Here is a 57,671-nt window from a genome sequence, read left to right as displayed (position 1 = left end):
TGGCACTGAGGTTCCTGCCCGAGTCCGTCTCCTTCCTGCGAGCCAAGGGCAGGCACGCCGAGGCGGAGAGGACGACCCGGCGCTGGAGCATCCCGCCACAGGACGCACGCGACGAGGCGGCGACGTCTCCGCAGGCGGCGAGCGCCACCGGGTCGGGGACCAGGTCGCCGGTGAAAGCCCTGCTCTCACGTGACTACCTCGTGGCGACCCTGTGCTTCCTGGTCATGTCGTGCCTGTGTCTGTTCATGATCTACGGATACAACACCTGGCTCCCGGAGATCATGCGCAGGGCCGGTTACTCCTCCGCTTCCGCGCTCGGCTTCCTGCTGATGTTCAACCTTGGTGCCGTCGTCGGCCAACTCCTCATCTCCCTGGCCGCCGACCGGCTCGGCTCGAAGCCCATCATCGTCACGACATGCCTGCTGGCAGGCGTCGCCGTGATCCTCCTCAGCCTGCGGTTGCCGACGGCGGTGCTGTACGCGGCCGTCGCGCTCGGGGGTGTGGGGGCCATGGGGACACAGACGTTCGTCCTCGCGTACGTCTCCAAGTACTACCCGGTACGGATGGGCGCCACGGCACTGGGCTGGGCACTGGGCTTCGGCCGCCTCGGCTCGATGCTCGCCCCGCCGTTGCTCGGGTTCATCATCGGGGCGGGACTGGCCTTCCAGTGGAACTTCTACGCCCTCGCGGTACCCGGCGTCATCGGTGCCGTACTGATCGGGCTCGTTCCCCGGGCCCCCGGCGAGGAGGCCCCCGCGGAGCCGGCGAGCGCGGAGGGAGCCATGCGCACCCTGCCGGAGCCGACCTGATCCGCACCCGACCCGCACCCGCGCCCAGGGCTGCCAGGCAGGTCGACCTGCCTGGCAGCCCTGCCCGGCGGCGACGGACCGGTACTCGTCGGCCGCACCCTCTACGTGGTCCAGCCGGCGCCCGGTCAGGTGGACGTGGCCCGGCTGAACCGGTCGGGAACGCGTGGCACCGCGATCCGTGTGATCAGGGGCGGTCGTTTCGACCGCCGACCAGGGCCGCCGTGTACCGGGACCGTCCGTACCTTCCCCACTCACGTCGCACCGCTCCGGTCCGGGATGCCGACACCCCGTACGACGCCGTCTCGGTGCCGCTCGTCCGACGGTCGGCCACCGCCTGACGGTCGGCCACCGGTTGGTCACCGCCGATTGTGAGCCGACCGTGCCCCGGCCGCCGGAGCGGTCCGGGGCACAGTCGGCAGGCGGACGGGAAGACGTGCTCAGCCGCCCGGCACTGTGACGGTGTGCGTCTCGGTGAAGGTGAGCAGGCCGTCCGGACCCATCTCGCGTCCGATGCCGCTCTGCCGGAAGCCGCCGAACGGGGCCCGGTCGTCGCACACGACGGCGTTGGCGTGGTTGATCCACGTGGTGCCGGTGCGCAACCGCTCCGCGAGGGCGGAGGCTCGGGCGGGGTCGGCGCTCCACACCGAGGAACACAGCCCCGACCAGTCGTTGTCGAGGTGAGCCACCACGGGATCGAGGTCGTCGAACGGCAGGATCGGCAATGCCGGCCCGAACTGCTCCTCGGTGACGATCCGCAGGCCGGGGTCGGGGTCGAGGACGAGTGCCGGACGCAGGAAGTGGCCACGCGAGGACGCGACGCCCGCGTCCAGCGTGCCCAGTTCGCGGATCTCGGTGCCTGCGTCGGCCGCCTCGGCCAGCATGGCGACCACCTTCTCGCGCTGGCCCGCGCTGTTGAGCGGGCCCAGGGTGGAGGCGGGGTCGGAGCCCGGGCCCACGCGGTGGGCGGCGAGGGCGGAGGTGAGCTTGTCGACGAGTTCGTCGTAGCGCGACCGGTGGACGTACACCCGCTTGACCGCCATGCACACCTGACCACTCGTCAGGAACGCGCCGTGTGTCAGGCGGCCGATGTGTTCTTCGTCCAGCGTGGCGTCGTCCAGGACGATCGCGGGGTCGTTGCCGCCGAGTTCCAGGGTGACCGAGGCGAGGCTCTGCGCGGCGGCGGCCATGATGTGCCTGCCGGCGGCGGTGCTGCCGGTGAACACGATCTTCCGCACCCGCGGATCGGTGAGCACCGGCTCCACCGCCTCGTTGCTGCCGGTCACGACATTGAGCACGCCGGCCGGAAGTCCCGCGGCGAACAGTTCCAGGGTGCGCACCATCGCCAGCGGCGCGGTGGGCGGGGGTTTGACCACTGCGGTGTTCCCGGCGAGCAGCGCGTAGGGCAGGCTCGCGCCCAGGATCGCGATCGGCCAGTTGAACGGCACGATGACGGTGACCACGCCCATGGGCAGCCGGTGAACCGTCGAGTTCAGCGGCGGGCCGTCGAGGTGCCGCACCTGGTCCAGGGTGTCGACCAGGTCGAGCGCCGCCCGCGTGCGTGCGACGAACACCCCCATCTCCACCTGGCTCTCGAAGGAGATCTTGCCGTTCTCGCGGGTCATCAGGGCCGCCCGTTCGGCCGCACTGGGGTCGAGCAGGCCGAGCGCCTCCTCCATGATCTCCGCCCGCCGCCGGGCGGGCGTGGCGGCCCAGCCGGGGAAGGCGGCGTCGGCGGCGGCGACCGCCGCGCGGGCGTGCTCCCGGGTCGCCGCGGCGGCGTACCCGACGATCCGGTCCGGGGCGGCGGGGTCGTGTACGGCCGTGTGGGCGTCGGTCTCGACGGTCTTGCCGTCGATGAGCAGCCCGGTCCGCACGGTGGCGGCCTGCGGTTGCTCCGATCTGGTACCGACCTCTTGGGACATGCGGCTCTCCTGACGGTTGATGGAGGCGCGGCCGACCGGCCGGCCGTGCCCCGGAGGGATCCGATCAGGCCCTCGGCCGGCCACGGTCCGGCCGATGGCGTGAGCATGCGGGCGTTCGAGGTGGTGCTCCGCGCGGCGCACGGGTCAGATGCTGCCGATGGCTCCGAGGTCGAGCGGGGTGGGCTGGAAGTCCTGCAACTGCCGCGCGTACGCGCCGGCGAACAGTTCGCTCACCGACTCGGCGCTCCAGCCTCCGGGGCGGAGCTGTTCGGACACCTCGCCGGGATGCGTCCACAGGGCGATGCGGTCACCTCCGGCGGCGATGGCCTGCCCGGTGACATGACCCGACTCCTTCGACGCCAGGTACACGATCACCGGGGCGACGTCGTCCGGCGAGCCCAGCCCCTGGCGGCGGGCTCCCTCGGGAACCGGCTCGCCCGCGTCCACCTTGGCCACGAGGTCGCCGACGCGCGGCATGGTCGCGACCATACGGGTCAGGGCGGTCGGTACGACGGCGTTGACGGTGACGTCGATCTTCCCGAGTTCGACGGCCCAGGTACGGGTCATCGCGACGATCGCGCCCTTGGCGGCCGAGTAGGCGGTCTGGCCGAAGCTGGCACGCTGTCCCGCGGGTGAGCCCACGAGGATGAGCCGGCCGCCGTCGCCCTGCTCGCGGAAGCGGGCCGCCGCGGCGCGACCGCAGGTGAAAGTGCCCCTCAGATGGCTGGTGACGACGAGGTCGAAGTCCTCGTCGGTGACGTTGCGCAAAGTCCTGTCCCGCAGCGCGCCGGCGTTGGTGATCATCACGTCGAGGCGGCCGAACTCGGCGACGGCCCGCTCGACCAGAGCGTCGGCGAACTCGGAGCTGCCGACCGCGCCGACCTGGGCGACGGCCGCGCCTCCCGCCGCGGTGATCGCGTCGACGGTTTCGGCGGCCACGTCGCCGTCGAGGTCGTTCACGACGACGGCGGTACCCGCTGCCGCCAGCGCACGGGCGTATGCCCGCCCGAGGCCGCGGCCCGCACCCGTGACGATGGCGACTCGGCCGTCGAGCATGTTGTCCTCCTGAGCAGGGGGTCGGCGTTTCCCCGAGCGTAGGTACGCTCCGGGCGCCGAAGGATCCGCCCGATGACCGTTTCGGCGGCCGTCCTGTGTCCTGCCGGGGCCGGGACATGTGTCGCGGTCGGAGGTGTCACTCATCCCGGTGGTCACCCACGGCGAGGCCGATCCGCGCCGCGCGGCACTCAGCCGCGCGGCGGTACCAGTCCCTGCCGTACGGCGAACAGCGCCGCCTGGGTCCGTGACGTGAGGCGGAGCTTGCGCAGCACATTGCTCACGTGCGTGCGGGCCGTGCGCTCGCTGATGACCAGTTCGTCGGCGATCTGCTGGTTGGACCGTCCCTCGGCGACGAGGACGAGGACATCGCGCTCGCGGCCGGTGAGCGCGCCGAGCCCGGTCGGCGGCGCCACGATCTCCTGGGTGAGCCCCCGGGCCACGGCGGGGTCGAGGAAGACCTCTCCCCGTGCCGCCGCGCGGATCGCGGAGACCACCTCGCCGGCCTCCGCGTCCTTGAGCAGATAGCCCGCGGCCCCCTGGGCGAGGGCGGCGTGGACGCGCTCCATCTCGCCGAAACTGGTGAGCACCACGACCCGTACACCGGGGTGGCGTTCCTTGATCAGCCCGATCGCGGTGGAGCCGTCCATCCTGGGCATGAGCAGGTCGATCAGCACCACGTCCGGCAGCTCGCCGTGGGCCGCCATCGCGTCCAGCCGGGCGAGCGCCTCCTGCCCGTCGGCCGCTTCCGCGGCGGCCTCCATGTCGTCCATGACTTCCAGGTAGGCGCGGATGCCACGGCGTACGACGGCGTGGTCGTCCACGATCAGCACCCGGGTCGGCCGGGGCTCCCCGCTGCTCAGAGCCGCACCGTCAGCCGGGTGTTCGCGGAGTTGTCCGGGTCCTCGGGGGACGGGTCCGGCACCTGTACGGGCAGGGGTACGACCACGCGCACGGTCGTACCCCTCTGGGCGCGCGATCTGATTCTCATGGTGCCACCCCATCGTTCCGCCCTTTCCCGCATGGTCGTCAGTCCGTAGCCCTCGCCGTCTCCCCCCGCACCGACGCTCCGGTCGCCTTCGGGAGGGACCGGGCGCCCGCTCGCGTCCCGCAGTCCGCGGCCGTTGTCGGAGACGCTCGCGGTCAGGGTGTGGCCGTGGACGCCGATGCGGACGGTGGCAAGGGTGGCCTCCGCGTGTTTCACCACGTTGTGGATGGCCTCCGCGACGATCCGGTAGGCGTCCTCGGCGAGTTCGGGGTCGATCGAGTCCAGTCCTCGCCCGAACCGGAGCCGGAAGTCCAGACCGGTCCGGTTCTCGGTGCTCCTGACGAGTGAGTGCACCGTCTCCTCCAGACCGAGGTCGGCGGTGGAGGACGGACGCAGTTCGTGCACCATCGCCCTCAGGTCGGCGAGCACGGTCCGCGAGAGCGTTCCGATCTCGTCCGCGAAGTGCCGGACGGCCTCGGCGGGCACCGGTACGCCGCGCGTCCCGAGTACTCCCACCGCGTTGGCCTGCATGCCGATCGAGAACACCTGCTGGACGATCGAGTCGTGCAGATCACGGGCCAGGCGCTGGCGTTCGTCCTGCCGGGCTCCGTCGCGTTCGCGCTGCAGCAGCGTGGCGTGGTCGACGGCGAGGGCGGCCTGTTCGGCCATGGCGGCGAGGAACTCCAGCGTGCGTGGGCCGACCTCCTGGCCCGGCGCGAAGTAGGCGTTCAGCACGCCTTCGGCGCGGCCGCGCACGGTCAGCGGCACGCTGACGAAGGAGTCCCAGGCCAGTTCGCCGAGGTAGTCGTGCAGCGGTTCCCAGGCAGGGTCGGAGCGGATCTCCGCCCATCGGTGGGGGACGACGATCGGTTCGCGTTCCTTCAGGGTGTCGAGCATGACCAGCCGGGCGCCCCGGTCGCGGCACTCCAGCAGACGGTCGAGGAACGTGTCCGAGCGGCGTAGCCCCGCGGAGCCCATCAGGCGCAGTTCCCGGCCCGTGCTGTCCAGGATCAGGATCTGCACCCCGGCCAGTCCGTCGGTCCGGACGATCTGCCGGGCGACGGCGTCCAGGGTCGAGCCCAGTGATCCCTCGGAGGCCAGGGACACGGAGGTCCGGGCGATGGCCGCGACCCTGCGGTAGCGGTGCCCCTCGTCCGTCACGTCGCGGAACGACACGACCTTCAGGCTCGGGTCGGCCGGCAGGTTGCGGGCCCGGTAGGCGAACTCGCGGCGCGCCCCGGAGCCGGTCACCCAGTGGACCACCTGCTCGTCGGGCTGGTCCTCCAGCAGCCCCGGGCAGGCGGTGGGCTCCTTGGTGAACGCGAACGGAGCGGGGGCACCGACGAGGTCGGTCTCCCGTCGCGCGCCGCACAGCGCGACCGCCGCGGGGTTCAGCCGGACGAAGCGGCCGGCGCGGTCCACCACGGCGAGGCCGTCCGCCGTCGCGGCGGCGACATCGCCCCACTCGACGAGCCGTGCAGCGGACATGGCCTGTCTCCTCATCGGCTGCGTGCGACGGAGCCCACGGGGGCGGGCCCACGGGGGGCGGGGACGCAGGCACCGGCGGAAAGGACTGATGGAGGGGTCGGGATGCGTCCGACGGCAGCATCGTAGCCCGGTGCGCCGACCCCGGTGCTACGTCATTTGACCTGTTCATCGCCTGTCGAAGCGCCTGGTCGGGTTCAGTCATTGATCGCGTTCCCCCTTCGACGGCACCCGCTTAGCCTGGGCATCCACCTCGCCGGATTCCCGCTCTCCCCCCGATGGGATCCGGCGAGGCCCGTGGGACGGGCTCGGCCGCGTGGCCGGTCCGGGCCCGCGCCGCCTGATGTCCGAGCCCCCGAGGACGAGGAGGTCCGAGGAATGGACGTGTCCATCGGCACGATCTGGGAGGCCGTCTCCCGCGCGCTGCCCGATGCCGTCGCCATCACCGAGCCCGGTCGCGAGCTGACCTACCGGGAGTTCGACGATCGTGCGTCTCGGCTGGCCGCCGCGCTGGAGGACGCCGGGGTGCGGGCCGGGGACACGGTGGCCTGCTACCTGTACAACGGCGCCGCGTACCTGGAGACGGTCTTCGCGGCGTTCAAGCTCGGCGCCGTGCCGGCGAACGCCAACTACCGTTACACCGGCGAGGAGTTGTCCGAGCTGCTCACGGACGCGGACGCGGTGGCGCTCGTCTTCGGTGGCGCCCTGGCGGACCGGGTCACGCACGCCGCCGGACACGTACGGACGTTGAAGCTGCTCGTGAGGGTGGGGGATCCGCCCGCCGAAGGCCCGGCCGGGCCCGCGGTGCCCGAGTTGGACGAACTGCTCGCGACGCACGCACCGCGCGAGCGCCGGCCCCGGCCCGGCTCCGACCGGCTCTTCATGTACACCGGCGGCACCACGGGCAAACCGAAGGGTGTGATGTGGCAGCTCGGCGACCTGCTCCACTCCATCCCGATCCTGCGGCGGGCCGGCGTCACCGAACTGCCGAAGTCGCTTACGGAGGCAGCGTCGATCGCGGTCGCCGCCCGTCGCGAAGGCAGAGCGCCGACCACGATGCCGGTCGTCCCTCTGATGCACGCCACCGGTCTGTTCAACACCATGGGCACCCTGCTGGTGGGCGGCCGGGCGGTCATGGCACGGCAGGGAGGACTGGATCCGGTCCACGTCTGGCAGACGCTCGCCGAGCGTCAGGTCGACACACTGCTCGTCGCGGGCAACGCCGTCTGCCGGCCACTCGTCGACGAACTGGTGCGCGCCGAAGGCACCGGCACACCGTACGACCTGCGTTCCCTGCGCACGGTCCTCAGCTCCGGCACCGCGCTCGACGACCGGCTGAAGAAGGCGTTGCACGCACGCGCCGACGTCACGGTCGTCGACGCCATCGCCTCCAGCGAGGGCGGCCCCTTCGCCCTGGCGGTCACCTCGTCGGTACACGAGCTGCCCGCCCGTTTCCATCCGCTGCCCGCGACCAGGGTGATCGGCGAGGGTGACCGTTTCGTCGAGCCCGGCAGCGGTGAGACCGGGATTCTCGCCTACAGCGGGCCCATGCCGCTCGGCTACTACAAGGACACCGGGAAGAGCGCCCGGACGTTCCGCACCATCGACGGGGTGCGGTACGCCATCCCGGGCGATCTCGCGCAGATCGAGGCCGACGGCGCGATCAGGTTCCTCGGGCGCGGCTCGGGTGTGATCAACACCGGTGGGGAGAAGGTGCACCCGCAGGAGGTGGAGGACGTGCTGCTGACGCACCCCGAGGTGACGGACTGCGTCGTCGTCGGTGTCCCCGACGAGACATGGGGCGAGCGGGTGGCGGCTGTCGTGGCGGTCGGACCGGCCGCCACCGCCACCGGTGAGGAACTGCGCGACTGGGTCCGGCGCAGCCTCGCCGGTTACAAGGTCCCCCGGTCCGTCGTGCTGACGGACGCCCTGCCCCGTACGCCGACGGGCAAGCTCGAAATCGCGTGGGCCAGGAGGACGGCCCGGAACGCCGGTCCGGCGGCAGGCTGACGGCCGTTCCATGAGAGCGCCTCCGTGACATGCGGAGGCGCTCTCAGCCCTCCGCGGGTCTGCTCGTCTCCAGGGCCCTCAGCGCCTCGACCACACTGGCGATATGGGCCCGCATGGCGGCCTCGGCCTCCGCGGGGTCACCGGCGGCGATCGCCTCGATGATCCGCTGGTGCTGGGGCAGCGACGCACGGGCCCGGCCGGGCACACGGGAGAGCATGAACCGGTGCCGGACCACCTGGGCCCTCAGTTGCTCGATGAGCCGGTCGGCGGTCTCGTGGCCGGCGATGTCACGTACACAGCGGTGCAGGCGGGCGTTGAGGTCGCTGTACGCCGCCGGTTCGCCGTCGGCCACCGCCTTGGCCATCTCCGCGCCGATCCCGCGCAAACGGTCGGCCCCCGCCGGGCTGATCCGCTCCGCCGCGCGGGCGGCGATCAGCCCTTCCAGCACCATGCGGGCCTCGGTGATCTGGACGGCCTCGGCGAAGGTGATCTCCCGGACGCGGGCGCCGCGGTTGCGCTGAATCTCCACCAGCCCCTCCGCCGCCAGTTGCTGGAACGCCGCCCGCACGCCGGCGCGGCGGACGCCGAACTGTTCGCAGAGATCCGCCTCGACCAGGCGCTGGCGCGGCACGTACTCGCCGCGCAGCACCGCGTCCCGGATCGCACCGGTGACATCGATTCCGACGGGAGTACCGGGAGGAGTTCCGGGAGTGCTCATTGCGCCTGGTCACCATCCACCGTGTGTTCTTGAGGGGGCAATTCCGGCTCGTTCCCGGGGCGAGGGGTCAGTCCTGGTAGGTGACGCCGAGTTCGGCGAGCCGGGCGCGCAGTCCGTAGTGGTCGACGCCCAGCGTCCCGGAACGCAGGATCTCCCGGTTGACGGCTTCCTTCGCGATCCGCTTCTCCGCCAGTTCGGCCGCCTCCTCCGCCTCCGCGCGAGGTACGACGACCACGCCGTCGTCGTCGGCGACGACGACGTCCCCGGGCCGGACGGACACCCCGCCGAGTGTCACGGGTACGTTGACCGAGCCCGGGGACGCCTTCACCGTGCCCTGCGCGGACACGGCCCGGGCCCAGACGTGGAAGCCCATCTCCCGCAGTTCCACGGTGTCGCGCACCCCGGCCGCCGTGACCAGGCCGATGACACCGCGGGCGGCGAGGGACGTCGCCAGCAGTTCGCCGAACATGCCGTCCGTGGACGGGGATGTGGTGGTCACCACGAGGACGTCTCCGGGGCGGCACACCTCGACGGCCGCGTGGATCATCAGGTTGTCCCCGGGGTGCGAGCTGACCGTCACCGCCGGGCCCGCCACCCGCACGTTCTGCTGGTTCGGCTTCAGGTCGGTGCCCGCGAAGCCACGGCGGCCGATGGCCTCGTGGACGGTGGACGCCCCGGCCTCGGCGAGCCGGGCGATGACGTCCGGGGCCGGTCGGTCGATGGTCCTGACGACGACGTGACGGCTGGGCATGTCTCCTCCGGTCTGATCCGGTACTGGTGTCAGGAGATTGCTTGAAGTCAACACTATTGTCAACAAAAACATTCGCGATATGGTGACAACGCGTCGTCGGCTCGTTCCGACCCGCTCGCCTCGTGCCGACGTCGAGCCACCGCGGCCGACTTCGCCGGATGCTCGTCCTCAGGCACGGCATCGCTCCACGGCCGAACCTCGCGCCGCACCACTTGCCGAATCTCTTGCCGCACCACTTGCCGGACCTCGTTCCGCACCTCGTGCCGGATCTGCTTCCGCCAGGTCTGCGGGCACGCGACCCGGCGGCCCGTCACCGGCACACAAGATCGCCGACATCTCGGCACCCGCCGACCGTCCCGCGGACATGTCGGTCCGCCCGGTCCCGTCCGACTCAAGGAGCCCCCATGACCCCCACCGCGCCCCCGCCCTCCGACGACGCCCTGCTGGTGATCAGCGCGCACGCCGGCGACTTCGTCTGGCGAGCAGGCGGCGCCATCGCCCTGGCAGCCGCACGCGGTCAGCGCGCCAAGGTGCTGTGCCTGAGCTTCGGCGAACGCGGCGAGTCCGCCAAAGCCTGGCGGGACGGTCTCCGCCTCGACGAGATCAAGCAACTGCGCCGAACGGAGGCCGCCGGCGCCGCCGCCGCGCTGGGCGCCGAGATCGAGTTCCTGGACGCCGGGGACTACCCCCTGCGGGAGACACCCGAGTTGGTGGACCGCATCGTGCACGTCTACCGGGAGGTGAACCCCGCGGTCGTCCTCACGCACACTCTCACCGACCCCTACAACGGCGACCACCCCGCCGCCGCCCGCATGGCGCTCCAGGCACGCGTGCTCGCTCAGGCGATCGGCTACGACGCGCCCGGAGAGCCTTTGGGCGCTCCCCCGGTGTTCTTCTTCGAACCGCATCAGCCCGAGCAGTGCGACTTCAAGCCGAATGTCCTGCTCGACATCACGAGCGTCTTCGACAGGAAGCGCGAGGCCATGGAGTGCCTGGCCGCCCAGCAGCACATGTGGGACTACTACACCGATCTCGCCAAGCGGCGCGGGGTCCAGCTCAAGCGGAACGCCGGCCCCAACCTGGGCCTTTCGCACGGCACCATGGGCGAGGCCTATGTACGGCTCTACCCCGAGACCACGGGGACGCTGGCATGACCGCGGCCACGCACATCTGGGTGCCCTTCCGCGCCACCTCCCTGTTCGTCGAGTTCGCGCGGGGAGCGGACGCCCCGGACCGCGCCGCCGGTCACCGGGGGCTGCTGACCGACGCCGTCCCGTCGGACGGCGTCACACGGGACGACCGGTACGGCGAGCCTCTGTGGCGGGTCGACGCGGAGCATCTGCACGCCGTGGTGGAAGCCCTGTGGAGCACGGACCAGCCGCTGCACATCCACCTCGACCAGGCACCGTGGCACGGCCGGGAGCCCGGCGAGCGCGACGAATGACGTAGTCGGGCCTGGACCTTCCGCCGTCCGGGTCCGGTCATTAGCGCGACGACCTGCGCATTCCCCGCGACTAGCGTCGAACGTGCCACCGCACCACCGACCGTGCCGAGGAGATGACACGCATGACGAGTCCGTCGACCGCCGCCCTGGACGCGCTCCCGCTCGGGACAGCCGCGGCCACGACGACCCCGGCGCCACGCGACACCGAATTCGACGGCACGGTCACCGTGCTGTCCCGGCAGGCGGTGGCGGACGACGTCACGTCCCTGCTGCTCGCACCGCGCGACGGCGTACCGCTGCCGCGCTGGCAGCCGGGCGCGCACATCGACGTGGTCCTCCCTACGGGCACCGTCCGCCAGTACTCGCTGTGCGGTCCGACGGCCGTCACCGACTGCTGGCGCATCGCGGTGCTGCGGGAGCCCGACGGACGCGGCGGATCGCGGTGGATCCACGACGAGGTCCGCGAGACGGACGAGCTGCGGATACGGGGCCCGCGGAACAACTTCCCCCTGCGGCAGGCGGCGCGGTACCTGTTCGTCGCCGGTGGCATCGGCATCACCCCGCTGCTGCCGATGATCGCCGAGCTCCACGCGGCCGGGGCGGACTGGTCCCTGCTCTACGGGGGCCGGAGCCGGGCGTCCATGGCGTTCCTGTCCGAGCTGGAGGGCTACGGAGAGCGCGTGACCGTATGGCCGCAGGACGAGCACGGCCTGCTCGACCTCGGCGGCCATCTCGGCGAACCCGACCCCTCCGCACTGGTGTACTGCTGCGGTCCGGCCGGGCTGATCGACGCGGTCGAGGCCCACTGCGCCACCTGGCCGGCGGGAGCGCTCAACGTGGAGCGGTTCGCCGCGGCCCCTGGGCCGCACTCGGGTGACGGCGAGGGTGACGAGCCGTTCGAGGTGGAGCTGCGCTCGTCCGGAGTGATGCTCACCGTGCGGCCGGGACAGTCGGTGCTCAGGGCCGTGGAAGCGGCGGGCGCGCCGGTCCTGTCCTCCTGCGAGGAGGGCATCTGCGGCTCCTGCGAGACCGCTGTCCTGGCGGGTGACATCGACCACCGGGACGCCCTGCTCACCGAGGACGAGCGGGCCGCCGGCGACACCATGCTGATCTGCGTCTCCCGCGCCCGCGGCGGCCGCCTCGTCCTGGACCTCTGACCCGGCTTACGGGTCTCGGCCCGCCGCCCGAAGAAGACTTCGAAGAGAAAGGCGTTGCCGTCCATGCTCTCCTCACACGTGCGCAACGGCTGGTACCTGGGAGCCTGGTCCGACGAGATCGGCCGGACGCTCACCCGCCGCTGGATCACGGACATCCCGGTCTGCTTCTACCGGCTGCCCGATGGCGGCGTGACCGCCGTCGAGGACCGCTGCCCGCACCGCAAGTACCCGTTGTCCCTGGGCCACTTGGACGACGAAGGCACCCTCCAGTGCGACTACCACGGGTACCGCTTCGACGCGCAGGGCGTGTGTGTCGGCGTCGCCGAGCAGGCCGACCGGCCCAAGGCCGCCCTGCGCCGCTTCCCCCTGGTGGAGAAGGACGGCGTCATCTGGATCTGGCCCGGCGACCCCGACCTGGCCGACGCGCGCCTGCTGCCGGACACCTCGTGGCTGACCGACCCGCACTGGACCCACGTCCACGGCGTCGTACCGCTGAAGGCTCGCCACCTGCTGCTGGTGGAGAACCTGCTCGACCTCACGCACGAGACCTTCCTGCACCCGACGAGCATCGGCAACGCGGCCGTGGCCGCCACCCCGATCGACGTCACCGTGGACGGTGACCGGGTCGGCTTCAGCCGCCGTATGGTCGGCATCGAGGCCCCGCCCTTCTACGAGAAGTCGTGCGGGCTGACCTCACCGGTGGACCGCTGGCAGGACGGCGAGTTCCACCCGCCCGGCATCTTCATCCTCCACATCCGCGTCGCCGCCACCGGCACCGAGGAACCGGAGGGCTTCCACATGAAGGTGCTGTACGGCATGACACCCGGGCTCGGCAACGAGACCCACGACTTCTACGCCCTGGCCCGCGACTACCTCATCGACGACGAGGAGCTCACCGAGTTCCAGCACAAGCAGCAGCTGGCGGTGATGCAGGAGGACGTGGACGCCCTGGAGGCCCAGGAGTTGATGTACGCCACCGATCCGGGCGGCACCGTCGAGTCCAGCATCCGCTCCGACCTGGCGGCCCTGCGCGGACGCCGGGCCCTGGCGAAGATGCTGGCCCGCGAGCAGCGGGGAAGCGTGCCGGCATGAGCGTCTTCGTCCTCCTGCACGGGGCCTGGCACGGCGGTTGGGTGTGGCAGCGTGTGGCATCGCGGTTGCGCGCCGCCGGGCACGACGTGCACGCCCCCACTCTCACCGGAGTGAGCGACCGCGCCCACCTGCTCGGTCCCCACGTGGGCCTCGCGACGCACGTCCAGGACGTCGTGGCCCTGATCGAGGCCCACGACCTGCGGGACGTCGTGCTCGTCGGGCACAGCTACGCCGGTCAGGTCGTCACCGGTGTCGCCGACCGTGTCCCGGAGCGGTTGGCCGTACGGGTCCACCTCGACGCCTTCGTCGGCGACGACGGGGACGCGGCGATCGACCTGCTGCCCGCCACCGTCGCCGGCCACTACCGGGAGTCCGTGGCCGGACCGGGCTTCGGCTGGCTCATCCCGGTGCGCTCACTGAGCGTTCTGGGTGTGCGGGAACAGTCGGACCTGGACTGGCTCGGCCCCCGCCTCACCCCGCACCCGTGGCTGACGTACACCGAGCCGCTACGGCTCACCGGCAAGGCTGACCACGTGCCCGGTGTCTTCGTCGAATGCACCGACTGGATGCGGGTGTTCACCCCGCACGCCGAGCGCGCCGCCGCCCGGGGCTGGCCGGTCCACGAGATCGCCACCGGTCACGAGGCCATGGTCACCGCTCCCGGTGAACTGGCGGACCTGCTGCTGGATCTGGCCTGAAGCCTCGAAAGGTAGGACCCGCATGGAATTCCTCGTCCGCACCGAGAACACCCTGCCCCCGGACACCCCTGACGACGTCCGCGACAGCCTGCGCAAGGGGGAGCGAGCACGGGCACAGGAACTCCGCGAGGCCGGGATCCTGAAACGGCTGTGGCGGGTACCGGGCCGCAACGCGACCATCGGCCTGTACGAGGCGGCCGACCCGGCGGAACTGCACGACGCCCTGGTGTCCCTGCCGATGTGGAAGTGGATGGACATCACCGTGGAGGCCCTGGCCACCCATCCGCAGGAGAAGTCACCATGACCGCGCGGAGCGCTCGGGTCGCGGTGGTCACGGGCGCGGCGGGTGGGCTCGGCGGACCCCTCGTGCGCCGGCTGGCCGTCGACGGGTTCACCGTCGCCGCCCTGGACATCGCCGAACCGGACGACACGGCGGGGTTCGACGACAGGGCAGGGATCACCGGTGTACGGGCGTGGTGTTGTGACGTCAGCGACCCGGCCGCCACCCGCCGTACCGTCGAGGAGATCGCGGACACCTACGGCGGCGTGGACGTCCTGGTCAACAACGCGGGCCTGCTGTCCGGCCGGAGCGGTCTGCTGGAGGCCACCCCGCGGGAACTGCACCGCTTCTTCGCCGTCAACGCCGTCGGCCCGCTGCTCATGGTGCAGGCGTGCGTGCCGTGGCTGGTCAAGAGCGCACACCGCGGACGGGTGATCAATGTCGCCTCCCGCACCTTCTTCACCGGCTCACCGGGCCAACTCGCCTACGTCGCCAGCAAGGGTGCGCTGATCGGCATGACCCGGGTGATGGCGCGAGAACTAGGCGAGCACGGGATCACCGTCAACGCGGTGGCCCCCGCCCAGGTCGCCACCCCCGGCACCCGGGCCCACTCCGGCGACGAGATCTTCGCCGCGACCATGCGGCAGCAGGCGATCCGGGAGTACGTCACCCCGGAGCACTTCGCGGGACTCGTCTCGTATCTGGCCTCGCCGGACGGGGCCATGGTCACCGGTCAGACGCTCGTCTGCGACGGCGGCGGACTGCTGCGCTGACCGGCCGCCCGGACACGACAGCGGAAGAGGGGAGAGGAAAGCCATGTCCACCCGCACACCCCACGTCACGGGTACCTATGTCTTCGACACCGCCGACAACCGTCGGGGCCGGGCGCTGAACCGGCTCTGCGGCTCGTTGAAGGAGGCCGGCAACCGCGTGCGGTTCAGCGCGGACGAGGGCGCGTACTGCGAGGCGTACGGACTCACCGCCGAGCAACGGGAGGCGGTCCTGGGCCGGGACTGGACGCGGATGCTGGAGCTGGGCGGCTCCATCTTCTACGTCTTCAAGCTCGCGGTACTCGATCAGAAGTCCATGCAGTACCTCGGAGGCGTGTTCACCGGCATGACCACCGAGGAGTTCGCTCAGGCACTGGAAGCGGGAGGGCGGAGCTTTGGCTGAGGTGATATGGGGTCTGGCCACCTCGCACGTGCCGTCGATCGGTGCGGCGATGGACCGCGGAAAGACCGAGGACCCGTACTGGAAACCACTGTTCGACGGGTACGCGCCGGCCCGTGAGTGGATGGCCCGGCACAAGCCGGACGTGGCCGTGGTCGTCTACAACGACCACGCCAACGCCGTCGACCTGTCCGTCACACCGGCCTTCGCGGTCGGCGCGGCGGCCTCGTACGAGGTGGCGGACGAAGGCTGGGGCAGCCGTCCGGTCCCGGCCGTCGTCGGCGCCCCGGAGTTCTCCGACCATCTGATCGAAAGCCTGATCGACTCCTCCTTCGACATCACGGTGTTCCAGGATCTCGCCGTGGACCACGGTCTGACCGTGCCATTGTCGGTGTACTGCCCCGACCCAGGGGAGAGCTGGCCGTGCGCCGTCGTCCCCCTCCTGGTCAACGTCATCCAGTACCCGCAGCCCACGGCGGCACGGTGTCTGGCCCTGGGCAAGGCCCTCGGCGAGGCGATCCGCTCCTACCCCGAGGACCTCAAGGTCGCCGTCTTCGGTACCGGCGGCATGTCCCACCAACTCGCGGGCGCCCGCGCGGGACTGATCAACCAGGACTTCGACCGGATGTACCTCGACGCCATCGAGCACGACCCGGAGAAACTGGCGGCGCTGACCCGGGAGGAGTACATCCGCGAGGCCGGTTCGGAGGGCATCGAGCTCATCATGTGGCTGATCATGCGCGGCGCCCTCGGGCCACGAATCCGCCGTGTGCACGACGCCTATCACGTGCCCGCCTCCAACACGGCGGCCGGGATGGTGCTGTTCGAGAATCGTCCACTGCCGCGATAGCCGGTCCGTGGGTTCCACCGCGGGAAGGGCCCTAGGCGTCGAGCTGGTGGTCGGCCCAGACGTAGCTGTCCGGCAGCAGGTCGGTGATGGGCACAGTGCGGGCGTGGTCGCCCGTGCCGACGATGACCCTGAGTTCGGGGAAGTAGTCGAGGAGGACCTGGCGGCATCGGCCGCAGGGCGGTACGACTCCCCGGTTCCGGTCGCCCACGGCGACGACGGTGTCCAGTTCGTAGGCTCCCTGGGCGGCCGCCGCGCCGATGAGGACCAGTTCGGCGCAGGGGCCTCCGGTGAAGTGGTAGGCGTTCACGGCGGTGATGATGCGGCCGTCCCGGGCGCGGGCAGCGGCTGCCATGGTGTGGTTGTCGCCCCGGCAGCGGGTGCGCGCGGTGTCGGTCGCGGCCCGGACGAGTTCGTGGTCGACGGGGTGCGTGCGGGTCGTTGTCTTCGTCGTCTTCGCCATCGTCATCGTCTTCGTCGTCTTCGTCTCGGCTTGGTTCGTCTTGGTGTTCGTCTTGGGGGCGTCGCCGCGCACGACGCCCCGGCGGAGGGTGGGGTCGCTCCGTCGGGGCGTCGATGTCACCTGGCCGGAGTTGTCAGCCGGTCACCGGCTGCAGTTTGGCGCGGAAGTGCCGCAGGATCGGGGACTGCTCCACGATGCGGTAGCCGTGGACGGATTCCCCGTTCTTGACGATCTGTTCCAGGGTCCGGCCGACGTGGTCGTAGTGGCTGCGGGTGTAGACGCGGCGTGGGAGTGCCAGACGGACCAGTTCGTACGGTGCGCTCTTGGTGGGGTTGCCGTCCTCGTCCTCCTCGCCGAGGTAGAGGGAGCCGAGTTCGGCCGAGCGGATGCCGCCTTCGAGGTAGAGACGGCAGGCGAGCGCGTGGCCCGGGTAGTGGTGGGGCGGTATGTGCGGGAGCAGGCGTCCGGCGTTGAGGTAGAGGGCGTGCAGGCCCGGGGGTTCGAGGATGTCGACGCCGGCCGAGCGGACGCGGTCGGCGAGGTGGGAGGCGACGTCGGCGCGTTCGGCGAGGTAGGCGGGTTCGGTCACCTCCAGCAGGCCGGTGGCCATCATGTCGAGGTCGCGGCCGGCGAGCCCGCCGTAGGTGGCGAAGCCCTCGGTGGCGATGAGGAGGCGTTCGCACTTCTCGGCGAGTTCGGGGTCGTTGAGGCCGATGAAGCCGCCGATGTGGACGATGCCGTCCTTCTTGGCGCTCATGACGCAGCCGTCGGCGAGACGGAACGCCTCCTCGGCGACCTGGCGGGGTGTGCGGTCGCGGTAGCCCTCTTCGTGGCGGGTGACGAGCCAGGCGTTCTCGGCGAACCTGGCGGCGTCCAGGATCAGGGGGACGCCGTGGCGGCGGCAGATCTCGGCGGTCTGCTTGAGGTTCTCCATGGAGACGGGCTGGCCGCCGCCTCCGTTGTTGGTGATCGTCATGATCACCACGCGGACGCGGGAGCCGTCCGGTCCTTCGAGTGTGGAGCGGAGCTTGTCGAGGTCGATGTTGCCCTTGAAAGGGCGTTCGCTGTCGAGGTCACGGGCCTCGGCGCACGGGATGTCATGGGCCTGACATCCAGAGAGTTCAACGTTCGCCCGGGTGGTGTCGAAGTGGGTGTTGGCCAGGACGATGCCGCCGGGTTCGAGAAGCGTGTTGAACAGGATGCGTTCGGCGGCACGCCCCTGGTGGGCCGGAAGAATGTGCCGGTAGCCGGTCAGTTCGGTCACGGTCTCGTGGAAGCGGTAGAAGGAGCGTGAGCCCGCGTAGGACTCGTCGCCCTCCATGCCCGCGGCGAGCTGGGCGGCGGAGATGGCGCCGGTGCCCGAGTCGCTGAGCAGGTCGATGGTCACCTCCTCGGCGCGCAGGTCGAAGAGGTTGTAGTGCACCCGCTCCAGCGCCGCCTCGCGCTGTTGCCGGGTGGTGAGCGCGATGGGCTCGACGACCTTGATGCGGTAGGGCTCCATGCTGATCCTTGCTCCTGACGTACTGCTGAATGCCTGGTCGTTGCCGTGCCGGGGGCCGGACTCGTGCCGTCCGGGGGACGGTGTGGTGCGGTCGGCCGAGGGAGTGTTCGGGGGCCGGACCTCATAGGCCTCCGACGAGATGTACGTGGTCACCCGGGGCGGCTGGTGCTGCTCGTGGGCCAGCGCCACGTAGGCGATGAGTCCGGCGCCGTCCCGGAGGGGCCGGGGGGTGACGGCGGCCAATGACCGGGCGAGGGTGTCGGTGCCGAGCCCGTGGCGGCCGAGGACGGTTCCGGCCCGGCGCAGTGCCTGCGCGTCGTCCCGGGCGTAGTCCCTGACCGGGACGTGGAGGGTGAAGCCGGTGGGGCCGCCGGTCGTCCGGGTGAAGGAGTGGCAGGTCAGGACGGGCCGCCGGTCGAACCGGGCCTCCGCGACCGAGGATCGCCCCGCTCCGTCGTCGAAGCCGCCCGCCGTGCGGAGGAACTCCTCCAGCGTCGCGCCGTCGGGACCGGAGTCCATCCGGCACAGGCCGCCGGCGGCCGTCACCGGCAGTCCGTGGTGGGTGGCGTAGATCTTCACCCGGGGCGCCGTCCAGTCCCCCAGGTCGAGGGCGAAGAACGGGTAGCCGTCGGCCGGGGGCAGCGCGTCGAAGGCGTGCCGGTGGCCGAGCCGGTCCAGCGCTTCCCGGATCGTCCCGGCGGCTCTCGTCGCGCCGGACGCCGCCGGGTTCAGGTACACCTTCATCCTGGGGACGCCGCCGGGGCGCAGCTCCAGGGCGATCCACAGGGCCAGCGGGCCGTGCGGGTCGCCGGGCAGGAACAGGTCCTCCAGGGCGTCGAGTTGTGCGGTGCCGAAGCCCCAGCGTCGTGCCATGGAACGGACGACGCGCAGACCGGTGCGCCCGTCCTCGCGAAGGGTGCCGGCGCCGCATCCCGGCTCCAGCAGCACCCGCAGCCTGGGGGGCGCGTCCGGTGCGAAGGAGAGCGAGAACTCCACGGGGGTGGAGTCGTCGGACAGGAAGCTCCGGGAGGGGGGCGGCAGGTCCAGCGACCGCTCGGCCGCCGCTCCGAGGGAGTCGGTCAGTACGTGCGCATAGGTGTCCGCCTCGGACGGTCCGAGCCCGGACGCCTGGCACAGCCGCCGCAGTTGGCCCGTCACGAGGTCGCCGAGCGTCCGTTCTTCGCGGGTCCCTCCGGTGCCGGACCCGTGGGCGCTCACCGGTGCTCCCGCCGCTGCTCGGAGTGGGGGGACGGTGCCGGGGACGCAGGTTTCTCCCGGCCGGCGGCCGGGGGGTGGGAGGAGACGCAAAGATACCCGCCGACCTCGGCGGGTATCTCGTCTCGTGGCGACCGGTGGCGGATCTCGCCCTTCGTGGCCTCCACGGGGGTTAATGCGGTGTGCAGTCTGGAGCGGCGGTACATGTCCGGATGTCGAGCAGCAGCGGCGCCGGTGGATATGTGGTCCACGACACCTCCCTTTGTTCGTTGGTCACCACGAATTGCCGCCGCGTTACTACCCCTTTGGTTGAAAGCTCATGCAGTGCCTTCCGTCACAGGCGATTGCGGGTGTCACCCCTTCAACCAGGACAGGAAGGAGCCCCACACCCCTCGCTCGGCCTTCCGGCCCGCGGGGGCGCTGTCGCCTCGTGCGGTCGTCTCCGCGCGGGGCGGGGCCGGGCGCTGCATCACCTGCGGGGTGAAGCGGCAGGGAAGCGCGGCGAGCGCGCGGTGGAAGGGGCCGGGTCGCCAGGTGAGGCTGTCCTCGGGCACCGCGAGTTCGATGTCGTGCAGGCGGTTGAGCAGGTTCTCGATGGCCACCATGGTGACGAGGCGGGCGAGTTCCTTGGAGGGGCAGGCGTGCGGGCCCGCGCTCCAGGACAGATGTGCGCGCCGGCCGCCGGTCTGACGGGCCGTTGCGAGCGCCGGGTCGGTGTTGGCCGCCGTCATGCTGACGAGGACGAGATCGCCGGCCCGCATCTTCGTGCCGCCGAACTCCAGGTCGATGGCGGGGTAGTGGGGCGCGTAGTTCGCCATGGGCGGGTTCTCCCACAGCGTGTCGTCGATGGCCTCCTCGATGAGGCCGCCGTCGGCGTACCGGTCGTGCAGGAGCAGCCGGTGCAGGGTGTTGCCGATGAGGTTGCGCAGCGGTTCGGCGCCCGCGCCGAGGAGCAGGATCAGCTGGTGGACGAGTTCCTCGTCGGTCAGCCGTGCCTCGTGCCGCATCAGGTAGGAGGTGACGTCGTCGGCGGGCCTGGCGCGCTTGAGGGCGACCAGTTCGAACACGGCCTGTCCCAGTACGGCGTTGGCCTTCTCGGCGTTGACGCCCTCGAAGACGCCGGAGATGCCGAAGACGACCCGGTCGCCGATGTCCGCCGGGCAGCCGAACAGCTCGTTGAACACGAGCAGCGGCAGCTGCTTGACGTAGTCGTTCATCAGGTCGATGGAGCCGCGGGCGGAGACCTGGGCCAGGAGGTAGTCGGAGGCCCGCTTGGTCATGTCGCTGATACGGCGGGAGTCGACCTTGGCCAGGCTGTCGGTGATGGCCTGGCGGAGCCGGGCGTGTTCGGCGCCGTCGGTGAACATGGCGTTGGGGCGGTACCCCAGCATGGGGACGACGGGGCTGTCCGGGCCGATCTTGCCTTCGGCGACGTCCCGCCAACGGCGCGCGTCCTTGCGGAAGTTGCCGGAGTCCTGGAGGAGCCTCAGCGCGGTCGCGTGGTCGGTGACGAGGGTGGCGTCGACGCCGGGCGCGATCTCGACCGGTGCGGTCTGCCCGTAGTGCCGCATGTAGGCGTAGTACGCCTGCGGGTCGGCGGCGTACTCCGGGCCGTACAGCGGGACCCGCATCCCGCTGTCGTGGGCCGGGCAGCCGGGCGGGGGTGCGGGGAAGGTGGAATCGGAGGTCATGTCTGCTCTGCTCCTAACGGGCGCGGTCCATCAAGTAGCGGACGAGCGTGATCAGTGCTTCGGCCGACGACCGCTCGTCCCGCGCGTCGCAGGTGACGATGGGGGTGTCGTCGAGCAGATCGAGCGCTTCGCGCAGTGCCCTGGCGTCACGTATGGACGTGCCGTCGAAATGGTTGACCGCGATCGCGTAGTCGAGTCCGTACTGCTCGATCAGGTCGATCACGGCGAACGAGTCGGCCAGCCGCTCGGGGTCGACGAGCACGAGCGCCCCGAGGGCGCCGCGTGCCATGTCCTCCCACATCTGTACGAAGCGCTGCTGGCCGGGTGTGCCGAAGAGGTACAGCACGACACGGTCGCTGACGGTGAGGCGGCCGAAGTCCATGGCGACCGTGGTGGTGGTCTTGCCCTGGACGCCCTTGAGGTCGTCGATCGCCTCGCCGGCCTGGGTCATCGTCTCCTCGGTGGAGAGCGGCGAGATCTCGGAGATCGATCCGATGAACGTGGTCTTGCCCACCGCGAAGTGCCCGACGACCAGGATCTTCACGGCGGTCTGCGTCTCTCCGCCGGGAACGTAGGCCCGCTCATCCAAACTTGGACTGGAGACCATGGAGCACCTCCTCGAGGATCTGCAGGTTGGCGACGGGCGCACGGGTCGCCGGCGGGCGGGTGACGAGGTAGCCCGCCTCGGAGAGGGCGGCCAGCAGGATCTTCACGACCCCCACCGGCAGGTGCAGGTGTCCGGAGATCTCGGCGACGGAGAGGTAACCGCCGACGCACATCCCCAGCAGGTTCTGCTCCTCGGGTGAGAGGCGGGCAGGCCGCTGCTGCTGGTCGACGACCGCCGTGACCAGCGTGATGAGGGAGAACTGGCTCTCCCCGGGAAGGCTGCGCCCACCGGTGATGACGTACGGGCGTACTAATTCGGCGGCTTCGTGCTCGTGCCTGTCGGAATCGGTCATGGCCGTACCACGCTGCTCTCCCGGGGCGGGGCGGTCATGACCTTGCCCAGTTGTCCGACGAGTTGCTGCATGCGGAAGGTGATGTCGGCCATGTCGACGTCGGAGGAGGCCGACACGGCGAGGTAGGCGCCGTCGCCGGCGGAGATGAGGAAGATCCAGCCGCCGTCGAACTCCACGAGGGTCTGCTGCCAGCGCAGGTCCGAGCGGGAGCAGAAGAACGCCAGGGACCGGCTGAGCGACTGCATGCCGCTCATCGCGGCGGCGGCCTTGTCGGCGTCGTCCTTGTCCACGTCCTTCGAGCGTGCCCTCAGCAGCCCGTCGGAGGAGACCAGAACCGCGTGGAGGGCTCCGGGGATCTCCAAGGCGCTGTCAAGCATCCAGGAAAGATCGTTGTTCATTGAACCTCGTGCCCTTCGCTGCTCGCGTCACGGGTTCCGCCCGGCCGCTCCCCCTCCGGATGTGTGGCGCGGCCGGCGTCCGTGCCCTGCTTGAAGGCGGCCATGATGGCTGCCGTCTCCTCACTGCGGCGCTTGGGGGCGGCCGGGGCGGCGGACGGGCCGGTCGAGACCAGGGCCATCGGCCGCTTGCGCCGCCGCTTGGGCAGGCCGTCCTCGGTCGTGCCGAGGGGCAGCGCGGGCTCGGGGGCCGGCTCGTACGCCGAGGGGCGCGTCTCGACGACCGACGGCTCCTCCCTCGGCGCGGCCGGCTCCACCGACGCGGCCGGCTGCTTGGGCACCGGCATGTCGGTGAGCAGGTCGTCGGGCAGCAGCACGACCGCCCGCACGCCTCCGTAGGGGGAGGTGGAGTCCACCGACACGGTGAAGCCGAACCGCTCGCAGAGCACGCCGATCACCGCGAAGCCGAACTGCGGAGGGTTGCCCAGTCCGGAGACGCCCGTGGCCCGCTCGCTCGTCAGGAGCTTCTCGGCCCTGGCCTTCTCCTCCTCGTTCATGCCGACACCGGCGTCGTCGACGATGATGCAGACGCCCTTGGGCACGGAGCGGACGTTGATCTCGACCACGGTGTCCGGGCTGGAGTAGCTGGTCGCGTTGTCGAGCAGTTCCGCGAGGGCCAGTGCCACCGGTTCGACGGCCCGGCTGGTGACGCCGAAGTCGACCTTGGACAGGATGTGCGCCCGCTGGAAGTGGCGGATCCTGCCCTGGGCGCTGCGGACCACGTCGTAGACCGAGGCCACGTCGCGGTGTCGGCCGAGCCAGCCCTCGCACAGGACGGCGATGGACTGGGCCCGCCGGCCGAACTGCGCGTTCATGTGGTCGATCTCCAGAAGGTCCTGGAGCATGACGGAGTCACCGTACTTGCGCTGCAGTCCGGAGATGATGCGCTGCTGTTCGGCGGCGAGGCCCTGCAGGGTCCTCATGGCGGACTTCAGCGCGGTCCTCGTCTCGCCTTCGGCTTCCTGCTGGGCCGTGCGGACGGACTCCGTGTATTGGCTCTCCAGCTCACCGTAGTGGTTCTTGAGCCCTGCGATCTCCTGCCGTAATGTCCGCGCCGCCCGTCGCTGACGAACGATGAGGGTGGCGGCGACAAGGGTTACGACAAGGAGTGCCCACAGCGCCGAATTTTGTATGTATTGCGTCATGAGACCCTCTTCAGGCGGCCGATAGCCAGCTACTGAATTCCTGTCAATTCACACGTACCGAAGGTCAGCCATTCCAGGGTTGCTACGAGGAATTCACCAAGGACGACGGATGCTCCTTTTGCACCCATCCGTCCACTCGGTAAGTGCTGTGATCGTATCATCACTCAAGCTGATGACGAGGCGTCAACCAGGGCAGTTGTCCCGGCAGTTGAGCCGAACCGGAATGTGTTGAACACGGGCACAAGCCGCATTGCCGCAGACGACTGCCTTACACCCGGGCGGCGTTGACTCGTGTAGTCGTCCACCGGCCGCATGCCGGGCCGCAGTTGATGATCCGGACCGTCGCGCGGAAAGCCCCCCGGAAGTCATGATGAGCGGTAAGCGGAACGTCAGGGGGAGATCGCTGTGCGTGCGGACCGCCGGCCCGGCTCCGGTCTCGGGTCGCGGCACGCACCGCGGTGCCCGGCCGTCGGCCGGCACGGCTCGCCCGGCTGATTCCGCTCCGAGAAAAGGACGACGAACCCGCGGCGGCGTGCCGACGATCCGCCGCTTCGACATCACGGAGGCTGTCATGTCACACAAAGAACACAGTGCCCTCAACAGGCGTCAGTTCCTGGCCCGGTTCGGAGCCGGGACGGTGGCCCTCGTGGCCGGCTTCGACCTGATCGCCCGGCAGTGGGTGACCGAGGCGGCGGCAGCGGAGAACTCCGCGTTCGCCACCGTGCCCCCGCTCGACGGCACCCTCGTCTTCGACGCCGCGTCCCTCGCGGCGAATGCGCACGACCAGGGCAACATCGTGTTCCTCAGACCGTGCGCGGTACTCCGGCCGGGTTCCGTGCAGGACATCCGGAAGATGGTCGGCTTCTGCGCCGACCACGGCATCGAGGTCGCGCCGGCCGGCGCGCACCACGCGATGTTCGGCCAGCCGCTCGTGAGCGGCGGCCTGGTCATCGAGATGCGGTCGCTGGACACCATCCACTCGATCGGCACGGACGGCGCCGACGTCGACGCCGGCGTGCTGTGGCAGGACCTGATCGAGGCCGCGTACGAGCAGGGCCTCACCCCGGCGTCGATCACCAGCTACCTCGGCACGACGGTCGGCGGGACCCTGTCCATGGGCGGCATCGGGATGATGTCTGCCTACCGGGCCGGCGCCCAGGTCGACCACGCCGATCGGCTGCAGGTGGTCACGGGCGACGGCCGGCTGCGGTGGTGCTCCGGCACGCAGAACACCGACCTGTTCGAGGCGGCGCTCGCCGGGCTCGGGCAGTGCGGAGTGATCACACGGGCCACCATCGACCTCGTGCCCGCCAAACAGCTGGCCCGTACGTACCGGATCGGGTACCAGGACATCCCGACGTTCTTCCGGGACGTCCGTGTCCTGGCGAACCGGGGCGAGTTCGACTCCCTCGGCAGCATCCCCCAGCCGGGCACCGCGCAGCCCCTGACACTGTGGGCCACCGTCTTCCACAACCCCGGGGACGCACCCGACACCTCCCACCTGCTGCGCGGTCTCAGCCCCGCCGCGGCCACGGCGGCCTTCGAGGACTCCCCCTATCTCGACTACATCTCCCTGGTCACCACCATGTACGACTCCTTCGCGGCGAACCTGGACTGGGACGCGAAGGTCAAGCCCTGGTCGGACCTGTTCCTGCCGGACGACGCCGTCGAGGAGTACGTCGCGTCGGTGTTCTCGTCGCTGACCGCGGAGGACCTGGGCCCGACCGGCTTCGGGCTGATCTTCCCGATGCTGCGTTCGAGCTACCGCCGACCGCTGCTGCGGCTGCCCAGCGATGCGGGCGGGCCCTGGGTCTGGCTGGTCAGCGTGCTGACCGACGCCGCGCGCTCCGGCCCCGACCCCGATTTCGCGGCACGGATGATGGACCGCAACTACCGCTTCTACCAGGACGCGGCGGCCGTGGGCGGGGTGCGCTACCCGCACGGCGCGTGCGCGTTCACCGCGGCCGACTGGCAGGCTCACTACGGCTCGATGTGGCCGCGGTTCTCCGAGTGGAAGCAGCGCTACGACCCGTGCGGGATCCTGACCCCCGGCCCGGGCATCTTCTGACCCCGGACACCGTCCGACGGGCACGGTCTGATGGTCACCGTCCGACGGGCGCGGTCTGAGGGCGCGGTCTGACGGGCACCGCCCGACGCGGTGCGGGATGGCGTGGAAGGGCGCGAAGAAGAGCGCGAAGGAGTGGAGCAGACCGGAGAGGGCGGATCAAGCGCTCTTTCCGGGCTTCACTCTTTCGGTCATTCCCACCCGACAGGATGCGCGTGGCTGGTCAGCGGCCCGGAGGGCGGCCGGGACATGGTGGTGCCGGTGAGGCGTGGGACGTCCCGGGTGGCAGGGGTGGCCGTAGCTCGTCGGCGATGCTGCGGATCTGCCGGGTCCCGTGGCCCGTTCACGCCTATCGTGGAACGGCACACCGACGCTCGGCGCCAAGGCAGGCTGGACATGAGGGAACCGCATATCGACTATGCGGCGGTCTTCCGGGCCCTGCCCGGCATGGTGGCGCTGCTCACGCCCGATCTCGTGTACGTCGACGCCAACGACGACTTCCTGCGGCTCGCCGGGCGCTCCCGCGAGCAGCTGCTGGGCCGCTACATCTTCGACGTCTTCCCCGAGAACCCGAACGAACCGGCCGCGGCCGGCATGCGGGAAACCCGGGAGTCGATGCTGCGCGCGGTGGTCACCGGCGAGCGCGACACGATGGCGCTGCTCCGCTACGACATCGAGGACGCCGAGCGCCCCGGCTCCTGGCAGGAGCACTACTGGAGCCCGGTCAACGCGCCCGTGATCGGCCCCGACGGAAAGGTGGCCCTGATCGTCCACCGGGTGGAGGAGGTCACCGAACTCATCCGCGCCCGCGGCGGCCCCGGGGGCGACGGCCGCGCCCAGGTCCTGGAGGCCGAGCTGTACACCCGCGCCCGGGAACTGCAGGAGGTCAACGAACGGCTGCGCACGGCCCACGCCCACGAGCGCGAGGTCGCCCTGGCCCTGCAGGCCGCGATGCTGCCGCCGCCCGGCCCGACCGGGCAGCACGACGCGGCCGTACGGTACCGGCCGGCCATCGGCGCGCTGAACGTGTGCGGCGACTGGTACGACCTGGTCGGCCTGCCCGCGGAGGGTCTCGCGGTGGCCGTGGGGGACGTCGTCGGCCACGGTCTGGCGGCCGCCTGCGCCATGGGGCAGCTGCGCAGCGCCCTGAGCGGGGCCACCCGTCTCTCCGCCGGTCCGGCGCAGGCGCTGGAGGCCCTCGACCTCTACGCCCGCTCCGTCGAGGGCGCCGAGTCGACCACGGTGGTGACGACCTTCATCGACTGGGACAGCCACACCATCACCTACAGCTGCGCGGGCCACCCCCCGCCCGCCCTCGTGCACCCCGACGGCACCGTCACCTTCCTCGACCACGCCACCGACCCGCCGCTCGCCGCCCGGCCCACCCACGCCGCCCGGCCCGAGGCCCGCACGTCCTTCGTCGAGGACTCCACGCTGGTCCTCTACACGGACGGGCTGATCGAGCGCCGCACCGAAGCCATCGACACGGGTCTGCGGCGCCTCGCCGACTCCCTGACCCACCACCGCAAGCACGACCCCGAGACCCTGGCCGACGCCCTGCTGGCGGATCTCCTCCCGCCCTCCGGCAACACCGACGACACGGCACTGATCGTCCTGCGTCTGTGACCACCGGGGCGGCGGCATCCGGCACCCCGGCCGCACCAGGCACGGGCTGTCGGGCGCACGCGCGGGCGAGGTGGCGCGGTCACCTGCCCCAGATCTTCCGGTACCCCTCCCGGTAGCCCGACGGGTCCCAGCTCGTGGCGCCCGCGCTGTTGTCGGCCGTGCTGATGTGGACGGGCGCCACATAACCGCTGGCCGGGCGGCCCGAGAAGGCGCGGTTGAACTCGTCGACGATCTGCCAGCCCTGCAGGGTGAGCGGTTCGGGGACGGTGGCCGCCTGGTACCGGCCGCTGTTGACGCGCTGGAAGGCGGAGGGGTCGCCGTCCCCGGCGCCGATGTTGAGGGGCGGACCCGATCCGTCCTTGCCGGCCGCGCGGAAGGCGGGCGCGGCGTCGGCGAAGTACAGGTCGTTGATGGCGACGGAGTGGGTCCACCGGTCCTGGAAGCGGGACAGGAGCGAGGCCACCTCGCGGGGGGTGCGGCTGCTCGCGTCGGGGATCGGGATGTTCACGTACGACAGGAGCTTCACGCCCGCGCAGGTGGCGAGTTCGGCTCTGATCAGGTCGGACTTGTTCTTGGCGAAGGGGATGGAGGCGTCGGTGAGGATCACGACCCCGGCGTCGCCGTCGGAGGTCGAGACGACCCACTGCGCGCTGATCCTGGCGACGTCCTCGACCTGGGTGGTGATGTTGGTGAAGAGGGCGGGGCGCCTGCTGGGGCCGGGTGCGGCGACCGCGTGCCAGCCGATGACGGGGATGCCCGCGCGCTGGGCGCCGGCGAGCTGCTGCGAGGTCGCGCCGGGGTCGAAGCCGCCGACGACGATGCCCGAGGGGCGTAGCGTCACCGCCTCGCTCATCGCCGCCTGGATACCGGCGGGGGTGCCGCCGCCGTCGATGACCCGGACGTTCCAGCCGATGACCCGCGCGGCTTGCCGGACGCCGTCGGCGGCGCCCGCGACTCCGGGGTTGGTCATGGTCTGGGCGACGTACACGATGGTTCTGCCGGTCACGGCCTCGGGGCCGGTGGTCGGGCCGTTCCAGGGGACGTCGGTCCGCTCCGCCCGGCCGACGGCGGCCCGGGCCTCGGCATAGGCCTTCGGGCAGCCGTTGGGGCCCGAGGCGGAGGTCTCCGGATCGCTCGACGATCCGCGTTCGCAGCCGGCGAGCAGGACGGTGGACACCGTCAGCAGCGCGGTGGCCGCGAACCGGGCTCCGCGGGCGCCGACGGCGGTCTTGCTTCTGTGGTGCACGAGGGCTCCTCGCGAAGGGACGAGCGGGAGGGCGCGGCCGGGGGGCGGTGGAGGTGCGGCGGCGGGGCGCGCGGCCGGGGTCATGGAGTACCGCCCGGCGGCGGTTGGGCCGGGTCGACGGGTGCGTCGCGGGCCGCGAGGACGCCGGTGTGCATACGGCGGCGGGCGGCGTATCCGGCGAGGCCGACGGCGAGGAGCAGGGTGCCGCCGTGGAACAGGGGCACCGTCCAGAAGTCGGCGCCCATCTGGGCGATGCCGGTGAGGCCGACGGCGAGGACGGCGACGGCGACGAGGGTGCCCAGGGCGTTGGGGCGGCCGGGTCTGATGGCGGTGGAGCCGAGGAGGGCGCCGACGAAGGCGGGCAGCAGGTAGTCGAGGCCGACGCTCGGATTGCCGATCTGCTGCTGGGCCGCGAGCAGTACTCCGGCGAGGCCGACGATCAGGCCGGACGCGGCGAAGGCGCAGACGGTGTATCTGCGGACGGGGATGCCGACGAGGTCGGCGGCGCGCGGGTTGGACCCGACGACGTACAGGCAGCGGCCGACCGGGAGCCGTTCCAGCACCAGCCAGAGGACGACGGTGAGCGCCAGCACGTAGAAGGCGGGGACCGGGAGGCCGAGGAACGTGGAGGTGAAGAGGTCGGTGAAGGCGGGCGGGAGCCCCTGGGGGCCGGGGACGATCCGGCCGCCGTCGGTGACCCAGCCGGTCACGGCGTACATCATGCTGCCGGTGCCGAGAGTGGCGATGAAGGAGTCGATGCGGCCGAACTCGACGATGACGCCGTTGAGGACGCCCACGACCGTCCCGCCGACGGTCACGGCGAGGCAGGCGAGCGGCCAGGGCCAGCCGGCGTCGACGATCAGGTACAGCACCATGACGTGCGCCAGGCCGAGTCCGTAGCCGATGGACAGGTCGAACGCGCCGGTCACGATGGGGACCATGGCGGCCAGCGCGAGGACGGCCGGGATCGACTGGGTGGACAGGATCGAGTCGACGGTGTCCAGGGTGGGGAAGGTGCGCGGGAGGGTCAGGGAGAAGAACACGACGAGCAGGGCGGTCAGGCCCAGGAGGCCGTAGGCGCCGACGAGTTGCCCGCCCGTACGGGTGCCGGGGGCGGGCCCTTTCGGCGGGCGCGAGCGGCGGGGGCGCGGTGCGGACGGGGAGGGCGGGGCGGTCATGGGGCCGTCGCGGTTCCGGCGGGGGGCATGGCCGAGGCGGCCCGGGTGAGGGCCGCGACCGTGAGGGCCGCACCGGTCAGTTCGGCGGTCACGGCTCCGCGGACGAGGACCAGGGCCCGCTCGCACACGCCCGCCACCTCCTCGAAGTCGGTGGAGATGAGGAGGACCGCGAGGCCGTCGGCCTGTGCCTCGGCGAGCAGCCGGTGGACGGCCGCCTTGGCGCCGATGTCCACGCTCGCCGTGGGTTCCTCCAGGATCAGCAGACGCAGACCGGTCCGCAGCCAGCGGCCGATCATGACCTTCTGCTGGTTCCCGCCGGACAGGACGGCGATGGGGGCCTCGCTGTCGCGCGGCCGCACCGAGAACCGTTCGACGAGCGCGGCGGCCGCGGCGCGTTCACGGCGGGGGCCGATCCAGCGCGGCGTCGGCCCGTCTCCGGCGCGGGGGTTGGCCAGCAGGTTCTCCCGCACGGTCAGTTCGGGGAGCCAGCCCTCCCGCTGCCGGTCGCCGGGGACGAGGGCGACCCCGCGTCGCACGGCGTCGGCGACGGTGCGGGGGTGGTAGGGGCCGCCGTCGAGGAGTACCTGTCCCCCGAGGAGGGGCCGGGCGCCGGCGAGGGCCCGGCCGAGGTCCATGTGCCCGGCACCCGACAGACCGACCAGGCCGAGGGCCTCCCCCGCTCTCAGCTCCAGGTCGACCGGTCCCGCGCCGAAGGTCCTCACGCCGTCGAGGGCCAGGACCGGCGGGGCGCCGGAGGCGGAGAGAGGGCGCGGGTGGGCCGGGGCGGGCGCGGGGCGGTGGGCGGCCGGTTCCTCGCCGGTGATGTCGCGCACCAGGCTCAGAGGGCTGTGGCCTGCCGTCGAGCCGTGGCTGACGAGGCGGCCGTCGCGCAGGACGGCGAAGGTGTCGGCGACCTCGTAGACCTCGTCGAGGCGATGGCTGACGTAGAGGATGCCGTGGCCCCGGTCACGCAGGGTGTGCAGGACGTCGAAGAGGCGGGCGCAGTCCGCCGCGGGCAGGCGGGCGGTCGGTTCGTCGAGGACGATGAGCTTCGCCCGGGTGGCCAGGGCGCGGGCGATGGCGACCAGGGACCGCTCGGCGGGGGCGAGCCGGGCGATCGGCGCGTCGGGGTCGAGGTGTCCGCCGACGAGGGCGAGCGCCTCGGTGCAGCCCTCCCGGGTGCGCCGCCAGGAGATCAGTCCGGCTCGGCGCGCGTAGCCGGTGCTCAGGGCGATGTTCTCGGCGACCGTCATCCACTCCACGAGGCCGAGGTCCTGGTGGATGAAGGCGAGGTGGGGGGAGGCGGCGCGGCTCGCGAGCGGGTGTCCGTCCACGGTGACGTGGCCCGCGTCGGCGCGATGGACGCCGGCGAGGATCTTGATGAGGGTGGACTTTCCGGCCCCGTTGGGGCCGAGGAGCGCGAGGACGCTGCCGGCGTGCACGTCGAGGTCGACGCCGGCCAGGGCGAGGGTTCCGCCGAAGCGTTTGGTGAGGCCCCGGACGCGGACCAGTGGTCCGGGCCCGCCGGGCGGGACCGGCTGCGCAGAGGTGTCGTGAGCGTCGTGCACGGACAGCTCCGGGGGTCGGCCTGGCTAGTTCTTCCGGCTTCTGCTTGCGCCAGCGATACTAACCACCGATATCGCCTCCTTCGCGGCATTTGACCGCCGGTCGACGTCGGTCGCGTCAGCCGCCGTCGAGGCCGCACTGGGCCCAGATGACCTTGCCCTCCGGGGTGTAGCGCGTGCCCCAGCTCTGGGACAGCTGGGCGACGAGGAACAGACCCCGGCCGCCCTCGTCGGTGGTGGCCGCCCGGCGCAGATGCGGAGCGGTGCTGCTGGTGTCGGCGACCTCGCAGATCAGTGAGCGGTCGCGGAGCAGTCGTACCCGGATGGGTCCGGCGCCGTGGCGGATGGCGTTGGTGACCAGCTCGCTGAGCATCAGTTCGGCGGCGAACGCGGCTTCGTCGAGGCCCCAGGCGGCCATCTGCCGTTGGGCGGCGGCGCGCACCTCGCTGACGCGGGCCGGGTCGGCGGGCAGCTCCCAGGTGGCGATCCGCCCCGGGTCGAAGGCATGGGTGCGGGCGACGAGCAGGGCGATGTCGTCGCCCGGATGGGCGGGCGCCACCGTGTCCAGGACGACCCGGCAGGTCTCCTCCGGGGTGCGCTCGGTGTGGGCCAGCGCCCCGCGCAGCTGGTCGAGGACCACATCGACGTCACGGTCACGGTCCTCGATGAGGCCGTCGGTGTAGAGGACGAGCTGACTGCCTTCGGGCAGGTGGATGTCGACGGCTTCGAAGGGCAGCCCTCCGAGGCCGAGGGGAGGTCCGGCGGGAAGTTCGGGGAACGACACGGTGCCGTCCGGGCCGACCAGGGCGGGCGGCGGGTGGCCGGCGCGGGCCAGGCTGCACATTTGCGAGGTCGGATCGTAGACGGCGTAGAGACAGGTCGCGCCGATGATGCCGCCGCCGTCGGAGACCGGATCCTCCCGGTCCAGTCGGGCCACGAGGTTGTCGAGGTGGGTGAGGACCTCGTCCGGGGCGAAGTCGAGTTCGGCGAAGCTGCGGGCCGCCGTGCGGACCCGGCCCATGGTCGCGGCGGAGAGCATGCCGTGGCCGACGACGTCGCCGACGAAGAGCCCGATGCGGGCGCCGGAGAGCGGGATGACGTCGTACCAGTCGCCGCCGACGTCGGACTCGGCCGGCAGGTAGCGGTGGGCGACCTCGACGGTGTCCTGGTCGGGGAGCCCCTGCGGGAGCAGGCTGCGCTGCAGGGCGAGGACCATGGTGCGTTCGCGGGTGTAGCGGCGGGCGTTGTCGATGGACAGGGCGGCGCGGGTGGCGAGCTCCTGGGCCAGTGAGCGGTCGTCGTCGTCGAAGGGCGCGGGGTCCTGGGCGCGGTAGAAGGCGGCGACGCCCAGGACGACGCCCCGGGCGACCAGGGGGACCGCGATGAGGGAGTGGACGTGGCTCAGCAGCCGGTCGGTGTGCTCGGGGTCCTGTGCGAGCCAGCCCGCGGCCGTCTGCAGGTCCGGCTCCAGCACCGCTTCCCCTCTGGTCAGGGAGCGCAGCTGCGGGACGGTGGGGCCGTAGTCGACCTGTTTGCCGACCGGGCTGAAGGGGAGGTCGTCGCGGATGCCGTGGACCACCGTGCGGCGCAGGTCGTCGCGCGGGTCCGCGGCCTCTTCGCCGCGCAGCACGGGTTCGGCGAGGTCGATGGTGACATAGTCGGCGAGGCGCGGTACCGCCGTCTCGGCGAGTTCCTGGGCGGTGCGGCGTACGTCCAGGGTGGTTCCGATACGGGCGCTGGCCTCGGACAGCAGCTCCAGCCGGCGGCGGGCGGCCAGGGCGTAGGTGCCGACGTGGGGCTCTCCCACCAGAAGGAGTCCCCTGTCGGGGGGAGGAGCGCCGTCGGCGGTGAGGCCGTCGGCGGTGAGTTCGTCGGCGGAGACCAGGTCGACGGCCGCGGCGAACCCGGCCGGTGGGGTTGCGGGGGTGTGCGTACGGCCGGGGGCGGGGACGGCGGTGAGCGGGCCGGGCGCCACGGCGAGGGGGGAGTGGAGGCGCCGAACCGTGGCGGTGCCGGCGGATTCGACGGGTCGCGCGGGCTCGGCGGGGAGGCTCGGCACCGGTTCGGTCCGGCGTGGGGTGGCGAGGGCCTCGTGCCGTGCGGCCCCGGGCAGGATCGCCTCGACGGCGATGCCCTCCACTCCGGAGGCGCTGGTCATCGGGCGGCTGACGAGGGTGACCCGGAGGCCGTCCGACAGGGGTACGTCGACGGCGGCCCGCTGCGCGCGGGAGATCAGCTCGGCGGCCTTCTCCAGGAGGGTGGCCCGGTCGGCGGGGCGCAGCCCGCGGACCAGTTCCTCGACGCCGACGCCGTGCTGCGGGCGCGCGCCCGCCTCTGCCCCGGCGTCCAGATACGCCCGCAGCAGGGAACGTGCGCGCACGGAACTCTGCCCCAGCAGCCGCCGCTCGATGGCCGCGGCCGCCTTGCGGATCACGCCGTCCAGCGCCGGGTGCTCGAAGCCGCGCGGATATCCGAAACACAGGACGCCCTCGATACGGCCGCTGAGCGGGTCGCGCACGGGGAGTGCGCGGCAGGCGCTGGCCTGGGAGCGGTCGGCGAAGTGCTCGGCGCCGTAGACCCGGATGAGCCGCCGTTCGGCCAGGGCGAGGCCGATGCCGTTGGTGCCGGCGAACTGTTCGGCGAAGACGAACCCGGGGACGGTCTGGATGTCCGGGAGCCCTCTGGCCAGCGAGGCCTCGCCGAAGCGGCGCAGCAGGACGGTGCCGTTCGCGTCGGCGACGGAGATGTTCATCGCGCTGCCGGCGAACTTGGACTCCAGCCGGTCGAGCACGGGTACGGCCGCGCGGGTGATCCGGTCGTCCCGGTCGAAGTCGTCCCGGAAAGGGAGGTCGGACCGGTCCGGCGACAGCCCGAGGGACCGGCACCGCTGCCAGGAGCTGAGGATCGAGGCCCGGACACCGGTCTCCGCCGACTCACCCTGCAGAAACCGCTCGCGGGACAGGACGGGGCCCCGGTCACGAAAGAGGGAAGGGCCCGTGCCGTCTGTCGCACGTCCCGTGAGTACCGGCTCGCCGTCGGACCGCACCACGCTGGCCTCACTCGCGCCCTGGACAATCCGCTTATCGGAAATATCTGGCATTGACGAGGATACGGGCATCAGCAACACGAGTCACGGTTCGCGCCTCCACTCACCCGCGGTGACGGACTCGGCGGGCGCCGGGACGAGGTGCGGTCGCGGCGAGGCGGGTGCCACCGGCAGGGACGCCCCGAAGGCGGCCACGGCGAGACGGGCGACCGGTGAGGGGCACGTGCCCCCAGGGGCGCAGTGGCTCCATCACCGATGCCACCGAGTCGCGCGACGGCCCGTTCGACCAGCAAGGACGCCGCCTGCGCACCACCCGACGCCCGCCGCCCCGTCGCCGGCCTCGCGCCGCTCGCGATTTCACACGCGGTTTCACATGCGGCCCACTTGCGGCCCACTCACGACCCGCCCCGCGTGGCGCCGGGACCCTGGCGCGGAACCCGTTCCCCGGCACTCCATTCGAGCACACTGCAAATTTTACCTAGAGCAATGATTCATTCGCCGACCCCGTCCGTACCCCTTGGTGACCCACTTCCCGGCTGCCAGGAGGTACCCCTTCCATGCGACGCACATGGAGCATCGGAACGATCTTCGTGAGCGGCGGTCTGGTGATGACCGTCGCCGCGCTCGCCTATCCCGCCCTGGTGGGGGTCGGGACGACGACCGCCACCCCGGACCGGATCATCGCCAACACCCAGTACGGCCCCCTCACGGAGGCCGACCGGGACTTCGTCATCAAGGTGCGTTCCGCGGGGCTGTGGGAGTACCCGCTCGGCGAGATGGCCATGCAGCGCGGTACGACGGCGGAGATGAAGGAGGCGGGCGCGCATCTCGTCGTCGGGCACGCGGGGCTCGACGAGCTGTGCCGCAGGATCGCGCCCGAGCTGGGCATCACCCTGAACAACCAGGCCAGCCCGCAACAGCAGCAGTTCGTGGCGACCGCCGACTCGGCCACCGGCAAGGAGTTCGACTCCACCGCCGTCACCATCATGCGCGTCACGCACGGCCAGATCTTCCCGGCCATCGCCAAGATCCGCGCCAGCACCAGGAACACCATGGTGCGCCAGCTCGCCGACCTGGCCAACGACACCGTGCTCGACCACATCACCGTGCTGGAGAAGACCGGCCTGGTCAACCACGACCAGGTCAACTACCAGCAGACCAACCCGCCGAAGCTCCCCAAGGAGCAGGTCACCCCGCCCGTGCCCCAGCCGGGGGCCCCGATGGTCGTCCTGGCCCCCCGCCCCGACCTGAACGTGCGGACGTCCGCGCCGACGGCCACCCCCACGGACGGATCGACGGACGGCTCCGCGGGCGGTGGTGCCACACAGTGACGCGCTCCCCCGGGGGCGTGGGGCGCGGCCCTGCCGGGGGTTTCAGGCGCCTCGGCCCACCCAGGTGTCGACCCAGCCGAGCGGATACGTCTCCGCGTCGTCCGACGCCGGGGCCGAGGGCTCCCCGCCCGCCGTGTTGAACGCGGTCAACGCGCCGATGAGTGCCTCCCGTTGGGCCGGGGCGAGGCGCTCGACGACCGTGGCGAGTTCGGTGCGCCGACGGGCCATGACGTCCTCGACGGCACGTCGGCCCTCGTCGGTGAGCTGCAGCAGGGTCTCGCGGCGGTTGCCGGGGTTGGTCCGGCGGTCGGCGAGTCCGGCCGCGATCAGCCGGTCGACCATCCGCATGGCCGTGGAGGGGGCGACCTGAAGCTGGTCGGCGAGTACCACGAGCTTGGTCGCGCCCCGCATGGACAGCACCACCAGCATGCGGAACTGCGGCAGCGTCACCCGCTCCTCGACGGCGGCGAGTGACCGTGCGGAGATCGCGACCAACAGCCGCGACGCGGTGAGCACCGCTCGCGTCACCTCATCGACGTCGTCCACGCCACCTGCCAGACCATCGCGTTCAGTCATGGTCCCTTTCTATCCCGCCGCGCCGTCCCGGCAGTCGGCGGATCCGTCGAGATTTTTCCTGCCCATGACCGAACGCGTTCCATGATCGAAACGGGGCCTCCGGCACGAACGGCGGCCGGATCGCGCGGGACCTCCGCTCGAACGGTGGGCGAACGCCAGGTTGCGGGTGGAACCCGGCACGACCGTGGCGCCGCGCAGGCATCGACCTACGACGCTCGCTCCCGCGACGCGAAGGCACTTCCCGCCTATTGAATGGTTGATTCAGCAGACCTAGCCTTTCTCGATGGCTTCAATCACCTGGCTCCCCCCATGCCCCGAACACCCCCACAGACCAAAGCGGTTGCGCTGGGTCCTGCTCCTGGCCCTGAGCCTCAGCCTCTCCTCGCTGCCGTCGGCCGCCGCCACCTCGTCCGTCCCCTCCTCACCGTCCGCGCCGTCCGCGTCGAAGAGCCGGGCGGTCCCGGAGGTGTGGCCCACGCCCCGGCACATCGAGGCGGGCGGGCGTCGGCTCGCCGTTCCCGACCGGGTGGTGGAGGTCGTCGGCCCCGGCACCGATCCCTCCGCGCGCAGGGTCGTCGAGGCCGCGCTGCGGGCGGCCGGGGCCGCACGGATCGTCACCGTGCCGGCCGGTGAGCGACCGCCCGCCGCCGGGCTCACCGTGTTCGTAGGCGGGCCGGACGAGAACCCGGCCACCCGGGGCGCGTTGCGGCGGCTGGGCGTCAGGTCACCGGCCGGGCTGCCCGCGGAGGGATACGTCCTGGCCTCCGGCCGCCACGCCGGGCGCGGGCTGCTCGCCCTCTCCGGCACCGACACCACGGGCACCTTCTACGCCGCCCAGACCCTCCGCCAGCTTCTCACCGGCGGCCGGCTGCCCGAGGTCGCGGTCCGCGACTGGCCCACGGCGAAGCTGCGCGGCGTCGTGGAGGGCTTCTACGGCACACCGTGGACCCACGCCGAACGGCTGAGCCAGCTCGACTTCTACGGCCGCACCAAGCAGAACGTGTACGTCTACTCCCCCAAGGACGACCCGTACCTGCGGGAGCGCTGGCGCGACGCGTACCCGGCCGCCCGACTGGACCGGTTGCGCGAGCTGGTCGACCGGGCCGGCGCCGACCACGTCCGCTTCACCTACGCCCTCTCCCCCGGCCTGTCGGTCTGCTACTCCTCGGCGGACGACATCACCGCCCTGGTCCGCAAGTTCGCCTCGCTGTACGACATCGGCGTGCGCTCGTTCGCGATCCCGCTGGACGACATCAGCTACACGAAGTGGAACTGCGCGGCGGACCAGGAGGAGTTCGGCAGCGGGGGCGGCGCGGCGGGTGCCGCGCAGGCGCGTCTGCTGAACCGGGTGTGGGAGGAGTTCTCCGCCGGCCGTACCGGGCTCGATCCGCTGGAGATGGTGCCCACCGAGTATTCCGACCTCGCCGACAGCCCGTACAAGACGGCGCTGCGCGAGCGGTTGGACCCGGACGTGGTCGTGGAGTGGACCGGCGTGGGCGTGATCGCGCCGACCGTCACCGCCGCGCAGGTCCGGCAGGCCCGCGAGGTCTACGGTCATCCGATCCTGCTCTGGGACAACTACCCGGTCAACGACTACGTCACCAGCCGCCTCCTGCTCGGCCCCTACACCGGCCGGGAGCCCGGCGTGGCCCGGGCGTCCGCCGGTGTGACCGCCAATCCGATGGTGCAGGCGGAGGCGAGCAGACTCGCGCTGTTCACGTCGGCGGCGTACCTGTGGAACCCGGACTCCTACGATCCGCGGGCAGCGTTCGCGGCCTCCGTGCGGGATCTGGCGGGGCCGGGCGCCGCCGCATGGCTGCGGATCCTCGCCGAGAACAACCACTCCTCCCAGCTCGACGCCACCGAGTCCCCGACGCTGACCGGGCTCGTCGCCGCGTTCCGCACGGCGTACGAGGAGGACCGCGGCCTCGACCGGGCGGCCGCCGCGCTGCGGTCCTACTTCGGCGCCATGGCCGCCACGCCCGCCGAGCTGCGCTCGCGCCTGGCCAACCCCGGTTTCCTGAAGGAGACTTCGCCCTGGCTCGACAAGCTCGGCTCCTACGGCACCGCCGGGCTGACGGCCGTGGATCTGCTGCTGGCGGACAGGCGTGGTGACACCGAGGCCGTGTCGGCGTACTGGAAGCGGCTGCGCGGTGAGCGCAAGGCGCTGGACGCGATCCCGCAGCAGGTGTCGCCGGGGGTGATGGACCAGTTCCTCTACTCGGCGATGCTCCGGCACGCCCCCGACCCCGGCGTCGACGCCTCCTTCGCCCCCGGCTCGCTCTCCCTGCGGCCCGGTGCCTCCGGGTCGGTGACCCTCCGCTTCTCGTCCGCCGAGACCCGGACCGTCACCTGGGAGCTGGCCGTGCCGGACGGGCTCACCGCCTCGCCCGCCAGGGGCACCGTGTCGGTCCCGGCCCGGGGCAGCGCCTCGGTCACCGTCACCCTGACCGGGGTCACCGAGGGCGTGCACTCCGTGGTGGTGTCCGGCTCGGGCGTCCTCGACCGGGCGATCCCGGTCCGGGTCACCGACGGGAAGGGATCGCCGAGGGCGCTGACGGCCAACTTCAGCGGTGCGTCGGTCAGTTCGATCGACCTGTCCTCCGGGAGGAGCACGGACATCGCCGTGGGCGACAACCCGGGCGAGGTGGTCGTGAGCGCGGACGGCCGTACCGCCTACGCCGCGAACCAGGGCTCGAACTCGGTCAGCGTCATCGACGTGGCGCGCGGCGAGGTCACCGCCACGGTCGGCGTGGGCCGGGTTCCGGCCGGGCTCACGCTCACACCGGACGGCGGCACCCTGTGGGTCGCCAACTACACGGACGGCACGGTCCAGCCCGTGGACACCGGCACACTGAAGGCGGGCGCGGCCCTCGCGGTCGGGGCGGGGCCGGAGAACATGGCGGTCACCCCCGACGGCCGGACGCTGTACGTGGCGAACATCCACGACAGCAGCGTCACACCGGTCCGCCTCGACAGCGGTGAGGCCGGGGCGGCGATCCCCGTCGGCCCGCGCCCCTTCGACGTCGTGGCGGCGCCGGACGGGAAGCGTGTGTACGTGTCCGACTCCGGCGGTTCGACCGTCACTCCGATCGACACGGCGACCAACGACACCGAGCCGACGTTCCTGGTCTCCGGTCAGGCGTACGGCCTCGGCCTGTCACCGGACGGGCGGACCCTGTGGGTGAGCCCCAGCACCGGGGACCACATCACGCCCGTCGACACGGTGACCGGCGCTCCGGGCGCGAAGGTCGCCGTCGGCAGGTCCGCCTTCGACGTCGGCCTGGACTGGGACGGCGCCACGGCCTATGTCACGACGGCCGACGGGAACCGGCTGGTGCCGGTCGACACCGCGTCCGGCACCGCCGGGGCGCCGCTGCCGACCGGCGCCTATCCCCTGGCGGTCGCGCTGACGCCCGTCCCGGTGCCCTAGCGGGTGTTCAACCGGCGGTGCGCCGGATCCGTCCGGCGTACCGCCTCTCCAGCTCCAGGTTGCTCTCGAAACCACCGGGCAAGTTGGCGGAGACGTAGACCGGGGGACGGTCGCCGGAGGCGAGGAGCTGGGCGGCCGCCTCGGCGACCGTCATCTGCACGAGCATGACGCCGGTCAGGGTGGAGAGTGCACAGACGGCGCCACCGCCCGGCAGCTCCAGCAGGGCGTCGCCGCGCGGGGCCGCGTTGTCGAGGACGACGTCGGCGAGGTCGGCGAGTTTCCTGCCGCTCGGGTGGGTGGCGGGGACGGAGCGGGTGTGGGCGAGGGAGGTGAGGGCGAGGAGGCGGTGGCCGCGCTCCTTGGCGTGCAGGGCCATCTCAACGATGACGTTGTTGACGCCGGAGTTGGAGACGACGACGAAGAGGTCCTGGGGGCGGGGGTCGGCCAGTTCGTAGAGGCGGACCGCTATGCCGGGCTCTCGTTCGAGGAGCGGGTCGTCGAGATCGCTGGGGTTGTCGCCGCCGAAGAGGACGAGGTCGGCCATCTGGATCCGGTTGGTGGGCACGAGGCCGCCGGCACGGCCGGCGAGTTCGAGGACCATGGCCTGGGAGTGGCCGGTACCGAAGGCCTGGACGACGCCGTCCGCGCGGACGCAGTCGGCGATCAGGGTGGCGGCGGCGCTCACGTCGGCGCGGGCGGAAGCGGTGAGGCGGTTCAGGACGGCCAGGCCCTCGCGCGCGAAACGGTCGGCGCCCACCGGCTCGGTCACGGACTCGGCCTCGGCCTCGGCCTCGGTCACGGACTCGTGCGCGGGCTCGGTCACGGACTCGTGCGGGGACTCGTTCGTGGACTCGACGGACACCTGGGACTCCCCACTGATGGATTGAACCACCTCATACTTGCCTATCAGTGAATCACTGAATCACAGGCCCGGCATCCGGGGCAATGGCGCAGTTCACGCATGCGCGGGGACGCGAAGTCCGGTCCTGGTATTCAGCCATGGCGCCAACGGGTGGCTGATACCTTCTCTGCATGCCCTCGACCGATGTCACGACCCTGATCCGCACCGAGCTGCCCCGGCTGGCCGGCTCCCTGCGGAAGGTCGGCGAGCTGATCCTGGAGGATCCGGCCGCCGTCACCCACTGCTCGGCCGCGGAGCTGGGCCGCCGCACCGGCACCTCCCAGGCCACCGTGACCCGGTTCTGCCGGGCCATCGGCCTCGACTCGTACCAGCACCTGCTGATCGAGCTGGCCCAGGAGCGGGGCCGGGGCGAGTCCTCCGAGTGGGGCAGCGCGGAGATCGGTCCGGACATCTCCCCCGACGACAGCCTGGAGCGGGTCGTCCAGGTGGTCGGCACCGCCGACCTGCGGGCCGTCCAGCAGACCATCGACCGGATCGACCTGGACTCCGTCGAGCGCGCCGCGCAGGCCGTGGCCCGCGCCCGGCGCGTGGACGTGTACGGCGTCGGCGGCAGCGGCGCGGTCGCCCAGGAGACGGAGACCCGGCTGTTCCGCATCGGGTGCGCGGTGCGCGGCTGGACCGAGGTGCACGCCGCGACCACCTCCGCGGCCCTGCTCACCCCCGCGGACGTGGCGATCGGCATCTCCCACTCCGGCGCCACCCGCGAGGCCATCGAGCCGTTCGAGCTGGCCAGGGAGCGCGGCGCCACCACCGTCGCACTGACCGCCGACCCGCGCTCACCGCTGGCCCGCGCCGCCGACATCCGGCTGATCTCCTCCTCCTCGGAGACCAGCTTCCGCACCGGCAGCATCGGCGCCCGCCACTCGGTGCTCATGCTCATCGACTGCCTGTACGTCCGTGTCGGCCAGCTCTCCTACCAGCGGGCGAGCGCTTCCCTGGCCCTGACCGACCACATCGCGGGGGCACACGCGGTGAAGTCCCGGCGCCCTCGCTGAACCGTCGGGAGCGGACCGGGCGACCGACCGGCCCTGCATGGATGAATCAACCAATATTCCGATGCATGGTTGATTGAACCACCCTGCGCTGCCAGGATGAGGCTCCGCCGAGCACTCGTAGGAGCCTCATGCGCGTCATCTCTGCCGAGTCGACCGAGCTCTACGTCGGGACGGAGGACCAGCCGCTCCAGGTGGTCGCCGTGCAGGTCGAGCACACCCCGGGCCGGCCGGTCCGGCTGAGCGTGGAGGGTCCCGACGTCCGCGCCGCCGGGGAGACCGTCGTCGTGGTCGGCGGGGACGGGACCGTACGCGCCGAGATACCGGTGGCCGCCGAGGGCCTCGCGGCCGGCGACCGCCGCGAGATCACCGTCACCGCCGCCGACGGGGACGACGTCGCCCGGCGGACGGCCGGGTTCACGGCCGCCGAGCCCGGCTGGACCATGTTCATGGTCAGCCACTTCCACTACGACCCCGTCTGGTGGAACACCCAGGCCGCCTACACCGAGACCTGGGACGTCGCCGACGACCCGTCCGTCACGGGCCTGCCCGCCCGGACCTTCGACTCGCGCGGGCAGAGCGGCATGAGCCTGGTGCGGGCCCACTGCGACCTGGCCCGGCGCGACCCGGCGTACACCTTCGTGCTCGCCGAGGTGGACTACCTCAAGCCCTACTGGGACTCCTTCCCCGAGGAGCGGGCCTTCCTGCGGCAGCTGATCCGCACCGGCCGCGTCGAGATCATGGGCGGCACCTACAACGAACCCAACACCAACCTCACCGGCGCCGAGGCGACCGTACGCAACGCCCTGTACGGCGACGGCTTCCAGCGCGGGATCATGGGGGCCTCGCCGGAGACCGCCTGGCAGCTGGACGCGTTCGGGCACGACCCGCAGTTCCCGGGGCTGATGGCGGACGCGGGGCTCACGTCGAGTTCCTGGGCGCGCGGTCCGTACCACCAGTGGGGGCCGGCCCTGTCGGTGTTCGGCGAGGAGCCGCGCGATCCGGGGCGGATGCAGTTCCCGGCCGAGTTCAGCTGGATCGCCCCGAGCGGGCGCGGCCTGCTGACTGCGTACATGGTCAACCACTACGGCGCCGGCTGGGCCATCGACAACGCGCCCACGCTCCCCGAGGCCGAAGCCGCCGCGCTCAAGCTCTTCCGGGGGCTGAAGAAGGTCGCGCTCACCCGGAACGTCCTGCTGCCGGTCGGCGGCGACTACGCCCCGCCGTGCCGCTGGGTGATGGGCATCCACCGGGACTGGAACGAGCGGTACGTCTGGCCCCGCTTCGTCAGCGGCGTCCCCCGGGACTTCTTCACCGCCGTACGGGCCGAGCTGGAACGGGAGGGGCGCACGGCGTCCCCGCAGACTCGGGACATGAACCCGGTGTACACCGGCAAGGACGTCTCCTACATCGACACCAAGCAGGCCCAGCGGTACGGCGAGGCGCTGCTCGCCGACGCCGAGGCCTGGGCGACCCTCGCCTCCCTCACCACCGGGCACCCCTACCCGGACGCGGCCCTCGACAAGGCGTGGCGGCAGCTGGTCTACGGCGCCCACCACGACGCCATCACCGGCTCCGAGTCCGACCAGGTGTACATCGACCTGCTCACCGGCTGGCGGGAGCTGTACGACCTGGCCGAAGAGGTGCACGCCGACGTGACCCAGGCCCTCGCCGACCGCGTCGTGCCCCTGCCCGGCGACGGCGCCGACCTGGTCGTCCTCAACCCCGCGACCTGGCAGCGCCGGGACGTGCTGACCGTCGCCGACCCCGGCCGCGTCCCGCTGGACCACACCGGACTGCCGCTGCCGGCCGTGACCGAGGACGGCGAACTCACGGTCGTCGTGCCGGAGGTGCCCGGCATGGGCCTCAAGGCGCTGGCGTTGGCGGAGGGTTCGGTGGCCGGCTGGACGGCCGGCGAGGGCACGACGATCCGCAACGAGTTCTACGAGGTGACCGTCGATCCCGCGCGCGGCGGCGGCGTCAGCGGTCTGCGGGCGCTCACCGAGGCGGGGGCCGGCGGCGAGGGCGGCCGGGAGCTGCTGCGCGCCGGGGACATCGGCAACGAGCTGGTCGTGCAGGAGGAGTACCCGAGACACCCGCGCTTCGGCGAGGGCCCCTGGCACCTCACGCCGACGGGCACCACCGCCGCCCGCAGCCGGGGCGTGACGGCCGACATCGATGTCGAGCACTCGCCGGCCGGCTCCCGCATCACCGTCCGCGCCGATCTGGGCCTGTTCCGGTACACCCAGCGGCTCACGCTCTGGGCGGGCGTCGACCGGCTGGACGTGACGACGACCCTCGACGGCTTCGACGGCGCCGACCGGCTGATCCGGGTGCGCTGGCCCTCGGACGTGCGCGGCGGGCTGCCTGTGCACGAGGTCGCGGACGCGGTGGTCGGGCGCGGTTTCGGTTTCGTGGACGTGGACAGCGAGCGGTTCCCGTGGACCCTGGACAACCCCGCGAACACCTGGTTCGGGCTGGGGTCCACGGCCCGGGTGGCCGTCCACGACGACACCGGCGCACTGCTCGGCCACCGGTCCATCGGCGTCGCCGAGCTGATCTTCGGCGACTGGGACAGCGCCGGTGAACTGGGCACCCCGCTCGCGGCGGCCCTGGTGCGCTCGGGTGTCACGGCCACCTCGACGATCGCGGGCGGCCCCCGCTACGGCGATCTGGAGGTCGACTCCAACCTGCCGGACCTCCGCATCGCGGTCGGCGGACCCGAGCGCAACCCCTTGGTCGCCGAGGCCCTCGGCTGGGATCCGGCCGCCGCCCGGGAACTGCGCCGGCAACTGGCCGCGGACGGCCTGGCGTCGGTGTGGGTGGCCCCCCGCGCCTCCCTGCGCGAGGAGTGGGTGCCGGGCGCCGACCTGCGCGACCTGGAGCGGCTGCCGCTGCTGGTGGTGGCGGGCGCCCGCCCCGAGGACGACGCGAAGGCCGTCGACGCGCTCGTCGCCGACCTGGACGACGCGACCGTACGGGCCACGGCGGCCGGGGGCGGCGAGGCACTGCCGCCGGGCGACGCCTGGGACGGTCGGGGCTTCGCGGTCCTCAACCGGGGCACGCCGGGGTGTGTCGTCACGACCTCGGGCGACCTGTACATGTCGTTGATGCGCTCCTGCACGGGCTGGCCCTCCGGCATCTGGGTCGACCCGCCGCGCCGCACCGCCCCCGACGGCTCCGGCTTCCAGCTCCAGCGCTGGTCGCACACCTTCGCGTACGCGGTCGTCGCGGGGGAGGGCGACTGGCGCGACCTGGGCTGGCCGCGCGCGGGACACGCCTTCAACCATCCGTTCACCGGGCGGCTGCGGGAGCCCGACCACCCGCTCACGGCCCGGCTGCGGGAGCCCGCCGGAGCGCCGGCCGGCCTGCCGAGGACCGTGGCCCTGCTGGCCCTGGAACCCGAAGGCCGGGTGCTGCTGGACGCGTTGAAGCCGGCCGGGTCGCCGCTGGCCCGGGGCGGTACCGCGCCCGTGGACCCGGCGCGCGGGGTCGTCGTTCGGGCGCACGAGGTGGACGGGCGGCCGGTGCGGGCGCGGGTGACGGGGCCGAGGGCGTGGGCCGGGGGCGGCCGGGCGGACGTCCTGGAGCGGCCCGGCGAGGCTCTGGACCCCGGCGCCGACGGGGCGTTGGAGCTGGATCTGACGGGGTTCGAGGTGGCCACGGTGCTGGCCACGCCGGTCGCCGCGGCCCAGGAGACACGGCCCGGCGCCGCCACGCAGGCCACGCGGTGCGGTGGGCCCGGCGTCGGCGCGCGGGAGCCCGCCCAGCCCGTGCACACCCGGTACTGGCTGCACAACTCCGGTCCGGCACCCCGGGGGAACATGCCCGTGGCCGTCCACCTCTCGCCGAACGCGCTGAGCGTCGACGGGCCGGTGACCGCGACGGTCCGTGTCTCCTCCGAGCTGACCGACGCGCCCGTGTCGGGCACGGTGGCCCTGACGGGGCCGCCCGGCTGGAGCGTGGAGCCGGCCCAACTGCCGTACGCGCTCGGCCCCGGCGGTTTCTCGCTCGGCGAGGTCACCGTGACGCCCCCGCCGGACCCGGTGCCCGGCCGCTACGCGCTCGCCGCGCGGCTGACGTACGGCGGGCAGACCTTCGAGGACGTGATCGCGCTCGACGTGCCCGGCGAGGCGGCACAGGGCGAACCCGACGGGCGGACCGGGCCGGGCGTCGTGATGGAACTGGGCGTGGACCGGGTCGAGGTGCGCCGGGGTGAGCGGCTGCGGGTCCGGGTGGGCGTGCGCAACACGACCCGGGGTCCGGTGAGCGGCGCCCTGTGGACGGTCTCGTCCTGGGGCACCTGGGCGGGCGTCGGACCGGGCCTGCAGGGTTTCACCTTGGCGCCCGGTGAGCACGCGGACCGCTTCGTCGAGGTGGACGGCTCGGCGGTGCCTCCGGGGTCGTACTGGCTGATGGTGAAGGCCGGCTGGCACGGGTGCGTGGCGTACTCGGAGGCGGTCGCACTGGAGGTGGGGCCGTGAGGGCGCACCGGGCGCACGACGTCCCCGCACCCCCGGACGGACCCACGGGAGCGGGACACGGCGGGTACGCGCCGCCTGGCGGACCCGCCGCGCTCGTCGGTGGTGAGGCCGTCTCCCGGGACCGGGTCGACGCCGTGCTGGAGGCCGTCCCCGCACGGGACCGGGAGGGCGTGCCGGAGGGACGGGCGCGGGCGGAGCGGCAGCGGCGGCGGTGGGCGACGCAGGTCGTCGTGGCGGACGAGTTGGCCCGGCGGGCCTGCGCCGCGCGGGGGCTCGTGCCGCCCGACGGGGCGCCGGCGCTCGCGGTGGCCGGGGCCGAGGTCGCCGGCCTGGGCAGCATCATCGCGGTGGCGCTCGCCCACTCCCCCGCCGCGCGCACCCTGCTGGCGGCGCTGGAGGCCGAGCAGAGGGTGCCGGAGCAGGCCGTGCGGGACTACTACGACCGCAATCCGGACCGTTTCCTCACGGCGGACGCGCTGCGGCGCGGCGTCGACCCGTACGGCGGGGCGGGGCCGGAGGACTTCCTGCCGTACGACGAGGTCCGTGACGGCGTCGTACGGGAGCTGCGGCGGGCGAGGGGCCGGCAGGCCTTCTTCGACTGGCTGGACCGGGCGCGGGCCGGGGTGGAGTACGCGCCGGGGCACGAGCATCCGGGCGACCCGTCCCACCCCGACCACGAGCACCGGCACTGAGCGGGCCGGTACCGGGTCGCCCTCGTCCCGGAACCGAAAAGCAACACGGTCACCCATTGACCTCCGATGAATTCTGGTCCACCTTTTCATCAATCGGAGTCCAAGTTGGTGATTCAAACCAGCAGCCGACTGATCGCAGGAGGCAACATGCGCGCGAGAAGACTGACCGGATGCGTGGTGGGCGTCGTCGCCCTCACCCTCACCGCCGCCGGCTGCGGCCTGTCGGGCGGCGGCTCCGACAGCGGGGACGCCACCGCCGGCGGCTGCAAGGTGGACAAGGGCAACGTCGGCTCCGGCAAGCTCACCGGGGACGTCAAGGGCACGATCACCTTCCAGACGACGAACCTGAAGAAAGACTTCGGCGACTACTTCAACGGCGTCATCAAGGCCTTCGAGAAGGCCCACCCGGACACCACCGTGAAGTGGGTCGACGACCCGGGCGACGCCACGTTCACCCAGCGCCTGGTCGCGGACGCGCAGGGCTGCACGCTGCCGGACGTGGTGAACATCAACGTGAACACGGCGATCGCGCTCACCAAGAACGGCTACCTCCTCGACCTGGACAAGAAGGCCCCGGACGCCGGCGAGCCGTTCGTGCCCAACCTGTGGAAGTCGAGCATGTACGCCGACTCCACGGGGACGAAGGTGCACAGCGTCCTGCCCTGGTACTCCGGCGGGATCGTGCAGACCTTCAACACCGAGCTGATGAAGAAGGCGGGCCTCGATCCGGCCGAACCTCCGACGACCGTGCTCGGTCTGTTCGAGGACGCCCAGAAGATCGCCGAGGTCTCGGACGGCAAGTACTACGCGTTCCTCGCCAACCCGCAGCTGCGCATCCCGGCCGACTGGCAGCAGATGGGCATCAAGATCCTGTCCCCCGACGGCAAGAAGTTCACCTTCGCCGACGACCCGAGGACCGTGCGGTGGGTCGAGGCCATGACCAAGCTCTACAAGGCCGGCGGCATGCCCCGGGACTCCCTCTCCTCCACCCAGGACCCGGCCAACGTCTACGGCCAGGGCAAGCTGGTCTACGGCCCGACGAACCCCAACTTCCTGCGCTTCATCCAGCAGAACAACCCGAGCGTCTACAAGAAGACCGGTGTCGCCCGCTTCATGCTGGACGACCTGGGCCACACCGTCGGCGCCCCGCAGTACATCGGCGTCGCGTCCACCGGAAAGAACGCGGTGACCGCGCTGTCCTTCGCGCGATTCCTGACCGATGCCCAGAACCAGCTGGAGTGGGCCAAGGACCCCAACGTGGTCATCTTCCCCTCCACCACGGCCTCCCTGGACGACCCGTTCTTCCAGTCGGTCAAGGGTGACGACCCGTTCGCCGAGGCCCGCAAGATCGTCGCGAGCGACCGCAAGACCTCCACCGCCGACGAGATCGCCCTCACCCCCGGTGAGTTGAACGCCATCACGGCCCAGATACAGCTGGCCATGCAGGGCAAGAAGAGCGCCCAGGACGCCCTCGACGAGGCCCAGAAGAAGGCCGACGAGCTGGTCGAGCAGGGCAGCTGAGCATGACCACCCTCTCTCCCCCCACCGAGGAACCGGGGGTCGTGGCCTCCCACGCCCCCCGGCCCGGGGAACCGAGCGGCCGGCGCCGCCTGTCGCGGGCCCTCAGGCCCGGCCCCACCGCCGACGCGGGCGGCGCCGCGCTGTACCGCCGCTGGTGGCTGCCGTGGCTGTGGATGTCACCGGCGATCGTCGGCATCACCGTCTTCGGTCTGTACCCGTTCCTGAACACGCTCCTGCTGTCGTTCACGAACGCCAAACCGCTCGGCGGCGCCGCCTCGTTCGTGGGCCTGGACAACTACACGCGGATGCTGGGCGACTCCGACTTCTGGCTCGCCACCCGCAACAGCGTGCTCTACGCGCTGATCGTGGTCCCGCTCATGGTGCTGCTCCCGCTGATGCTGGCCGTACTGGTGGAGAAGAACCTGCCCGGCATCGGCTTCTTCCGCTCCGCCTTCTACACCCCGGTCCTCGCCTCCAGCGTGGTCGTCGGACTGAGCTGGCAGTGGCTCCTCAGCGACCAGGGCCTGGTCAACACCTGGCTGCAGAAGGCCCACGTCATCCGGTCGGCGATCCCGTTCCTGTCCGACTCCTGGCTGATCCTGCTGTGCGCGATGGGGCTCACGCTGTGGAAGGGCCTCGGCTGGTACATGATCTTCTACCTGGCCGCGCTGGGGAACGTCCCGAAGGAACTGCACGAGGCCGCCGCCGTGGACGGCGCGGGCGCGATCCGCCGCTTCTGGCACGTCACCATGCCCGGCGTGCGCACCTCGATGATGCTGGTCGGCACCCTCACCGGCATCGGCTCGCTGCGGGTGTTCACCGAGATCTACATGCTCGGCGGCGCGACCGGCGGTCCCGGCGGCGCCGACCGCACCCTCCCCTTCTACATCCGGGACGTCGCCCTCGACCCGCTCACCGGCAACGCCGGCTACGGCTCGGCGGTCAGCGTCGCCCTCTTCGTACTCACCCTGGGCCTGACCCTGCTCGCACAGCGCCTGACGAAGGAGGAGGAGTCATGACGACGGCCGTGACGTCCGTGGAACCCTCTCCGGGCAGACGACGGCGCCTGATGCCGCGGTGGCGGGACTACGGCCGGCCGCGCGAACTCATCGTCCGCTACCTGCTGTTGCTGTTCGTCCTCGGCATCACCGTCGGTCCGCTGCTGTGGCAGCTGCTGTCGTCGCTGAAGGGCGTGGGCGAGGACGTGTTCGGCGCCGACGCCTCCCTCTTCCCACGCGACCCGACCCTGCGCGCCTACCGCGAGGTGTTCGACCAGGTCCCCGTGTGGACGTACATCCGCAACAGCATGGTGATCGTCGCACTGTCCGTCACCAGCCAGCTCGTCTTCTCCACGCTCGCCGGTTACATGCTCTCCAAGCCCAGCTGGAAGGGCCGCAAGCTGGTGTGGGTGCTGCTGATGGCGTCCATGATGTTCCCCTTCGAGTCGATCATGGTCTCGCTGTTCCTCAGCGTCCGCGACCTCGGCCTCGTCGACAACCTGGTGGGGGTCTGGCTGCCCGGCTTCGTCGCCGCCATCAACGTCCTGATCATGCGGGCCGCGTTCCTCGCCGTGCCGCGCGAGATCGAGGACGCGGCGATGCTGGACGGGGCGGGCGAGTGGAAGCGGTTCCGGTATCTGTATCTGCCGTCCGCGTGGGGCGCGATCCTCGTCGTCACCATCAACACCTTCATCAGTGCCTGGGACGACTTCCTCTGGCCCCTGATCGTGCTGCGCACCGAGGACCACTTCACGCTGACGCTGGGCCTCGCCCGACTGCAGTCCTCGTCCTTCGGCTACGACCAGCGGATGGTCATGGCGGGCTCGGTGATCTCCGTGGTCCCGGTGCTGGTGCTGTTCGTGATCACGCAACGGTGGTTCTACAAGGGGGTGTCCTCGGGAGCCGTCAAGCTCTGAGGCCGCCCTCCCAAGTCCAGTACCAGCGGTTCGACGGTGAGCGCCGCCCGCGCCGACTCGGCGACGCGGACCTCGACGGCACCGGTCCGCGGGGGCACATCGAAGGGCAGCGACACCGTACGGCGCTCGCCCGGGGCCAGGCCGACACCCTCGAACGCGCACAGTTCGAGGGTGCGCGGCCAGACGGGGGTGATCAGGCGCCGGAGATAGACCTGGACGACCGTACGCCCGTGCCGTCCCCCCGTGTTGGTGACGTCCACCTCGACGCCGGCCCCCGCGAGGCGTGGTGTGCCGTACGCGAAGCTCGTGTACGACAGGCCGTGCCCGAAGGAGTGGAGCGGCTCGGCGCTCTCGTCCGCGTAGGCGCCGTACTCGGTGTCCTTGTGGTTGTAGTGGACCGGGAGCTGGGCCGCCGAGCGGGGCAGGGAGACCGGCAGACGGCCGGCGGGTTCGGCGAGTCCGAGCAGTACCTCGGCGATCGCCTCGCCGCCCCACGGGCCCGGGTACCAGGCGGTGAGCAGCGCGCCCGCCGCCTCGGGCACCACGTGCGGGCGCCCCTGGATCAGGACCACCGCGGTCGGCGTGCCCGTCGCGACGACCGCGTCCAGCAGCGCGTACTGGGCCTCCCCGAGCCGCAGTCCGGCGAGGTCGACGCCCTCTCCGCAGGTCATCTCGGACACGACGGTCCGCGCGGCGCCGTTGGCGTCGAACTCCGTCTCCGGTGTACGGGCACTGCTGCCGCCGAGCACGAGCACGGCCAGGTCGGCCGCGGCGGCCTCGGCGGTCGCGGCCGGGATGCCGGTGCGGTCGGCGCCGGTGAGGGCCGCGCCCCGCGCATGGCGGACGTGCGTGCCGGGCGGGGCGAGGCGGCGCAGGGCGTCGAGGACGCTCACGCCGGTCCCGGGGCGCTGCGGGGCGGTGTAGTCGCCGAGTTGGTGGGCGGTGGTCGCGGCGTGCGGGCCGAGCACGGCGATACGGCGTACCGAGGGGCTGACGGGCAGGGTGTGCGCGTGGTTGTGGAGGAGGGTGACGCAGGCCCGGGCCAGGTCGGTGCTGAGGGCGCGCCCGGTGTGCGTGGGGACAGGCGCGCGCGGGGTCCAGGGGTTCTCGAACAGGCCGAGGCGGAACTTCAGGCGCAGGACACGGGCGACGGCCGCGTCCAGGGCGGCCTCGCCCACCAGCCCCCGTTCCAAGGCCTCCGCCAGGTGGGTGAAGCCCTCGTCCCAGAGGCTGAGGTCGATCCCGGCGTCCAGGGCGAGAGCGCCCGCGGAGGCCTTGTCGCCGGTGATGCGGGCGAGGCGGTCCACGGCCAGTCCGTCCGCCATGACCAGGCCCCGAAAGCCCCAGCGGTCGCGGAGCAGCTCGGTGAGGAGGGCGCGGTTGCCCGAGCAGGGCAGACCGTCGACCTCGTTGTAGGCGGCCATCACGGCGGCCGCGCCGGCGCGGACTCCGGCGCGGGCGGCGGGCAGGTGGATGTCGCGCAGTTCACGCGGGCCGACGTCGGACTCGGCGGAGTTGCGGCCGCCGACGGTGGCGCCCTGGCCGGCGAAGTGCTTGAGGACGACCGGAGCGCGGTCGGGGGCGAAGGGCCCGTCCGCGTCCGGGGTGCCCTGCATCCCCCGCACCAGCGCCCCGGTGAGGCGCGCCGCGAGGTGGGGGTCCTCGCCGAAGCACTCCTCGGTACGGCCCCAGCGCGGGTCCCGGGCGATGTCCAGCGCGGAGACGAGGGCCAGGTGGCCGCCCCGGGCACGGAGTTCGGCGGCGGCGTGCGCGGTGGCCCGCTCGTACAGGGCGGGGTCCCAGGTGGCGCCGACGGCCAGATTGACGGGGAGGACCGTGCCGTCGAGGGCCATGTGACCGTGCGGGACCTCCTCGACGAACAGGGCGGGGATGCGCAGGCGGCTGCGTTCCAGCACGTGCCGCTGGACCAGGTCGGCGAGGTCGGCGCTGTCGTCGGCCCCGGGCCCGTGACCGTGACCGACCCCGGACCAGGCGTCGGCGCGCATCAGACCGTAGAGCGCGCCGAGCCCGGCGAACCGCTCGGTCTCCGCGTGCAGGGCGTCGGTGAGTTCGAAGCCCCCGCCCGGGGTGCGCCGGTAGGCGTCCCAGCCGTACATCCGCTGATTGAGCTGACCGACCTTCTCCCGCCGGGTCATACGGGAGAGCAGGTCGGCGACGCGGGTGTCGAGCGAGGCGGCGGGGTCGAGGTAGCGGGGCTGCGCGGGGGTGCCGGCCGGGACGACCGACGGGTCCTGCGGGGGCATGGGGCGTCCTTGTCGGTGTGGGGGGCGGGGTCGGAGGCGGGGTCGGGGTCGGGGTCGGAGGCAGGGCCGGGGTCAGGGTCGGGTAGCTGGACGGCGGGCCTCTCGGCGGCGGTTCAGGCGCCGGAGGCGTGGGCGAGGCGGGCCAGGGCTACCGCGCCCGGGGAGCCGTCCGAGACCGGGGTGACGGCGAGCCCGTGCGGGGTGGGTCAGGCGTTCGGTCAGCGGGGACGGCGCGGGGGTGGCGGGCGGCTGGTCCTGCGCGGCATCGGGGCGTCCTGTCGGCGTCGGGGAGGCTGCGGAGCCGGGGGCTTGTCGGTGACGGTTCAGGCGCCGGAGGCGTGGGCGAGGCGGGCCAGGGCTACCGCGCCCGGGGAGCCGTCCGAGACCGGGGTGACGGCGAGCCCGTGCGGGGTCAGGTGTTCGGTCAGTGGAGGGAGCAGGGGGCCGTTCGGGGCGAGGAGACCGCCGGTGGCGACCAGGGGTTCGCCCGGGCGGGGGGTCAGGGCGGCGACGGTCTCGGCCAGGTGGTGGGCGGCCTCCCGGAGGATGCCCGCCGCGACGGCGTCCCCGTCGTCGGCGGTCCGCACCACCCCGGGCGTGTGGTCGGCCAGGCGGACGGGTGACCGGTCCATGACGGCGGGCAGCAGCCGGGCGCGGTAGGCCGTGCGCCGCTCGCTGCTCCACGGGACGGCGACGGCGGTTCCGTAGCCCCCCGGGGGCAGGATCTCCGGGGGCAGTCCGAGGTCCCTGCCGACGGAGAGGACGAGGGCGGTGGCCACACCGCGGCCGTCGGCCGCGCGCAGGGCGGCCCGTACGGCCTCTCGGCCGATCCAGAAGCCCCCGCCGTCGTCCCCGAGGAGCCAGCCGTCGCCGCCGGAGGTCGCGGTCGGCACCCGTCCGGTGATCCGGGCCGCGACCGCGCCGGTGCCGGCCACCAGGACCAGCCCGTCGGCGGGGTGACCGGGGGCCGCGGCGAACGTCGTCTCGATGTCGCTGTGGACACCGACCGTCGCGGTGGTGATGCCGAGCCGGCCGAGCGCGGCGGACAGGGCGGCCCCGGCCCGCGCCCGGCCGGGCTCCCCGGCGCCCTGGGCCTGGTGGCCGGCCCCCGCGAAACCGCCCGCCACCGCCACCACGCGCTCCCGCAGCGCGGCGGGCACGGCCCGCGCGACGGCCTCGGCGAGATGGTCGGCGAGCACCGGCCCGGGCACCGTGAGCGCGTTGCCGGGCCCTGCGGCGCCCTCGCCCCGGACTCGCCCGTCACCCAGGTCGGCGAGGACGGCACGGGTCCGGGTGCCACCGGCGTCGAGGCCCACCACGAACATCGGAGCAGTCACGGAAGCCTGGTTGAAATCACTATTCATTGGTCCCCATGGTGGTTGATACATTCGCCCCGGACAAGGTCCGGCAGGGCCGGGATCCGACGGGATCCGACGGGATCCGTCTCGCGAGGAGGACACCATCGACACGCCCACGCCCACGCCCGCCACGCCCGCCCGTCGGTTCGGCGTCAACTACACCCCACGCCGGGGCTGGTTCCACGCCTGGCACGACTTCGATCCCGGGCTCGCCCGCGAGGATCTGGCACAGATCGCGGGGCTGGGCCTGGACCACGTCCGGGTCTTCCACCTCTGGCCCCTGCTCCAGCCCAACCGCGCCCTCGTGCGGGCGTCGGCCGTGGACCAGCTCGTCCGGCTGGTGGACCTGGCGGGAGAGTGTGGCCTGGACGTCCTGGTGGACGGCGTCCAGGGGCATCTGTCCAGCTTCGACTTCTACCCCGAGTGGACCCGCAGCTGGCACCACCGCAACGTCTTCACCGATCCCGGGGCGATCGAGGCCCAGGCACTGCTGCTGCGCACCCTCGGCCGTGCCCTCTCCGGCCACCCCCACCTCATCGGCCTGCAGCTCGGCAACGAACTGAACAACATGGTCGAGCACAACCCGGTGTCCGTGGCCGAGGTCGACCACTACCTGGACACCCTGCTGGCCGCCGCGCGCGACGGGCTCGGCGAGGGCCGCGGCCTGGTCACGCACTCGGCGTACGACGCCGCCTGGTACGGCGACGACCACCCCTTCACCCCCGAGGCCTCGGCCCGCAAGGGCGACCTGACCACCGTCCACCCCTGGGTCTTCTCCGCCGACTGCGCCCGCCGCTACGGGCCCCGCTCACCCCAGGTGCGCCATCTCGCCGAGTACGGCACCGAGCTGGCGGCCGCGTACGCCACCGACCCGGCCCGCCCGGTCTGGGTCCAGGAGACCGGCGCCCCCGAGCCGCACATCCCGGCTGCCGACGCCCCCGACTTCGCCCGCGCGACCCTCCTGAACGCGGCCGGCTGCGCCCGCCTGTGGGGCGTCACCTGGTGGTGCTCGCACGACGTGGACCGCTCCCTGGCCGATTTCCCCGAACTGGAGTACACACTCGGTCTGTTCGACTCCAGGGGCCGTCCCAAGCCGATCGCGGACGCCCTGTCCACGACGGTCGCGGAGATCCACGCCGCCGCCGTCCCACCGGCTCCGCGTACGAGGGCGCTGGTGCTCGACTGCACGCCGTCCACCCGCTCGGTCTCGGGCCCCGGCGGCGCCTTCTTCGACGCCTGGATGCGCGCACGGCAGGAGGGCGCCCACCCGGCGATCGTCCTGGCGGAGCACGCGGGGGACACGGCGTACCTCGCGACGAGGGGGATCACGGAACTGCTCGACGCAGGGGGTGAGAGCACGTCATAGGCTCAAGCCCTCATGGAGACCTTACGGAACCGGCTGCGGCCGCCGGCCGTGGCGGCGGAACGGCCACCGCGCCGAGCCTGCGCCGGCGGGCCCCGCTGGTGGCGCTCGCCGGGGTCGCCGCCCGCTACGGCGTGGCCCTGACCACAGGAGCCTCGAACACGGTCCAACTGCTCCTCGTCGTGGGCGACTTGGTGGCCGTGTACGCGGTGGGGAGCAGACCCGTGCCCGGCAGCTGGTCGACGCGCTGACCAGCACCTCCGGCCCCTCCAGCACACCCGGCACACCCGGCGCCTGCGACACTCCCGGCACCCGACAGGGTGGAAGGGCCCTCAGAACGTCCGCCCCGACAGCACCTCGGCCGCCGCCCGCAGATTCACCCGCCCCCGTCCGAGCGCGGCGACCGCCCCGCCCTCCTCCGGCAACCCTGTCGAGACGACCAGTGCGTCCGCTCGCGCCGCCAGCAGGGCGTCCCTCAGGCGTCCCTGCCAGGGGTGCAGCTCCGCATCGCACACGGCGACGACCAGCGGACGCCCCTCGGCGGCCCGCAGCACCTCCCCCACGACGGCCGCGGGGTCGTCCGGGGCCCCCGCCACCGCCGTCCCCGTGACGGTCGGGTCGAGGGTGCGGACCTCGGTCAGGAGGTCCTCGCCGCCCCAGTTGAGGGCGGGGTGCGGGGGCGGGAAACAGTCGACGACATGGGCGCCGGGCACCGGCCGCGGCAACGGACCCCCGCGTCGTACGGCCCGTCGCGCCGCCACGAGCCCGGCGTCCGCGTCCCACGCGGCCACGGCACCCGGCCGGAACGGCACCGCGTACCGCAGCGCGAGCCGCCGCACCCGTGCCGCCGCCTCGGTGGCCCGCTCCTCGGCGAGGTCACCCGTGCGCAGGGCGTCGAGCACGGCGTCCCGGCAGGCGAGCGTGACCTCCAGGTCCGGTACGGCGACGATGACCTGGTCCGCTCCGGCGGCGAGTGCGAGGCGGGCGCCGGCGGCCTCGCCGTAGCGGTCGGCGATGGCCCTCATCTCCAGCGCGTCGCTGACGAGGACGCCGTCGAAGCCGAGTTCGCCGCGCAGCAGCTCGGTGAGGATGCGCGGGCTGAGGGTGGCGGGCCGGTCGGGGTCGAGGGCCGGGAAGACGACATGCGCGCTCATCAGCATGGGCACGCCCGCGTCGACGGCGGCCCGGAAGGGTGCGAGGTCGAGCCCGTCGTACGGCCGTGGGTCGACGGCCGCCTCGTGGTGGCTGTCGGTGACCGTACCGCCGTGACCGGGGAAATGCTTGGCACAGGACGCCATGCCGCGTGCCTCGGTGGCCTCGATCCAGGCGCGCAGGTGCCGGGAGACCAGCTCCGGGTCGCCGCCGAAGGCGCGGGTGCGCACGATCGGGTTCTCGGGCCGGCTCTGGACGTCGGCGACGGGGGCGTAGGAGACGGTGATGCCGAGCGAGAGCAGATGCCCGGCCAGGGCGTCGGCGCAGGCGGCGGTCAGCGTCGGGTCGTCGGCGACTCCGAGTGCCCACGAGCCCGGCACCTCGGGGGCGTCCGCGGCCACGAGGTGTCCGATGCCGCCACCCTCGTTGTCGATGGCGATCAGCAGGTCCGGCCGCAACGTCCGCAATGTGCCGGTGAGTTCGCGCACCTGGTCGGCGTCGCGGATGTTGCGGGTGAACAGGATGACCCCGCCCAGTCCGCGGTCGATGAGCCGTTTCAGGGTGTCGGGGACGATCGTCGTACCGTCGAAGCCCGCGACGAGGCAGCGGTGGGCTGCCTCGTCGAGGGCCGCGGGGAGAACCGGGCCGAGCGGCCCGGCGGCGGTGTGTGTCACCTCCGAAATCCTCTGGCTGAACCAGCCGAAAGTCAACAGATGAGTGGATGATTGATTCACCATCTCTGGAGTGCAAGGTGGGGCGGGCTGCCGCGGCATGGGCCGGACCGTTCGCCGATCCTGGTGGCGGAAGCGTCGGTGTCGTGGTGGAGGCCTGCCGCTGAAGCCGCGCGGACTCGATCGTCCCGCGCGGACTCAGTCGCCCCGCGCAGACCGCCGATGCTCCGCGGCCGCATACCGGGCCGGTGGAGAGGAAGGCCTCCGGCGCCGGGCCCGCACCCAGCCGAGGAGCACCACCGAGCACAGGGCGGCGGCCGCGCACCAGGTCGAGACGAACTCCAGCCGCCACAGGGCCCAGCAGACCGAGGCACCGACGGCGGCCAGGATCCCGAGCACCGTGAGGCGCCGGTCTCCG

At 72.3% G+C, this 57,671-nt stretch carries 46 protein-coding genes (2 of these 46 only partly in view); 23 read left to right on the top strand and 23 right to left on the bottom strand.

Annotated features, from left to right (window positions below):
• Positions 1-809, top strand: the 3' portion of a protein-coding gene (locus ACWCRJ_RS04260) for an MFS transporter (RefSeq protein WP_450937823.1). Its footprint begins 577 nt before the window's first position; 809 of the gene's 1,386 nt are visible here — the last part of the coding sequence; its start codon lies beyond the left edge, outside the window; the stop codon is at positions 807-809.
• Between the two features lie 437 nt (positions 810-1,246).
• Here ACWCRJ_RS04260 and ACWCRJ_RS04255 read toward each other — a convergent pair whose 3' ends face one another.
• From ACWCRJ_RS04255 to ACWCRJ_RS04240, 4 genes are all read right to left on the bottom strand, one after another.
• Positions 1,247-2,731, bottom strand: coding sequence for an aldehyde dehydrogenase family protein (locus ACWCRJ_RS04255; RefSeq protein ID WP_450937822.1), 1,485 nt, complete (start codon positions 2,729-2,731; stop codon positions 1,247-1,249).
• A 144-nt stretch (positions 2,732-2,875) separates the two neighbouring features.
• Positions 2,876-3,787, bottom strand: coding sequence for an SDR family NAD(P)-dependent oxidoreductase (locus ACWCRJ_RS04250; RefSeq protein WP_450937821.1), 912 nt, complete (start codon positions 3,785-3,787; stop codon positions 2,876-2,878).
• Positions 3,788-3,975: 188 nt separating this feature from the next.
• Complete coding sequence (locus ACWCRJ_RS04245) at positions 3,976-4,617, bottom strand: response regulator (protein WP_450937820.1); 642 nt, start codon at positions 4,615-4,617, stop codon at positions 3,976-3,978.
• A 26-nt stretch (positions 4,618-4,643) separates the two neighbouring features.
• Positions 4,644-6,260, bottom strand: coding sequence for an ATP-binding protein (locus tag ACWCRJ_RS04240; protein WP_450937819.1), 1,617 nt, complete (start codon positions 6,258-6,260; stop codon positions 4,644-4,646).
• A 375-nt stretch (positions 6,261-6,635) separates the two neighbouring features.
• Here ACWCRJ_RS04240 and ACWCRJ_RS04235 point away from each other — a divergent pair, with 375 nt between their 5' ends.
• The gene (locus tag ACWCRJ_RS04235; RefSeq protein ID WP_450937818.1) at positions 6,636-8,267 is read left to right on the top strand and encodes an AMP-binding protein; all 1,632 of its coding nucleotides are present in this window, start codon (positions 6,636-6,638) and stop codon (positions 8,265-8,267) included.
• A gap of 43 nt (positions 8,268-8,310) precedes the next feature.
• On the opposite strand, the gene ACWCRJ_RS04230 is transcribed toward ACWCRJ_RS04235, so the two are convergent.
• Both ACWCRJ_RS04230 and ACWCRJ_RS04225 read right to left on the bottom strand, forming a co-directional pair.
• Entirely contained in the window at positions 8,311-8,985 is a 675-nt protein-coding gene (locus ACWCRJ_RS04230) for a GntR family transcriptional regulator (RefSeq protein ID WP_450937817.1), read from the bottom strand.
• Between the two features lie 67 nt (positions 8,986-9,052).
• A complete protein-coding gene (locus ACWCRJ_RS04225) occupies positions 9,053-9,736 on the bottom strand; it encodes a 4-carboxy-4-hydroxy-2-oxoadipate aldolase/oxaloacetate decarboxylase (RefSeq protein ID WP_450937816.1) in 684 nt (227 codons plus the stop codon).
• A 404-nt stretch (positions 9,737-10,140) separates the two neighbouring features.
• Here ACWCRJ_RS04225 and ACWCRJ_RS04220 point away from each other — a divergent pair, with 404 nt between their 5' ends.
• The 9 genes from ACWCRJ_RS04220 to ACWCRJ_RS04180 all read left to right on the top strand — a co-directional run bounded on the left by ACWCRJ_RS04220 (position 10,141) and on the right by ACWCRJ_RS04180 (position 16,427).
• Positions 10,141-10,890 (top strand): PIG-L deacetylase family protein, encoded by a 750-nt coding sequence (locus tag ACWCRJ_RS04220; protein ID WP_450937815.1) that lies wholly within the window; start codon positions 10,141-10,143, stop codon positions 10,888-10,890.
• Complete coding sequence (locus ACWCRJ_RS04215) at positions 10,887-11,180, top strand: hypothetical protein (protein ID WP_450937814.1); 294 nt, start codon at positions 10,887-10,889, stop codon at positions 11,178-11,180. Before ACWCRJ_RS04220 ends, ACWCRJ_RS04215 begins: the two co-directional genes overlap by 4 nt.
• 122 nt (positions 11,181-11,302) lie before the next feature.
• Complete coding sequence (locus ACWCRJ_RS04210) at positions 11,303-12,337, top strand: PDR/VanB family oxidoreductase (protein WP_450937813.1); 1,035 nt, start codon at positions 11,303-11,305, stop codon at positions 12,335-12,337.
• A gap of 63 nt (positions 12,338-12,400) precedes the next feature.
• Positions 12,401-13,429: a Rieske 2Fe-2S domain-containing protein gene (locus ACWCRJ_RS04205; protein ID WP_450937812.1), complete on the top strand. Its 1,029-nt coding sequence runs from the start codon at positions 12,401-12,403 to the stop codon at positions 13,427-13,429.
• The gene (locus ACWCRJ_RS04200; RefSeq protein ID WP_450937811.1) at positions 13,426-14,127 is read left to right on the top strand and encodes an alpha/beta fold hydrolase; all 702 of its coding nucleotides are present in this window, start codon (positions 13,426-13,428) and stop codon (positions 14,125-14,127) included. Before ACWCRJ_RS04205 ends, ACWCRJ_RS04200 begins: the two co-directional genes overlap by 4 nt.
• Before the next feature lie 22 nt (positions 14,128-14,149).
• Positions 14,150-14,431, top strand: a complete 282-nt coding sequence (locus tag ACWCRJ_RS04195; protein ID WP_450937810.1) for a muconolactone Delta-isomerase family protein — start codon at positions 14,150-14,152, stop codon at positions 14,429-14,431.
• Positions 14,428-15,180, top strand: a complete 753-nt coding sequence (locus tag ACWCRJ_RS04190; RefSeq protein ID WP_450937809.1) for an SDR family NAD(P)-dependent oxidoreductase — start codon at positions 14,428-14,430, stop codon at positions 15,178-15,180. The genes ACWCRJ_RS04195 and ACWCRJ_RS04190 overlap by 4 nt, the downstream gene beginning before the upstream one ends.
• Positions 15,181-15,223: 43 nt before the next feature.
• Positions 15,224-15,580, top strand: a complete 357-nt coding sequence (locus tag ACWCRJ_RS04185; RefSeq protein ID WP_450937808.1) for a protocatechuate 3,4-dioxygenase — start codon at positions 15,224-15,226, stop codon at positions 15,578-15,580.
• A gap of 1 nt (position 15,581) precedes the next feature.
• Positions 15,582-16,427: a class III extradiol dioxygenase subunit beta gene (locus ACWCRJ_RS04180; RefSeq protein ID WP_450938149.1), complete on the top strand. Its 846-nt coding sequence runs from the start codon at positions 15,582-15,584 to the stop codon at positions 16,425-16,427.
• Positions 16,428-16,458: 31 nt separating this feature from the next.
• Here the strand turns inward: ACWCRJ_RS04180 and ACWCRJ_RS04175 are convergent, their stop codons facing one another.
• The 7 genes from ACWCRJ_RS04175 to ACWCRJ_RS04145 form a co-directional block, all read right to left on the bottom strand.
• The gene (locus ACWCRJ_RS04175; RefSeq protein ID WP_450938148.1) at positions 16,459-16,893 is read right to left on the bottom strand and encodes a cytidine deaminase family protein; all 435 of its coding nucleotides are present in this window, start codon (positions 16,891-16,893) and stop codon (positions 16,459-16,461) included.
• A gap of 127 nt (positions 16,894-17,020) precedes the next feature.
• Positions 17,021-19,606 (bottom strand): tryptophanase, encoded by a 2,586-nt coding sequence (locus ACWCRJ_RS04170; protein ID WP_450937807.1) that lies wholly within the window; start codon positions 19,604-19,606, stop codon positions 17,021-17,023.
• A gap of 350 nt (positions 19,607-19,956) precedes the next feature.
• Positions 19,957-21,294 (bottom strand): cytochrome P450, encoded by a 1,338-nt coding sequence (locus ACWCRJ_RS04165; RefSeq protein ID WP_450937806.1) that lies wholly within the window; start codon positions 21,292-21,294, stop codon positions 19,957-19,959.
• A 13-nt stretch (positions 21,295-21,307) separates the two neighbouring features.
• On the bottom strand, positions 21,308-21,901 hold the full coding sequence (locus ACWCRJ_RS04160; RefSeq protein ID WP_013005331.1) for a GTP-binding protein: 594 nt from the start codon (positions 21,899-21,901) through the stop codon (positions 21,308-21,310).
• Positions 21,876-22,253, bottom strand: coding sequence for a DUF742 domain-containing protein (locus ACWCRJ_RS04155; RefSeq protein WP_005475232.1), 378 nt, complete (start codon positions 22,251-22,253; stop codon positions 21,876-21,878). The genes ACWCRJ_RS04160 and ACWCRJ_RS04155 overlap by 26 nt, the downstream gene beginning before the upstream one ends.
• Complete coding sequence (locus tag ACWCRJ_RS04150) at positions 22,250-22,651, bottom strand: roadblock/LC7 domain-containing protein (RefSeq protein ID WP_005475236.1); 402 nt, start codon at positions 22,649-22,651, stop codon at positions 22,250-22,252. Before ACWCRJ_RS04150 ends, ACWCRJ_RS04155 begins: the two co-directional genes overlap by 4 nt.
• The gene (locus ACWCRJ_RS04145) at positions 22,648-23,853 is read right to left on the bottom strand and encodes an ATP-binding protein (protein WP_450937805.1); all 1,206 of its coding nucleotides are present in this window, start codon (positions 23,851-23,853) and stop codon (positions 22,648-22,650) included. Before ACWCRJ_RS04145 ends, ACWCRJ_RS04150 begins: the two co-directional genes overlap by 4 nt.
• Before the next feature lie 571 nt (positions 23,854-24,424).
• Between ACWCRJ_RS04145 and ACWCRJ_RS04140 the strand changes: the two genes are divergently transcribed.
• Both ACWCRJ_RS04140 and ACWCRJ_RS04135 read left to right on the top strand, forming a co-directional pair.
• Complete coding sequence (locus tag ACWCRJ_RS04140; RefSeq protein WP_450937804.1) at positions 24,425-25,921, top strand: FAD-binding protein; 1,497 nt, start codon at positions 24,425-24,427, stop codon at positions 25,919-25,921.
• A gap of 393 nt (positions 25,922-26,314) precedes the next feature.
• A complete protein-coding gene (locus ACWCRJ_RS04135; RefSeq protein WP_450937803.1) occupies positions 26,315-27,544 on the top strand; it encodes a PP2C family protein-serine/threonine phosphatase in 1,230 nt (409 codons plus the stop codon).
• A gap of 79 nt (positions 27,545-27,623) precedes the next feature.
• On the opposite strand, the gene ACWCRJ_RS04130 is transcribed toward ACWCRJ_RS04135, so the two are convergent.
• The 4 genes from ACWCRJ_RS04130 to ACWCRJ_RS04115 form a co-directional block, all read right to left on the bottom strand.
• Positions 27,624-28,790, bottom strand: coding sequence for a substrate-binding domain-containing protein (locus ACWCRJ_RS04130; protein ID WP_450937802.1), 1,167 nt, complete (start codon positions 28,788-28,790; stop codon positions 27,624-27,626).
• An 80-nt stretch (positions 28,791-28,870) separates the two neighbouring features.
• The gene (locus tag ACWCRJ_RS04125) at positions 28,871-29,968 is read right to left on the bottom strand and encodes an ABC transporter permease (protein ID WP_450937801.1); all 1,098 of its coding nucleotides are present in this window, start codon (positions 29,966-29,968) and stop codon (positions 28,871-28,873) included.
• Positions 29,965-31,536, bottom strand: coding sequence for a sugar ABC transporter ATP-binding protein (locus tag ACWCRJ_RS04120; protein ID WP_450937800.1), 1,572 nt, complete (start codon positions 31,534-31,536; stop codon positions 29,965-29,967). Before ACWCRJ_RS04120 ends, ACWCRJ_RS04125 begins: the two co-directional genes overlap by 4 nt.
• 115 nt (positions 31,537-31,651) lie before the next feature.
• Positions 31,652-34,582 (bottom strand): SpoIIE family protein phosphatase, encoded by a 2,931-nt coding sequence (locus ACWCRJ_RS04115; RefSeq protein WP_450937799.1) that lies wholly within the window; start codon positions 34,580-34,582, stop codon positions 31,652-31,654.
• Positions 34,583-35,136: 554 nt separating this feature from the next.
• Between ACWCRJ_RS04115 and ACWCRJ_RS04110 the strand changes: the two genes are divergently transcribed.
• The gene (locus ACWCRJ_RS04110) at positions 35,137-35,910 is read left to right on the top strand and encodes a DUF4142 domain-containing protein (protein WP_450937798.1); all 774 of its coding nucleotides are present in this window, start codon (positions 35,137-35,139) and stop codon (positions 35,908-35,910) included.
• 42 nt (positions 35,911-35,952) lie between these two features.
• Here ACWCRJ_RS04110 and ACWCRJ_RS04105 read toward each other — a convergent pair whose 3' ends face one another.
• Positions 35,953-36,486, bottom strand: coding sequence for a MarR family winged helix-turn-helix transcriptional regulator (locus tag ACWCRJ_RS04105; protein WP_450937797.1), 534 nt, complete (start codon positions 36,484-36,486; stop codon positions 35,953-35,955).
• A gap of 283 nt (positions 36,487-36,769) precedes the next feature.
• Here ACWCRJ_RS04105 and ACWCRJ_RS04100 point away from each other — a divergent pair, with 283 nt between their 5' ends.
• Positions 36,770-39,919: a beta-N-acetylglucosaminidase domain-containing protein gene (locus ACWCRJ_RS04100; protein WP_450937796.1), complete on the top strand. Its 3,150-nt coding sequence runs from the start codon at positions 36,770-36,772 to the stop codon at positions 39,917-39,919.
• Between the two features lie 7 nt (positions 39,920-39,926).
• Here the strand turns inward: ACWCRJ_RS04100 and ACWCRJ_RS04095 are convergent, their stop codons facing one another.
• Complete coding sequence (locus ACWCRJ_RS04095) at positions 39,927-40,718, bottom strand: sugar isomerase domain-containing protein (protein WP_450938147.1); 792 nt, start codon at positions 40,716-40,718, stop codon at positions 39,927-39,929.
• Between the two features lie 233 nt (positions 40,719-40,951).
• On the opposite strand from ACWCRJ_RS04095, the gene ACWCRJ_RS04090 reads away from it, so the two are divergent.
• The 6 genes from ACWCRJ_RS04090 (at position 40,952) to ACWCRJ_RS04065 (ending at position 50,445) form a co-directional block, all read left to right on the top strand.
• Positions 40,952-41,836, top strand: a complete 885-nt coding sequence (locus ACWCRJ_RS04090; protein ID WP_450937795.1) for a MurR/RpiR family transcriptional regulator — start codon at positions 40,952-40,954, stop codon at positions 41,834-41,836.
• Between the two features lie 128 nt (positions 41,837-41,964).
• On the top strand, positions 41,965-46,317 hold the full coding sequence (locus ACWCRJ_RS04085; protein ID WP_450937794.1) for a glycoside hydrolase family 38 N-terminal domain-containing protein: 4,353 nt from the start codon (positions 41,965-41,967) through the stop codon (positions 46,315-46,317).
• Entirely contained in the window at positions 46,314-47,009 is a 696-nt protein-coding gene (locus ACWCRJ_RS04080) for a peptidyl-prolyl cis-trans isomerase (RefSeq protein WP_450937793.1), read from the top strand. Before ACWCRJ_RS04085 ends, ACWCRJ_RS04080 begins: the two co-directional genes overlap by 4 nt.
• Before the next feature lie 147 nt (positions 47,010-47,156).
• The gene (locus ACWCRJ_RS04075) at positions 47,157-48,530 is read left to right on the top strand and encodes an extracellular solute-binding protein (RefSeq protein ID WP_450937792.1); all 1,374 of its coding nucleotides are present in this window, start codon (positions 47,157-47,159) and stop codon (positions 48,528-48,530) included.
• A 2-nt stretch (positions 48,531-48,532) separates the two neighbouring features.
• Positions 48,533-49,549, top strand: a complete 1,017-nt coding sequence (locus ACWCRJ_RS04070) for a carbohydrate ABC transporter permease (protein WP_450937791.1) — start codon at positions 48,533-48,535, stop codon at positions 49,547-49,549.
• On the top strand, positions 49,546-50,445 hold the full coding sequence (locus ACWCRJ_RS04065) for a carbohydrate ABC transporter permease (RefSeq protein ID WP_450937790.1): 900 nt from the start codon (positions 49,546-49,548) through the stop codon (positions 50,443-50,445). The genes ACWCRJ_RS04070 and ACWCRJ_RS04065 overlap by 4 nt, the downstream gene beginning before the upstream one ends.
• Here ACWCRJ_RS04065 and ACWCRJ_RS04060 read toward each other — a convergent pair.
• Both ACWCRJ_RS04060 and ACWCRJ_RS04055 read right to left on the bottom strand, forming a co-directional pair.
• On the bottom strand, positions 50,409-52,709 hold the full coding sequence (locus tag ACWCRJ_RS04060) for a glycoside hydrolase family 3 N-terminal domain-containing protein (RefSeq protein WP_450937789.1): 2,301 nt from the start codon (positions 52,707-52,709) through the stop codon (positions 50,409-50,411). The genes ACWCRJ_RS04065 and ACWCRJ_RS04060 overlap by 37 nt on opposite strands.
• Before the next feature lie 323 nt (positions 52,710-53,032).
• Positions 53,033-54,034: a BadF/BadG/BcrA/BcrD ATPase family protein gene (locus ACWCRJ_RS04055; protein WP_450938146.1), complete on the bottom strand. Its 1,002-nt coding sequence runs from the start codon at positions 54,032-54,034 to the stop codon at positions 53,033-53,035.
• Between the two features lie 136 nt (positions 54,035-54,170).
• On the opposite strand from ACWCRJ_RS04055, the gene ACWCRJ_RS04050 reads away from it, so the two are divergent.
• Together ACWCRJ_RS04050 and ACWCRJ_RS04045 are read left to right on the top strand one after the other, a co-directional pair.
• Positions 54,171-55,433: a glycoside hydrolase 5 family protein gene (locus ACWCRJ_RS04050; protein ID WP_450938145.1), complete on the top strand. Its 1,263-nt coding sequence runs from the start codon at positions 54,171-54,173 to the stop codon at positions 55,431-55,433.
• Positions 55,434-55,531: 98 nt separating this feature from the next.
• Positions 55,532-55,681 (top strand): hypothetical protein, encoded by a 150-nt coding sequence (locus tag ACWCRJ_RS04045; RefSeq protein WP_450937788.1) that lies wholly within the window; start codon positions 55,532-55,534, stop codon positions 55,679-55,681.
• Between the two features lie 81 nt (positions 55,682-55,762).
• On the opposite strand, the gene ACWCRJ_RS04040 is transcribed toward ACWCRJ_RS04045, so the two are convergent.
• Both ACWCRJ_RS04040 and ACWCRJ_RS04035 read right to left on the bottom strand, forming a co-directional pair.
• Positions 55,763-57,256 (bottom strand): glycoside hydrolase family 3 N-terminal domain-containing protein, encoded by a 1,494-nt coding sequence (locus tag ACWCRJ_RS04040; RefSeq protein WP_450937787.1) that lies wholly within the window; start codon positions 57,254-57,256, stop codon positions 55,763-55,765.
• A 195-nt stretch (positions 57,257-57,451) separates the two neighbouring features.
• Positions 57,452-57,671, bottom strand: partial view of a DUF6629 family protein gene (locus ACWCRJ_RS04035; RefSeq protein ID WP_450937786.1) — the end only. It continues 455 nt past the right edge of the window; 220 of the gene's 675 nt are visible here — the last part of the coding sequence; its start codon lies beyond the right edge, outside the window — the gene reads right to left on this strand; its stop codon occupies positions 57,452-57,454.

The organism is Streptomyces sp. NPDC002324 (genome assembly GCF_053593335.1).
The sequence above is the reverse complement of the archived record's forward strand: the minus strand, read 5'-3'. Positions and strand labels throughout refer to the sequence as shown.

Bases quoted from the DNA above. Each gene is read 5' to 3' on its own strand.
- ACWCRJ_RS04255 (WP_450937822.1), bottom strand. From the start codon at position 2,731: ATGTCCCAAGAGGTCGGTACCAGATCGGAGCAACCGCAGGCCGCCACC.
- ACWCRJ_RS04250 (WP_450937821.1), bottom strand. From the start codon at position 3,787: ATGCTCGACGGCCGAGTCGCCATCGTCACGGGTGCGGGCCGCGGCCTC.
- ACWCRJ_RS04240 (WP_450937819.1), bottom strand. From the start codon at position 6,260: ATGTCCGCTGCACGGCTCGTCGAGTGGGGCGATGTCGCCGCCGCGACG.
- ACWCRJ_RS04235 (WP_450937818.1), top strand. From the start codon at position 6,636: ATGGACGTGTCCATCGGCACGATCTGGGAGGCCGTCTCCCGCGCGCTG.
- ACWCRJ_RS04230 (WP_450937817.1), bottom strand. From the start codon at position 8,985: ATGAGCACTCCCGGAACTCCTCCCGGTACTCCCGTCGGAATCGATGTC.
- ACWCRJ_RS04225 (WP_450937816.1), bottom strand. From the start codon at position 9,736: ATGCCCAGCCGTCACGTCGTCGTCAGGACCATCGACCGACCGGCCCCG.
- ACWCRJ_RS04220 (WP_450937815.1), top strand. From the start codon at position 10,141: ATGACCCCCACCGCGCCCCCGCCCTCCGACGACGCCCTGCTGGTGATC.
- ACWCRJ_RS04215 (WP_450937814.1), top strand. From the start codon at position 10,887: ATGACCGCGGCCACGCACATCTGGGTGCCCTTCCGCGCCACCTCCCTG.
- ACWCRJ_RS04210 (WP_450937813.1), top strand. From the start codon at position 11,303: ATGACGAGTCCGTCGACCGCCGCCCTGGACGCGCTCCCGCTCGGGACA.
- ACWCRJ_RS04205 (WP_450937812.1), top strand. From the start codon at position 12,401: ATGCTCTCCTCACACGTGCGCAACGGCTGGTACCTGGGAGCCTGGTCC.
- ACWCRJ_RS04200 (WP_450937811.1), top strand. From the start codon at position 13,426: ATGAGCGTCTTCGTCCTCCTGCACGGGGCCTGGCACGGCGGTTGGGTG.
- ACWCRJ_RS04195 (WP_450937810.1), top strand. From the start codon at position 14,150: ATGGAATTCCTCGTCCGCACCGAGAACACCCTGCCCCCGGACACCCCT.
- ACWCRJ_RS04190 (WP_450937809.1), top strand. From the start codon at position 14,428: ATGACCGCGCGGAGCGCTCGGGTCGCGGTGGTCACGGGCGCGGCGGGT.
- ACWCRJ_RS04185 (WP_450937808.1), top strand. From the start codon at position 15,224: ATGTCCACCCGCACACCCCACGTCACGGGTACCTATGTCTTCGACACC.
- ACWCRJ_RS04175 (WP_450938148.1), bottom strand. From the start codon at position 16,893: ATGACGATGGCGAAGACGACGAAGACAACGACCCGCACGCACCCCGTC.
- ACWCRJ_RS04165 (WP_450937806.1), bottom strand. From the start codon at position 21,294: ATGACCTCCGATTCCACCTTCCCCGCACCCCCGCCCGGCTGCCCGGCC.
- ACWCRJ_RS04160 (WP_013005331.1), bottom strand. From the start codon at position 21,901: ATGGTCTCCAGTCCAAGTTTGGATGAGCGGGCCTACGTTCCCGGCGGA.
- ACWCRJ_RS04155 (WP_005475232.1), bottom strand. From the start codon at position 22,253: ATGACCGATTCCGACAGGCACGAGCACGAAGCCGCCGAATTAGTACGC.
- ACWCRJ_RS04150 (WP_005475236.1), bottom strand. From the start codon at position 22,651: ATGAACAACGATCTTTCCTGGATGCTTGACAGCGCCTTGGAGATCCCC.
- ACWCRJ_RS04145 (WP_450937805.1), bottom strand. From the start codon at position 23,853: ATGACGCAATACATACAAAATTCGGCGCTGTGGGCACTCCTTGTCGTA.
- ACWCRJ_RS04140 (WP_450937804.1), top strand. From the start codon at position 24,425: ATGTCACACAAAGAACACAGTGCCCTCAACAGGCGTCAGTTCCTGGCC.
- ACWCRJ_RS04135 (WP_450937803.1), top strand. From the start codon at position 26,315: ATGAGGGAACCGCATATCGACTATGCGGCGGTCTTCCGGGCCCTGCCC.
- ACWCRJ_RS04125 (WP_450937801.1), bottom strand. From the start codon at position 29,968: ATGACCGCCCCGCCCTCCCCGTCCGCACCGCGCCCCCGCCGCTCGCGC.
- ACWCRJ_RS04110 (WP_450937798.1), top strand. From the start codon at position 35,137: ATGCGACGCACATGGAGCATCGGAACGATCTTCGTGAGCGGCGGTCTG.
- ACWCRJ_RS04105 (WP_450937797.1), bottom strand. From the start codon at position 36,486: ATGACTGAACGCGATGGTCTGGCAGGTGGCGTGGACGACGTCGATGAG.
- ACWCRJ_RS04100 (WP_450937796.1), top strand. From the start codon at position 36,770: ATGGCTTCAATCACCTGGCTCCCCCCATGCCCCGAACACCCCCACAGA.
- ACWCRJ_RS04090 (WP_450937795.1), top strand. From the start codon at position 40,952: ATGCCCTCGACCGATGTCACGACCCTGATCCGCACCGAGCTGCCCCGG.
- ACWCRJ_RS04085 (WP_450937794.1), top strand. From the start codon at position 41,965: ATGCGCGTCATCTCTGCCGAGTCGACCGAGCTCTACGTCGGGACGGAG.
- ACWCRJ_RS04075 (WP_450937792.1), top strand. From the start codon at position 47,157: ATGCGCGCGAGAAGACTGACCGGATGCGTGGTGGGCGTCGTCGCCCTC.
- ACWCRJ_RS04070 (WP_450937791.1), top strand. From the start codon at position 48,533: ATGACCACCCTCTCTCCCCCCACCGAGGAACCGGGGGTCGTGGCCTCC.
- ACWCRJ_RS04065 (WP_450937790.1), top strand. From the start codon at position 49,546: ATGACGACGGCCGTGACGTCCGTGGAACCCTCTCCGGGCAGACGACGG.
- ACWCRJ_RS04060 (WP_450937789.1), bottom strand. From the start codon at position 52,709: ATGCCCCCGCAGGACCCGTCGGTCGTCCCGGCCGGCACCCCCGCGCAG.
- ACWCRJ_RS04055 (WP_450938146.1), bottom strand. From the start codon at position 54,034: ATGTTCGTGGTGGGCCTCGACGCCGGTGGCACCCGGACCCGTGCCGTC.